We start from the raw sequence: 55,315 nt of genomic DNA, 5'->3' as shown, positions 1-55,315 counted from the left end.
TAGGCGGCCGTTACCTAAATAATGGATATGTACCCCGAACAAAAACCTCAGCGCACCAAGCTCAAATCCAACCGCCCATCACGCACCGGCGGACACCAGTAATACCCCCCAGTCAACGGCTTGCTAATGCGATACAACCCATCAACAATCCCATCCTCAAGCCCACTCATCCGCCGCAGTTGCGCTTCAAACGCATCAAACGAATGCCCAAACGCCAGGAACATCAACCCCGCCTGACCATTCTCGGCCCATGGCATCGACCGCCGCACCACAAACGCCTCCGGGGTAAAACTCTCCTGAGCCGTACGCTTGGTGTGCGCCGACTCCGGCGCGTCCTCCAGCTCCTCGTTATCACCATGGCGCCGACCAATAATGTGGTCCCGCTCCAGAGCTGGCAACGCCGCAAACCCATCCAGATCATGCTGCCACTGCTGGATCGCCGCAAAACTCGCACCACCCTGCGCCACCGCCGCCTCCACCGCCGCATCATCATGCGGATTCTCAGTGCCATCCTCATAGTCGGTCAGATCAAACCCGGTCTTGTAGCGAAACCCCTCGGTCATCTGCACCAGACCAAACCCCGGCGCCAGGGCTTTCTCGAACGCCCGGCTGCGCAACAGCAACTCACCGCGATCCACACCGTGCAACCAGACCCACAGCGCCTGCTGGGTCGACGGATTCTCCGCCCCCGGCCCGCTCACACGAGGGAACGCCCGCAACCCGTCAATCCGGGCGCCAAGGGCATTGACCAGCGGCTCACCAAAACCGACCACCGCACTGGCGTCCACCAACTGCACCAGCGCATCCAGTGCGGCAGGCACGGCATCCAGCGACTCAATGGCAAAAAACAGATGGCGTGCCTGCAACGGCACCGGTGCGGCAAGAATGCCCGGCTGGTACTGACTCATGTGAACTCCTTCAAGAAAGCCGCGCAGTTTACCCGGCGAGCTCACGGTTGTGCTCAAGGTTTTCCAAGGTTCGCGGGTTAATGCGTCTAGCCCTTGCCACACGGGCCGTTGATGGGTGAATCTCTAGTCACGTTTTGCAACCATTCCAGGGGTAGCGACATGACCACCGACAACCTGCTCGCCCAGCTGTTTCCCACTGCCGCCGAGATTCCCGAGCAATTCCGGCTCGCGGCGCCCATCGAACAACGTGATTACCTGGTCGGCGGCCAGTTGCATGTGTGGAACGGCCCTTTGGCCGAAGTGCGCAGCCCGGTGCAGTTGCGCGGCACCGACGGTGACACGCCGGTGATCATCGGCAGCACCCCGCTGCTGGACGCCGACACCGCCTTGACCGCCCTCGACGCTGCCGTGGCCGCCTACGACCGTGGCCAGGGCGCGTGGCCGACCATGCGCGTGGTGGATCGCATCCAGCATGTCGAAGCGTTTTTGCGGCGTATGCGCGAACAGCGTGACGCAGTGGTCAAGCTGCTGATGTGGGAGATTGGCAAGAACCTCAAGGACTCGCAGAAAGAGTTCGACCGCACTTGCGACTACATTACCGACACCATCAACGCCCTCAAGGAACTCGACCGCCGCTCCAGCCGCTTCGAGCTGGAACAGGACACCCTGGGGCAGATCCGCCGGGTGCCGCTGGGCGTGGCGCTGTGCATGGGCCCCTACAACTACCCGCTGAACGAGACCTTCACCACGCTGATCCCGGCGCTGATCATGGGCAACACCGTGGTGTTCAAGCCGGCCAAGCTCGGCGTGCTGCTGATTCGCCCGTTGCTGGAGGCGTTCCGCGACAGCTTCCCGGCCGGCGTGATCAACGTGATCTACGGCAGCGGCCGCGAAACCGTCAGCGCGCTGATGGCCAGCGGCAAGATCGATATCTTTGCGTTTATCGGCACCAACAAGGCCGCCAGCGATTTGAAGAAACTGCACCCGAAACCGCACCGGCTACGCGCGGCGTTGGGCCTGGATGCAAAGAATCCCGGGATCGTGCTGCCGCAGGTCGACCTGGACAATGCGGTCAACGAAGCTGTCACCGGTTCGCTCTCGTTCAACGGCCAGCGTTGCACCGCGTTGAAGATCCTGTTTGTGCATGAGGATGTGGTCGACAGCTTTATCGAGAAATTCAACCGCAAGCTGGCGACCCTCAAGCCTGGCATGCCGTGGGAAGACGGTGTGTCGCTGACGCCACTGCCCGAGCAGGGCAAGGTGGATTACCTCGGCGGCCTGGTGACCGACGCACTGGCCCATGGCGCCAAGGTGGTGAACGAGAATGGCGGCGCCAGCCGTGGCTCGTTTTTCTACCCGGCGGTGCTGTACCCGGTGAACCCGCAGATGCGCGTGTACCACGAGGAGCAGTTCGGTCCGGTGGTGCCGATCGTGCCTTACCGCGACCTGGAGACGGTGATCGACTACGTGCTGGAGTCGGACTTCGGCCAGCAACTGAGTATCTTCGGCACCAGCCCGAGGGAAGTCGGGCGCCTGGTGGACGCGTTCGCCAACCAGGTGGGCCGGATCAACATCAATGCCCAGTGCCAGCGCGGGCCGGACAGTTTCCCGTTCAACGGGCGCAAGAACTCGGCCGAGGGCACGCTGTCGGTACATGATGCGTTGCGGGTGTTTTCGATCCGTACCCTGGTGGCGACCAAGTTCCAGGCGAGCAACAAGGAACTGGTCAGTGACATCCTGCAGGAACGCACGTCGAGCTTTCTGACCACTGACTATATTTTCTGAGCCCGACACCGATCTAAAAATGTGGGAGCGGGCTTGCTCGCGAAAGCGGTGGTTCAGTCACCGGATGTATTGACTGACACGCCGCCTTCGCGAGCAAGCCCGCTCCCACATTGGAACTGAGTGAAGCCTGAACAACGAGGTTACCCTGATACCAATGAATCTCCCTCTCTTCGCCCGCCGCTTGCTGCGTCCCTTGCTGGACCCGTACCGGCGCTACCGTCACGCCAAGTTGATCCACGCGGTGCGGGTTTCCATTGGGTTGCTCGCAACGATCCTGCTCACCACCGGCATCAACCTGCCCCATGGTGAGTGGGCCTCGGTGACGATGCTGATCGTGATCGGCGGTTTGCAGCACCACGGCAATATCGGCAAGAAAGCCGTCGAGCGCGCCTACGGCACGTTGATCGGCGCCAGCGTCGGTTTGCTGCTGGTGCTGCAACAGGCGTATCTGGGGCAACCGCTGTTGACGTATTTGCTGATGTCGGTGGTGTGCGGGTTCTTTTCCTATCACGCCATCGGCAAGGGCGGATACATCGCGTTGCTGTCGGCCATCACCGTATTTATCGTTGCGGGCCATGGCGATAATCCGATATCGGACGGGTTGTGGCGCACGGTCGACATCCTGATCGGCATCGTCCTGGCCCTGGCGTTTTCCTTCGCCCTGCCGCTGTATGCGGTGTATTCCTGGCGCTACAACCTGGCCAGTGCCTTGCGCGATTGCGCGGCGATTTATAGCCGGATCATCAGCGGCCAATCGGTCACCGATGATGAACACCTCAAGCTGCTGAATCGCCTGAACGCCGCGATGCTGCAACTACGCTCGCTGATGCCATCGGTGTCCAAGGAAGTGCGGATTTCCATGACCGAGCTGGACACCCTGCAGCGGCATTTGCGGATGTGCATCAGCACCCTGGAGATCCTCGGCAACACCCGCCCCGACCCACGGGACAAGGAAGCCCTGGCGCGCATGCAGGTGGCGTTGAAAGCCGAGCACCGGCAGATTCGGGTGCAGTTGATCGGGATGGCGCGGGCGTTGCAATCCGGGGCCACCGACCGGCTGGAACGTCCGAGCACCACGCCGACCCACGAACAGACCTTTGAAGTGCCGGTGGTCAACGCGTTGGACGGTTACCGGTTATTGACCCTGCAACTGGCAGCCAATATTGACGCCATGCGCCAGCGCCTGGCCAAGAGCGCCAGCCACTGGAAAATCTGATCAGCCCCGGTGCAGCGCCTGTATCAACAGCTGCTGCAACGCCTGTAACCGGGGCTCGGGGCTGTCCTCGGCAAAGCGCAACACGTTCGCCACTTCGGGCAGCGGCATCCGCTGGTCGAAGGGGCGATACACTTCCACGCGCTTGTCGAGATGGTCACTGCTGAGCAGGCCGATGCCCAACCCGGCGGCGATGGCCGATACCACACCCTCCACCGACCCGCATTCCACCACCACCTGCCAGCGAATGCCCAAGGCGCTCAGGCGTTCCTGGGCCAGTTGCCGGTAAAAACAGCCGGGGCCGAAGGTGATCAGCCGCACGCATTCGTCAGGCGCAGGCTGCCAGCCGGGCCGGGCGCACCAGTGCACCTGTTCGGTCCACAGCAATTGGTCCCGCGCTTCGATACGCGGGATGAAATCCTGATGCAGCGCCAGGTCCAGCTCACGGTCCACCAGGGCCTGGCGAAGCACGTGGCTCTGCTCCACCACAATTCGCACATCCAGCTGGCGGTGTTGCCGGGAAAACTGGCCGAGCAAGTTCGACAACTCGGCCATCGGCACCTGTTCGGTGGCGCCCAGGCGGATGGAGCCTTGTAACTGCACCGAATTGAAATGCGCCAGCGCTGCATCGTGGGCCTCGATGATGCGCCGGGCGTGGACGAGCAACTGCGCGCCATCATCACTGGCCACCAGGCGCTGGCCCTCGCGCTGGATCAACGGCCGCTCGAGTTGTTTCTCCAGGCGCTTGATCTTCCAGCTGACCGCCGACTGGCTGAGGTTCAAACGCTCGGCCGCCCGGGTGACACTACCGGTTTCGACCACAGTTTGCAGGGCACGCAGCACATCGATGGGCAGTCGCTGGTTCATGATCAGACCTATGACAAAAACAGGATTAGCAGAGAGTAAGTTGTCATTGGCGTCATGACCAGCCGGGCTTTAGGGTAAAGCCTTAATCAACCGCGAGGACCTGTCATGACTGCCCTGCTTAACCAAACCGCACTGATCAACGGTTGGCGCATCGCCACAGGCCGCCATGGCGAGGGGCTGCCGGTGCTGTTGCTGCACGGCACACCCGCCCATTCCATCATCTGGCGCAGGGTGGTGCCGCGTCTGACTGCCGCCGGCATGCAGGTCCATTTGTTTGACCTGTTGGGTTTCGGCGCTTCGGAGCGTCCACTCCAGGGGGATACTTCGGTGGCAGTGCAAAGCCGCTTGATCGGCGATTTGCTGGACCACTGGGGGCTCGAGCGTGTGCACCTGGTGGGCCATGACATCGGCGGCGTCAACGCGCTGCTGTTTGCCCTTGACCACCCGCAGCGGGTGCACTCATTGACGGTCGCCGACGCCCCCAGTTATGACTCGTGGCCATCGCCCACTTGGCGCGGGATTCATCAGCGGTTTGCCGAACATGCACGCATGGCACCGGATGAACACCGCGCGTTGATGATCCGACAACTGGCCATGGCGGTGTTCGACAAGAGCGTGATGCAGGGCGCGCTGCTGGAGGAATACCTGGCGCCGATCAGTGGCGTGATCGGTCAGCCAGCGTTCTACCAGCATCAGGTGGCGCATTACGACTCGCGGTATACCGCCGATTTTGCGCAGCGCCTGCCGGGCATGGATTTGCCGGTGCAGATTTTATGGGGCGCTGAAGATGAATGGCAGCCGCTGGCTTATGCACATCGCCTGCGAAACGACATTCATGGGGCCGTGCTGCAGGTGGTGGAAAACGCCGGGCACTTTCTGATGGAGGATGCGCCGGAACGGGTGAGTGAGTACCTTGTAGACTTTATCGGCCAGGTTCACAGTCAACGCTGACTGCCATTTGTCGGGATTACACAAGCCAATAGACTTCACACTTTCTCTTACATATTTTTCACGTTTTATTCACATCCAGAGACGTAGGGTAAAGCCTCATCCGTTACAAACGTTGTAGTTAAAAACCCGCCGCCCCAGCGGGTTTTTTTTGCCCGGGATTTGAGTGGGCACACGGTTTCTGGAGAGAGGAGTCGAAGCAAACCGGCTCATTGCGAGCCGGTCTTGATGGGTCAACGAGCCACCTTGTTGACAGGCGACGCCGCTTGCTCACGTATCGCGCGCTGGGTATCGAGCACCCGCGCCAGGGCCGTTTCGGCTTCAGGACTTTGCTGCGGCACACGAATCGCCGCCGACACCAGGGTAATCAGCTTGGCCATGACCTCGGCATCCGTGGCCGGGCGTCCCAGGCTCATGGAGTTCATCAGCAAACGCAGCTCGGTACCGGCCATCACCCCGGAGATCGCCTTGAGGGCAAATTGCAGGCGCACCCCCAGCTCGTTGCGCGGCAAGTCCGGAAGCGCCAGTGCGAAGGCTTCGAAGAAGCGCTGGAACACCGGCTGGTAATGCACCTTGAGGTATTCCTGGATAAACGGCGACGTGTCGCTGTACACCCGCCCCAGGAACCGGATGAATGAACGCCCTTCCCCGCTGGCCGGGTCGCTGCGTTCCAGGCCCATGGCCGGGGCGAACAGCACCCCGAGCAAGGTGTCGCAATCCAGCGGGCCGTCGGATTCGGCTTCGCACCGGGCGAGCAACTCCAGGCGCTGCTCGTTGAGCGGTTCCAGGCGCTGCATCAGCAGGGTTTTCATCAGGGAGTCCTTGTCCCCGAAGTGGTAATTCACCGCAGCGAGATTGACCTGGGCCCTCTCGGTTATCTGCCGCAACAAAACAGCGTCATAGCCGTATTTGATGAAAAGAGCCTCTGTCGCATCCAGCAATCGGGTCTTGGTAACGTTTGGAGCGCTGAGTTTCTTCGCGACCATAGGGATTGGGGTTCCACTGCGGAAATATTGTTTTAAAAATTAATTTGATTTTTTATACCGGGGCCGCTGCCTGAAAGCAAGTAGTGACACAGCGCCATACTATTCAAAGCCAACAGCAACGGGCTCATTGAGGGTAGCTGATGGATTTTTTCAGCGCCGGAAACGTCCCTTTGAAGAATCGTTTCAAAGGGTAAAACCGCTCTATATCCATGGCTGGCGGAACGGCTGGATCGCGGTTAGTATTCAAACAATATTTTAAAAACAAGAAATAAAACCAGTCCGTGACGTGTACCAGGCAGCTCCTGAACTTGTTACAAGGATTTTCGGGGGAAGCACGGCGCTGTCGAGGCTGCAGGCGTAGTCATGATGACAGATACCCCCGCGCACCCAGGCTTTATCTCCTTGCAAGGCATCGGCAAAAGCTATCAGCTGGCCGGTCAACACCTGTCGATTCTCAATGATGTATGCCTGGCCATCGAAACCGGTGACAGCTGCGGCATCCTCGGCGCCTCCGGCTCCGGCAAAAGTACCCTGCTCAATATTCTCGGCCTGCTGGATTTGCCCGACTGCGGCCAGTACCGCTTTGCCGGCCATGACATCTTCAGCGCCAGCCCCGATCAATTGGCGGCGATCCGCAATCAGCAGATCGGTTTCGTCTTCCAGAGTTTCAACCTGCTGCCACGCCTCAGTGCCCTGGACAACGTCGCCCTGCCCCTGAGCTACCGCGGCGTGTCACGCCACGACTCGGTGGAACAGGCCCTGCGCATGCTCGACCAGGTGGGCCTGGCCGAGCGCGCCCACCATCGCCCGGCCGACCTTTCCGGCGGCCAGCGCCAACGGGTCGCCATCGCCCGGGCATTGGTCGGCAATCCGTCGGTGATCCTCGCCGACGAACCCACCGGCAACCTCGACAGCACCACCGCCCAGGAGATCATGGACCTGTTGCTGGCGCTCAACCGCGAGCAGCAGGTGACGCTGATCATCGTCACCCACGACCCGCACATTGCCGAACGCCTGAATCGCAAGATCCTGGTGCGCAATGGCGTGGTGCAAGAGGCCGGGCGCCTATGAGCCTGCGGGTCGAACAAAGCCTGAGCCAGTTGCTGTACGAGGCGTTTGTCAGCCTGCGCACCCTGGGCAAGCGCTCGATCCTGGCCTTGCTGGGCATCGTCATCGGCAGTTCCTCGGTGGTGGCGCTGATCAATATCGGGCACAACGCCGCCGAAGACGCGGCGATGATTTTCAAGGACATGGGCACCGACACCCTGGTGGCGCAATTCCCGCCCAGGGGTGCCAGCACTGCGCAAATGCCCGCCAGCCTGGACCTGGAAGCCGTGCGCCGCAGCGTTCCCGGCATTGCCCATATCGGTGCGGTCTCGCTGTTCAGCGGGCCAGTGGTGTTCCATGGCCGTACCTGGAACGCAAGCCTCGTCGGCAGTACGCCGGACCTCAAGGATGCCATGCGCCTGTCGGTGCGCGACGGGCGCTTCCTGTCGAGTTTCGATGCTGGGGAAACCTATGCGGTCGTCGGTGACCAGGTCGTCCAGGCCTTGAGCGTGCCCGGCGACCCGCTGCAACTGGGCGACCGGGTACGTATCAACGATTACCTGTTCCTGATCGTGGGCATTCTGCACAGCCAGCCCCGGGCAATGCTGATTCCCGTACAGGCCAACGAATCGCTGTTCGTCCCCGCCCCGGGCATGCGCCGGATCTACGCCAGCCCGCAAATCGGCAACGTGATCATCCGTGCCACCCCCGGCCAGGATATGGAACGCCTCGCCCAGGACTCAGCCGTGGCACTGCGAGCCCAGCTCACCGACCACGATGTCGACATTCAGGTGCCCCAGCAAATGATCGATGGCATGACCCGCCAAAGCCGGACCTTCGCCTACCTGCTGCTGGCCCTGGGCGCGATCTCCCTGGTGGGCGGCGGCGTCGGCGTGATGAACGTGATGCTGATGAACGTCTCGGAGCGGCGCCGGGAAATCGGGATTCGCATGGCCCTCGGGGCGCGCCAGCGCGACATTCGCAACCTGTTCCTGCTGGAAGCCGTGACCCTGACCGCCGTGGGTGCGGTATGCGGCGCGGTACTGGGCATGACCGCCGCGTACCTGTATGCCAGGCTGTCCGGCTGGCAGTTTTCCCTGGCAGTGGCCGCGCTGCCGCTCGGGGTCGGCAGCACGTTGCTGGTGGGGCTGTTTTTCGGGATCTATCCGGCGGTGTCGGCCTCGCGGCTGCAGCCGGTGGAGGCCCTGCGCGATGAATAAACGCCTGCTGTTGTTGACCGCCTTGGTAAGCCTGCACAGCGTGGCCGCCGACGTGGTGATTCGCCCCTCCGCGCCCAGTACCACCCGCAGTGGCTATGAACGCAGCGTGTCGCTGAATGCCCAGTCCACCACCCTGACCCTGGGCGACGCGGTGTACCTGGGCCTGCGCAACAACCCGGCGATTCGCAGCGCGTACCTGCAACGGGTGGCGCAGAAATTCGACCTGCGGGTGGCTGAAGACACGTTCAACCCCAAGCTGACCCTGAACAGCTACTACCGCACGACTAAAGGCACTGAAGACAGCTCCCGCAACGCTAACCTCGCGCCCAATGCCACCTTGCTCGGTGAGTACGGCACGCGCCTGAGCATGAACTGGACCCAGCAACTGAACAACGCCGATCGCGCCGGACGCTACCGCAGCGACGGCCTCGACCTGTCACTGATCCAACCGCTGATGCGCGGTGCCGGCTGGGACGCCACCACCGCCCCGCTGCGCCTGTCACGCCTGTCGGAACAGGCCAACCGCCTGAACCTCAAGGCCAACGTGGCGCAAACCATCAGCAACATCATCGCCACCTACCGCGAGTTGCTGCGGGCCCAGGAACAACTGAGCATCGTGCAGGACGCCCTCAAGCGCTCCGGCACTTTGCTTGAAGTGAACAAGGCACTGATCAGTGCCGGGCGCATGGCCGAGTTCGAGATTGTGCAGACCGAAGCCGATATCGCCACCCAGCAACTGGGGGTGGAAGAAGCCCAGAACCAACTGGACACCAGCCGCCTGACCCTGCTGCGCCTGCTGGCCCTCGACCTGTCGACACCGATCCGCGCCACCGAGGCCCTTGAAGCCAGGCCCATGGACATCGATAAACGCCAGGCTTTCGTGCTGGCGCAGAACCAGCAGCCGGAATACCTCGCCACCCTGCTCGGCAGCCAGCAGGCCGACCTCAACCTGGTGATCGCCAAGGACTCCGGCCGCTGGCAAGTGGACCTGGTGGCCGGTGCCAACCAGATTCGGGCCGCCACCAATGACGATAACGGCTACAACAGCAATCGGCGCTGGGACAGCTACGCGGGCGTGCAGGTGCAGATTCCCATCGGCGACATCAGCACTCGCCAGGCCGAGGTGCACGCGCGGGTCGATGTGGAAAACCAGGAGATCATCATCGCCGACGCCCGCCAGCAACTGGAGCGCGACGTCAATGATGTGGTGCGCGACCTGGGCACTCGCTGGCGCCAGTATGAAATTTCCCAGCGGGCGGTAGAGTTGTCCAAGCGCAAGATCGAAATCGAACGGGAAAAACTCAGCGCCGGGCGCTCCACGAACTTCCAGGTATTGAGTTTCGAAACCGACCTGCGCAACGCCGAGAACTCGCGGCTCAATGCGCTGATTGCCTATTTGAACGCCCAGACTCAGCTCGACTTGACCTTGGGCATGACGCTGGAAAGTTGGGAAATCGCCCTCAATGACTACTAATAAGAAGCGCCTGTTGGGCGCCGTGTTGATTGTGCTGGTGGCCGGCGTCGGCATCTCGCTGCTCAGCCGTCAAAGCCCGGCCGCCAACCAGCCCGGCAACGCCGAGCAGTGGCTGGCGGTGAAGGTCGACCCGCTGGTGCATCAGATCGGCCTGGTGGGCAAGATCGAGCCTGACACCACCATCACCCTCACCGCGCCGTTCGACGGTAATGTGCAGGCCAACCTGGTGGAACAGGGCCAGCGGGTCGAGGCCGGGCAGGTGTTGCTGCGCATGGACCCGGCCACCCTCGAAGTGCAACTGCGCGACGCCCTCTCCGCCCAGCTCAAGGCCCGGCGCACGGTGCAGGAAATGCAGGACTGGGACAGCGGCCAGCAAGTCGGGCGCGCCCGCCGCACCCTGCGCACTGCCGAAATGACCGCCAGCAACACCCAGCGCAAACTCACCGAAAGCGAAAACCTGTTCAAGCGCGGCATCATCCCGCGCAACGAACTCGACGACCTGAAACAGCAGGCCACCCAGCAACAACTCGACCTGACGGCCGCCCGCGCTGAGCTGCAACAGACCGTTGAACAAGGCCAGGGCGAATACCGGCAGATCGCCGATATGGAGCTGACCAATGCCACCGTGAAATATGACGCCCTGCATACCCTGCTCGACGGCAAGGAAGTCAAGGCCCCGTTCTCCGGCATTGTGGTGCCGGCGCCGGGCAGTAACTCATCGACCCAGGGCAGCGGGAGCACTAACGCGCCGGTGCAGGCCGGGAGCAAGGTCAACCAGGGCCAGGTGCTGTTTGGACTGGCGAACATCGAGAAACTGAAAATCGTCGCCAAGGTCTCGGAACTGGACATCAACCAGTTGCACCAGGGGCAGGCGGTGGAGGTGATGGGCGACGGGTTTGATGGGGAACGGCTGACGGGATCGGTCAGCGTGGTCAGTGGCTTGGCGATTGCCAGCGACAGCCAGGGCAGCGCGCAGTTTCCGGTGACCCTGTCGATTCCCAAGCTGACCCCGCAACAGTTGCAACGGGTAAGGTTGGGGATGAGTGCGCGGTTGACCATTGTGACCTACAACAATGACCAGGCGATTGTCGTACCGGCCCAGGCGATCAGTCGCGGGGATGGGGTGATGACGGTGGAATATCGGGCCGCGATGGATAAACCGGTGGAGCGGGTGACGGTGACCACCGGGCAGTCGACGGCCCAGGGGGTTGAAGTGTTTGGGTTGAAGCCTGGGTTTGTGAAGGTCGGTCCATGAACCCGACCTGTAGGAGCTGGCTTGCCTGCGATAGCAATCTCTCAGTTGATAAAGATGCAGCTGACCCACCGCTATCGCAGGCAAGCCAGCTCCCACATTAGATTCAGAGGTGTGCCAACCTCGCGGCCAGCGCCTTGGCCTGAATCGCGACATCCGTCACTGCGGTACTTTCCCACCACATCCCGCGCAACGGCGGGCCCATGGCAAACAGCCGCCGGCTGACATTCCCGTGGGCATCCAGCACCGCCCCCGACACATCCGCCGCAATCCCCAACGCCAACGGCCCGGGCTGAATCAGCCCGCGCTTGAGCAACTGCCGGGGCAACGGCCGGGCCACGCGCCGCCAGTCATATTCAATCCCGCTGGAGTTGATCAGCGCTGCCCCCGACACCTGCACCACATCCTGCTCTCCACGATGACGCAGGCGGATCGTCACCTCACCTTGCGAAGGCACCAGCCCCTTGTACGAAGCCGCCCGGATCCGCAGCCGCCCTTCCCCATGCAACCGCGCCACCAACTCGGCACTCAACGGCGGCGAACGGTGGTGGTGGCTTTCCCACCAGGGCCGCACATGCCGCACGAACTGACGTTTCTCGCCCTCGCTGGCCTGGCTCCACAACCGCCCGATGTTGGCACGCACGGTGTCCAGCGGCGCTTGCCAGTCAATCCCCTGCACCAGCGCGAGCCGGCATTGGCGTCGCACCTCCCGCAGCAATTGCCGGGGGCTGCGCAGGCTGTGGTCTTCTCCCAGGAAGTCGACCCAGGCCGGCGGCTGCCGACGGACATGGGGCAACAGGCCGTGGCGCGAAAAAATCTCGATGGGCCCGCGATGGCCGGCCTGTTCCAGGGACACCACGGCGTCCACCATGGTCAGCCCGGAACCGATGATCAGCACGGTGGATTGCGGGTCCAGTTGGGTCATGGCCGATACATCCCACGGGTCGACGGCAGCGGCATTCAAGCCGCTGGATTCGGTCTGTGGCGTGCGTGCCGCCGGGAACATGCCGGTGGCCAATACCGCACAGGCACCGCGCAGTTGCTGGCCGTCGCTCAAGGTCAGCCGTGTGGCGTGTTCATCCACCTCAAGGTCTGTCACCTCGGCGCGAATGTGCTCGACGGTCGACGCGGAAATCGCCTTGGCCTCGGCCAGCCGCTGCTGCGCGTACAGGCCAAAAATCCCGCGGGGCGGAAACAGTTCGCTGATGGGCACGTGCTGCTGGTCCGACTCGGGCCAGCCGCCGCCGGCGATATAGGCGGTCAGCCACTGGGTCAGGTCATCGGCGTTGTCCGGGTCGACGCTCATGCGCGCGGCGTTGCCGTTCAAGGTGTGCCCAAGCTCTACCGCACTGTAGGCCTCGCCGCGCCCCAGTTCCTGGCGCGGCTCGATCACCAGGATCTGCCGCGTGCCCGGCAGGCGCAGCAACTGCACCGCCAGCATCGTCCCGCTCAGGCCGCCGCCGACAATCAGCACATCGGCGTTGCGAATGGCGCTCGTCGCCTGTCCGCGTTCGGTTTCACTCATGAAATTGCGCCCTTACTGTCTGCCTGAATGGTTGTGGTAAAAATCGCCCCGTGCAGTATCCAGCACATCGACCCGGGACGCCTAGTTCAGCCCGACTGCGGGAAGCCCAGGCTCTGGCCGCTAATCAGCCATTGCTCCAGCACCGTCGCCAGGCCGCCTTGCCAATGGGTGCTTTCCCCGCTCCACAATTCGGTCTTGCCCGAAGGCTGCCACCAGCGACAGAGCCGTTGTGAGGTGTCCACAGGGTCGATCCGTCGCACCATCGCCAACGTCTGGAACCCAGGGGCATACGCGTGGGTAGGCCGGATGCGCCACACTTGTTGCTGCAGGGCAGCGGGCTCGAGGTCATCCGCCAGGGTCAGGATCTGGCCACCGATCACCTGGGCGGCCAGGGCCAGCAGCAATAGGCCGGGTTCGAAGGCACCGCTGAGGGCCAGCCGCGACTGCTCGGTAAAGCCCTGCTGACGCAAGCCATCAGCCAGGCGCTCGACATCCCGCAACGCATCGATCCAGCGCCAGGCATACCACTGGCCGTCACGCTTGTGGCGCAGGGCGCTGTGCAACGGGGTCACCTGTGCCCAATGGCGCAACTGCGCCAACGCCTCGGGCAACACCGTAACCCGTTCGGCGGGCCATTCCACATCCAGCGCAAGTTCAAGTTCATGCACGCTCATAGGGTGATGCTCCTATTGGTGAAACAAGCATGCGGTGGTCCGCTGGCCGGATTTATGTGGGCGGCGGTGGGACGGCTCGACTCGCTCGCGAAAACGGTGCGTCAGGCAACATCAATGCTGAATGTCAGTCCGCATTCGCGAGCAAGCCCGCTCCCACATTTGTTTTATGTACACCCGACAAATCACGATAGCTGGCCCCCGGGTGGTTGTCCGCCAACCGCGCGCCGTCCCCAAACAATTTCTCCCGCAGGGTGCCCTGGGCATATTCGGTCTTGTACACGCCGCGCTTCTGCAACTCGGGCACCAGCAACTCGACCGCGTCGATAAAGGTCTCGTGGGTCAGTGCATAGGCCAGGTTGAAGCCGTCCACATCGGTCTCTTCAACCCATTCCTGCAACAGATCGGCCACGGTTTCCGGGCCGCCGACGAACAACGGGCCGAAGCCGCCGATGCCGACCCAGTCTGCCAGTTCATTCGGGGTCCAGACCTTGTTCGGGTCGGCAGTGGAGAAGGCTTCCACCGCCGATTGAATGGCGTTGGTATGCACATGCTTGAGGGGTTCATCGGGCTTGAACTGGCTGAAGTCGATGCCGGTCCAGCCGGAGATCAGGGCCATCGCGCCTTCGTAGCTGACATAGGATTTGTATTCGTCGAACTTGGCCTTGGCCTTGGCATCAGTCTCGCCAACGATCACCGTCTGCAAGTTGAAGATCAGGATTTTCTTCGGGTCACGCCCCGCCTCGGCCGCACGGCGGCGGATATCGGCAACGGTTTTCTTCAGCAGCACTTTCGACGGTGCGGCAACGAACACGCATTCGGCCTGTTCGGCGGCGAACTGTTTGCCACGGCTCGACGCCCCGGCCTGGTACAGCACCGGCGTGCGTTGTGGCGACGGTTCGCACAGGTGAATGCCGGGCACCTGGAAGTGTTTGCCGACGTGGCGGATCTCGTGGATCTTGCTCGGGTCGCTGAAGATCCGCCGTTCGCGGTCGCGTAACACCGCGCCCTCTTCCCAGCTGCCTTCCCAGAGCTTGTAGCAAACCTCCAGGTATTCCTCGGCGTAGTCGTAGCGCGCATCGTGTTCGGTCTGGGCTTTCTGGCCGAGGTTCTTCGCGCCGCTTTCCAGGTACGAGGTGACGATGTTCCAGCCGACGCGGCCCTTGGTCAGGTGGTCGAGGGTGGAAAGGCGCCGGGCGAACGGGTACGGGTGTTCGAAGGACAGTGAAGCGGTGAGGCCAAAACCCAGGTGTTCGGTGACCAGCGCCATGGGTGCGATCAGCGACAGCGGGTCGTTGACCGGCACCTGGGTCGCCTGGCGAATCGCTGCGTCACCGTTGCCGTTATAGACGTCGTAGATGCCCAGCACGTCGGCGATGAACAGGCCGTCGAACTTGCCGCGCTCGAGAATTTTTGCCAGGTCGGTCCAGTATTCCAGGTCCTTGTACTGCCATGAGCGGTCACGCGGGTGGGCCCACAGGCCCGGCGACTGGTGGCCGACACAGTTCATGTCGAAAGCATTCAAACGGATTTCACGAGGCATTAAACGTTACTCCGGGGGGCGACACCGTTGAGGTGGTAGTTGCCGACAATCTGGTATTTCCAGCGCAGGGGATCATCAAGGGTCGGCGGCAGCGCAGTACGCTGGCCGGTGAGTTCGAATTCGGCGTTGCTGACAGCGATGAGGGCCTCGGCAGCCGCTATCTGGGCTTCTGTGAGGGCCACCGGGCCTGGGTGGGTTTCGGCACGCTCAAACAAAGCAGCCGCTACCTCCACGCGAATCTGCAAATCGCCAAAGCGGCTGATCACGTAGGGGTCATCACTTTTCTCGACAAAGCGCCGGGTGCTTTCCAGCAGTAGGCGCGCCTGATTCAGTGCGGTCATGGATGCAGCTCCTCAGTTCCAGGCATGGCGTGCGGGCTTGACGCCGTTGAGCACGAAGTTGCCGATCAGGTGGTATTTCCAGCGGGCCGGGTCGTGCAGGGTGTGGGTACGCGCGTTGCGCCAGAAGCGGTCGAGGTTGTGCTTGCCGGACACCGAGCGGGTGCCGGCCAGTTCGAAGAGTTTGCTGCTGGCGAGCAAGGCGGTTTCCGCCGACAGCACTTTGGCCTGGGCGACGACCAACGAGGCATTGGCCACGGTGTCTTCGTTGGGGTTGGCCAGGGCCTGGTCGACGGCAATGCCGGCCTTGGCGAGGATCGCTTCGGTGCCGTGGACCCGCCATTCCAGGTCGCCGATGGCGGCGATGGTGAACGGGTCTTGCCAGCCGTGATCCTGCTGGCTGTCGATCCAGGGCCGGGCCTGGCGTGCATGAATCTTGGCTTGTTCCAGGGCCCCGAGGGCGATGCCGGTGTCGACGGCCGCCTGGATGAGCTGCGAAATCGGGCCGTTGGCGGTGGGTTGGTCGAAGGCCTGGTGCGCGGGGATCACCGCACTCAGCGGCACCTTCACACCGTCGAGGGTCACGCCGCCGCTGGCGGTGGTGCGTTGGCCGAAGCCGTCCCAGCTGTCGATCACTTGCAGGCCCGGCGCGTCCCGTTCGACAAAGGCGATGAACGCCTGGTCCTTTTCGTTGACGCCCACCGTCGGCACGATATGGGCGAACAGTGCGCCGGTGCAGTAGAACTTCTCGCCGTTGATGTACGCACTGTCGCCGTCAAAGCGCACTTGTGTGTCAAACGTGCCGGCGTTCTTGCTCTTGGCTTCGGAGAAGGCATTGCCGAACCGATAGCCCTGCAGGACCTTGGCGAAGTAGTGCTGCTTTTGCTCCTCGCTGGCGGTTTGCAGGAGGATGTCGACGACGCCCAGGTGGTTCTGCGGAATCTGCCCCAGGGACGGGTCGGCGGCGGAGATCAGCTTGATCACCTCGGCCACCGTCACATAGGACACTCCCGCGCCGCCGTAGGCCTTGGGAATGGTGATGCCCCACAGGCCACTGGCGGAGAATTCGTCCAGCTCGGCCACCGGCAGGCGTCGCTCGCGGTCGCGCACGCCGGCGTCCACGGCAAAACGCTTGGCCAACTCGGTGGCAACCGCAATGGCCTCGGCGTCCGAACGGATGATGTGGGCAGGTTGTAGGGGTTGGGCTGACATGGGCCGACTCCAGGCTCCAGAGAGATACTGGAGTGATTGCAGGAGTCGTGCCCGAATGCAATGTGCAATGAAATCAGCGGGTTGCCGGTATATCAGGGAAGTCGTTGGCGGTTCAAAACAGCAAAGTGTCCAACCACTGTTGCGCTGCCAACAGTTGATCATCCGGGAGCAAGGCCCCGTGGTGGCTTTCAATACCGGCGACACTGACTTCGGTATTGAAAGCCAACTCACTACCACTCAGGCATCGGCAGGACGGTCGTCCACGATATAAAAACTATGGTCAGAAAGGCGCTCGTCATGTCCATCTTGACGCACGCCATATTTTGCCTCCACCACCTCACGGCGGAAGACAATACCGTTCACAACATCTTTGTATTGGTGCTCCAGCGACTTTACCTCGATGTGACCAAACAGCAAGCCGTTCCCCCTGACCGTCCACCTGATTGTTTGCCCAATGGCCAGGCCCGGGTACGCGGGAATAATGATCGAGGCTTGCCCACCCTGCATCTCGGGATAATTCACATGGTTCCCGTGAGAGGGATTAATGCGTGGACGGGGAAGCAAGTCACTACTCTTGATGTGCTTTGAGTCTTGCGCTGTCATCAGTGTGCTCTCCATTTAGTGAAGCCAACTGCCCCTTCCGCCCGCGCTCCGATTGAGCCAGTTCTCTGAGCAGTAACTCCCACACTAGATTCAATCCAACGCTGATGTAAGCTGTGAAATCTGACAGTTGACAACACTCAAAGCCAAGAGTCTTAAATCACCACGTTGCGCACAAACCGCACCGCCACGTCGCCGTCATTGCGATAGGCGTGAAGGTAGCGGCTGGCGAACATCAGGAACTCACCGGTGGCGACGTTTTTTTCCTCATCCCCCAGCACCAGCGTCAGGGTGCCTTCGAACACAAACAACTGCACGCTCCAACCCTCGGGGTCCGGTTCAGGCATGTAGCGATCGCCGGGCTCCAGGCGCATCTCCCATAGTTCCACCTCGCGACGCGCGGTGGCCTTGGCCAGCAGCACGGCTTTGCTGCCGGGGATGTCACCGGCCCAGGCCAGTTCGTTGATACGGCTGTGATCAGCGGCATCCGGGGCCTGGATCAAGTCGCTGAAGGCCACGTCCAGGGCTTCGGCCACCCGGTCGAGGGTCGACAGGCTGACGTTTTTCTCCCCCGCCTCGATTGCCACCAGCATGCGCCGGCTGACGCCGGATTTTTCGGACAGCGCCGTCTGGCTCAACTCAGCCGCATGGCGCAGGCGCCGAACGTTCTGGCTGACGTGTTGCAGGACCGAGGCCCGTTGCGGATTTTCTTTGTGCACTATATTGCTCACAGGGTGGGGTTGCGCAGTATACTGCCCAGCTTGCGGCGCATTGTGCGGTCCGCGCCCTTCCTGTGCAAGACCGAGCCGCCATGACCACCTCCCCGTTGTTTTCCCGTTTCAGCAAAGCCGAATGTGTATTGGTGGTGATCACCATGTTTTGGGGCGGCACCTTTTTGCTGGTGCAGCACGCCATGGCGGTCAGCGGCCCGATGTTTTTCGTCGGCCTGCGTTTTGCTGCGGCGGCGTTCATCGTCGGGGCGTTCTCATTCCGCAGCCTGCGGAACCTGACGCTGTTTGAATTGAAGGCCGGCTGCTTTATCGGTGTGGCGATCATGTTCGGCTACGGTTTGCAGACCATTGGCTTGCAGACGATCCTGAGCAGCCAGTCGGCATTTATTACTGCGCTGTATGTGCCATTCGTGCCGCTGCTGCAATGGCTGGTACTGGGACGGCGGCCGGGGTTGATGCCGAGCATCGGCATCATGCTCGCGTTTACCGGGCTGATGCTGCTGACCGGCCCGGCCGGGGCATCATTGAATTTCAGCCCCGGTGAAATCGCCACGTTGATCGGTGCGGTAGCAATTGCCGCCGAGATCATCCTGATCAGCGCCTTTGCCGGGCAGGTGGATGTACGCCGGGTAACGGTGGTGCAACTGGCCACGGCGTCGGTGCTGTCGTTCCTGATGGTGGTGCCGATGGGCGAGGCACTGCCGGGGTTTTCCTGGTTGCTGCTGTTCAGCGCGGTGGGCCTGGGGCTGACCAGCGCGGTGATTCAGGTGGCGATGAACTGGGCGCAGAAAAGCGTCTCGCCGACTCGCGCCACGCTGATTTATGCCGGGGAGCCGGTGTGGGCCGGCGTAGTCGGGCGGATTGCCGGGGAGCGCTTCCCGCCGATTGCCATGGTGGGCGCGGCGTTGATCGTGGCGGCGGTGATTGTCAGTGAGATGAAAACCCGCCGGCAGCGGCTCGCCGAGCCCCAGGCCGAACTGGAACATGAAAACCAGGGTTAAGCGGCCTCAGAGGCGCAACTCACCGTCCAGGTTGATGGCCTGCAGGAACGCCTCGTCATGGGACACCACGATCAGCGCGCCCTGGTACTGATTGAGCATTTGCTCCAGGGCAATCCGGCTGGGCAAGTCCAGATGGTTGTCGGGTTCGTCCAGCAACAACAATTGCGGCGGATGCTCGGCGTAGAGCTGTGCGGCCAGGGCAATTTTCAGACGCTCGCCGCCGCTCAGTTGGCGCGTATCGAGGACCGCCCGGTCGGCATCGATGCCCATTTGCGCCAGCCGGGTACGCGCTTCGCTTTGCGCCAGTAGCGGATTACTTTCGTAAAGCCATTGCACCGCCGTGCGCTCGGGGTGCTCCAGCCCGGCGTGTTGGTCCAGCCAGCCGATATGGCAACTGCGCGCCAACTCACCGGCAGCCACCGGCAACTGGCCGGCAATCACCCGCAGCAGGGTCGACTTGCCACTGCCATTGGCTCCCAGGATCGCCATGCGCATCGGGCCGGTCAGGGTGAGATTGATCGGTGCGCGGCTGCCAAACGGCAACACCACGTCGTTCAACTGCAGCACCAGCTTGCCCTGGGGCACCACGCTTTCCGGCGACAGCATCATGCGCTGGATCTCGGGCGCACACCGCGCACGCGCCTCGGCGATCCGTTGCTGTTGCTGCTCACGCGCCAGCTGCTGGTTGAGGCGCAACTTGCCCTGGCTGTTTTCACTGCGCTCTTTCTGGGCGTTGGTGATCAGTTTGGTCTGGTTGCCATCCCGGGCCTGGCGGTCGCCCCGGGCATTGCGGCGTTGCTGACGCTCCATTTGGATGACCGCTTCACGTTGTTCACGTTTGGCGTGCGCGCGCTCCCCCTGCAACGCCGACTGGAACGCCTGCTGCTCCTGCTCCCGTGTCGCCGCATAGTGGCTGTAATTACCGCCGTACACCGCCAAGCCCTTGGGCGACAGTTCGACAATCTCGTCCATGTGCTCCAGCAACCCGCGATCATGGCTGATCAGCACCAGGCCGCCGGGCCACCGATCAATCTGCTGGGCAAGCTTGTGCTGCTGATCAATGTCCAGGTGGTTGCTGGGCTCATCGAGGATCAACCAGTCTGCCCTCGACAACCAGGCGCCCAGCAAAGCGACGCGCTGGCGTTCGCCGCCACTGAGGGCCGCGGTTGGCGAGTCGGCAGTCAAGTGCCCCAGGCCGATTTGCTCCAGGGCCGCCGCCAGTCGAGGCGCGCAATCCCATTGATCAACGGCCAGTGCATGGTCGTGTTCGTCCACGCTACCCTCGGCGATGCGCGCCAACGCCGCCAGCACTTGGTCGACACCCGCCAGCGCCGCCACGCTGGGATAGTGTTCGGGCTCCAGCAGTTGCGTCACCGCGTACACACTGCCCTCACGGCGCACCTGCCCGCGGGTGGGCTGCAGGGTGCCCGCGAGCATTGCGCCCAGCAAGGACTTGCCAGTCCCGTTGGCCCCCACGAGGCCGGTCGCCCGGGCGCTGAAGGCATGGTTCAGATTGTCGAACAGGCTGCGTCCATCCGGCAGGCTGCAGGCGACATGGTCAAGGTGGAGCAATCGCTGGGTCATCACACGTCCTTATGCAACAGGCTGAAAAAAACCTCTGAACAGCATACCTGCCCTGGATACAGGCATTGAAACAATGCCAAACAGCCTTTTTCAGCCTACCTTGTAGGATCCTGCCACATCTTGCCGTTTGGTGATCAAGATTCCGGCACGTATGATGCATCCCAAACTCCCGCAGATTAGAAGCCTATGTCCCTGATAGTTCTACTGCTTCTGCCTTTTATCGGCAGCTGTCTGGCGGCCTTGCTGCCGCACAACGCACGCAACACAGAGTCCCTGCTGGCCGGCCTTGTGGCCCTGGTCGGGACGGTTCAAGTCGCCCTGCTGTACCCCCAGATCGCCCATGGTGGCGTGATACGTGAAGAATTCATGTGGTTGCCCAGCCTCGGGCTGAACTTCGTATTGCGCATGGACGGTTTTGCCTGGTTGTTCTCGATGCTGGTGCTGGGCATCGGGACCCTGGTGTCGCTGTACGCCCGGTATTACATGTCGCCGGAAGACCCGGTGCCGCGCTTCTTCGCGTTTTTCCTGGCCTTCATGGGTGCGATGCTCGGCCTGGTGATCTCCGGCAACCTGATCCAGATCGTGTTTTTCTGGGAGCTCACCAGCCTGTTCTCGTTCCTGCTGATCGGCTACTGGCACCACCGCGCCGATGCCCGGCGTGGCGCCTATATGGCGCTGATGGTCACCGGCGCGGGCGGCTTGTGCCTGCTGGCGGGGGTGATGCTGCTCGGGCATATCGTCGGCAGCTACGACCTGGACCAGGTCCTGGCTGCCGGTGATCAGATCCGTGCCCATTCGTTGTACCCGATCATGCTCGCCCTGGTGCTGATCGGCGCCCTGAGCAAAAGCGCGCAATTCCCCTTCCACTTCTGGCTGCCCCACGCCATGGCTGCACCGACGCCGGTGTCGGCCTACCTGCACTCGGCAACGATGGTGAAGGCCGGCGTGTTCCTGCTGGCCCGCCTGTGGCCGTCGCTGTCCGGCAGCGAAGAGTGGTTCTGGATTGTCGGCGGTGCCGGTGCCATTACCCTGCTGCTCGGCGCTTATTGCGCCATGTTCCAGAACGATCTCAAGGGCCTGCTGGCCTACTCCACCATCAGCCACCTCGGGCTGATCACCTTGCTGCTGGGCCTCAACAGCCCGCTGGCCGCTGTCGCCGCCGTATTCCATATCCTTAACCACGCCACTTTCAAGGCGTCGCTGTTCATGGCGGCGGGGATCATCGACCACGAAAGCGGCACCCGTGACATCCGCAAGCTCAGCGGCCTGTTCAAGCTGATTCCGTTTACCGCCACCCTGGCGATGGTCGCCAGTGCGTCCATGGCCGGCGTGCCGCTGCTCAACGGCTTCCTGTCCAAGGAAATGTTCTTCGCCGAGACCGTGTTCATCTCCGCCACCGCCTGGGTGGAAATCGCCCTGCCGGTCATCGCCACCATCGCCGGTACCTTCAGCGTGGCCTATGCCCTGCGCTTTACCGTGGATGTGTTCTTCGGCCCCAAGGCCACCAACCTGCCCCACACCCCGCACGAGCCACCACGCTGGATGCGTGCGCCGGTGGAGTTGCTGGTGTTTACCTGCCTGCTGGTGGGGATTTTCCCGGCCCAGGTGGTCGGTTCGATCCTCGCCGCAGCGGCCCTGCCGGTGGTCGGCGGCGAACTGCCGGAATACAGCCTCGCCATCTGGCACGGCTGGAACGCGCCGATGATCATGAGCCTGGTGGCCATGTCCGGCGGCGTGGTGCTCTATCTGCTGCTGCGCAAGCAACTCAAGTTGGGCCGCTTCAAATACCCGCCGATCATCAGCTACTTCAACGGCAAGCGCGGCTTCGAGCGCTGCCTGGTGGTGATGATGCGCGGGGTGCGCAAGATCGAAAAACGCATCAGCACCAAGCGCCTGCAAACCCAGCTGTTCCTGCTGGTGCTGGCGGCGGTGATCGCCGGGTTGATCCCGATGCTCTACAGCGGCATCAGTTGGGGCGACCGGCCGAAGATCCCGGGCTCCATCGTGTTCGTCACCCTGTGGCTGCTGGCAATCGCCTGCGCCCTGGGCGCCGCCTGGCAAGCCAAGTACCACCGGCTGGCAGCCCTGACCATGGTCAGCGTGTGCGGGATGGTGACCTGCGTGACCTTCGTCTGGTTCTCGGCGCCAGACCTGGCGCTGACGCAACTGGTGGTGGAAGTGGTCACCACCGTGCTGATCCTGCTGGGCCTGCGCTGGCTGCCACGGCGGATCGAAGAAGTTTCCCCACTGCCCAGCTCGCTGCGCAAGGCACGCATCCGCCGCCTGCGGGACTTCCTCCTGTCCACCGTGGTCGGTGGCGGCATGGCGCTGCTCTCCTACGCGATGCTGACCCGCCAGACGCCCAACGACATCTCCTCCTTCTACCTCAGCCGTGCCCTGCCAGAAGGCGGTGGCAGCAATGTGGTGAACGTGATGCTGGTGGACTTCCGGGGCTTCGACACCCTGGGAGAAATCACCGTGCTCGGCGCCGTGGCGCTGACCGTCTACGCCCTGCTGCGCCGCTTCCGCCCGTCGAAGGAAAGCATGGAACTGCCCGCGCAACAGCGCCAACTGGCACCCGACGTGGCCACCGACCTGATCAACCCGCGCCAGGCCAGCGACACCGCCCTGGGCTTCATGATGGTGCCGGCGGTGCTGGTGCGCCTGCTGCTGCCGATTGCCCTGGTTGTCTCGTTCTACCTGTTCATGCGTGGGCACAACCAACCGGGCGGCGGGTTTGTCGCCGGTCTGGTGATGTCCGTCGCGTTCATCCTGCAATACATGGTCGCCGGTACCCAGTGGGTCGAGGCGCAGATGAGCCTGCGGCCGATGCGCTGGATGGGCTTTGGCTTGCTGTCGGCAACGTTGACCGGGCTGGGCGCACTGCTCGCCGGCTACCCGTTCCTCACCACGCACACATGGCACTTCAGCCTGCCGGTGCTGGGGGACATCCACGTCGCGAGCGCGCTGTTCTTCGACGTCGGTGTGTACGCCATGGTGGTCGGCTCGACCTTGCTGATGCTCACCGCCCTCGGCCACCAATCGGTGCGCGCCCATAAACCCAGCAACCAGGCGAAAGCCGTTGCCAGCCCAGGAGGAGCCGCCTGATGGAAGAAGTCATCGCAATTGCCATTGGGGTCCTGGCGGCCTCCGGCGTCTGGCTGATCCTGCGGCCACGGACGTTCCAGGTGGTGATGGGCCTGTGCCTGCTCTCCTACGGGGTCAACCTGTTCATCTTCAGCATGGGCAGCCTGTTTATCGGCAAGGAGCCGATCATCAAGGATGGCGTGCCGCAAGACTTGCTCAACTACACCGATCCGCTGCCCCAGGCCCTGGTGCTGACGGCAATCGTGATCAGCTTCGCCATGACCGCACTGTTCCTGGTGGTGCTGCTGGCATCCCGGGGCCTGACCGGCACTGACCATGTGGACGGCCGGGAGCCCAAGGAATGACCTGGATGAATCAACTGATCATCGCGCCGATCCTGCTGCCATTGCTGACCGCCGCGCTGATGCTGATGCTCGGCGAGAAGCACCGCCCGCTCAAGGCGCGGATCAACCTGTTCTCCAGCATGGTGGGCCTGGGCATCGCCGTGCTGTTGCTGTACTGGACCCAGAAAGGCGGCCCCGGCTCCATCGGTGTGTACCTGCCGGGCAACTGGCAGGTGCCGTTCGGCATCGTGCTGGTGGTGGACCAACTCTCGGCGATGATGCTGGTGCTCACCGGGATCATTGGCGTCAGCGCCCTGCTGTTCGCCATGGCCCGTTGGGACCGCGCCGGCACCAGTTTCCATGCGCTGTTCCAGATTCAGCTGATGGGCCTGTATGGCGCCTTCCTGACCGCCGACCTGTTCAACCTGTTCGTGTTTTTCGAAGTGCTGCTGGCGGCGTCCTACGGCCTGATGCTCCACGGTTCCGGCCGGGCGCGGGTGTCGGCGGGGCTGCATTACATCTCGATCAACCTGCTGGCCTCGACCTTGTTCCTGATTGGCGCGGCGCTGATCTATGGCGTCACCGGTACCCTGAACTTTGCCGACCTGGCACTGAAAATCCCCCTGGTGCCGGAAGCCGATCGCGGCCTGCTGCATGCCGGTGCGGGCATCCTCGCCGTCGCCTTCCTGGCCAAGGCCGGAATGTGGCCGCTGAACTTCTGGCTGGCGCCTGCCTACTCCTCGGCCAGTGCGCCAGTGGCGGCGATGTTTGCGATCATGACCAAGGTCGGCGTGTACACCGTGCTGCGTCTGTGGAACCTGCTGTTCTCCGGCCAGGCGGGCGCCTCGGCGCTGTTCGGTGGCGACTGGCTGATCTACGGCGGCATGGCGACCATCGTCTGCGCGGCGCTGGCGATGATTGCCGCGCAACGCCTGGAACGCATGGCCAGCCTGAGCATTCTGGTGTCCGCCGGGATCCTGCTGTCGGCGGTGGGTTTTGCCCAGCCAAGCCTAACCGCCGGGGCGCTGTTTTATCTGGTCAGCTCCACCCTGGCGCTGAGTGCGCTGTTCCTGCTGGCCGAATTGATCGAGCGTTCGCGCTCGGCCAACGACATGCCCCTGGACGACGAAATCGAAGCCCTGCCCAAGGCCATGGAATCCCTGCATCCGCCGCCCGGCACCAACCTCGACGACGAACAGAAAGCCGTAGTCGGCCAGGTGATTCCCTGGACGGTGGCGTTCCTCGGCCTGAGTTTTATCGCCTGCGCCCTGCTGATCATCGGCATGCCGCCGCTGTCCGGGTTTATCGGCAAGCTCAGCCTGCTCAGCGCCTTGATCAACCCGATGGGCCTGGGCAATGCCATCGACGAACCGGTGCGTCCGGCCGCCTGGGGCCTGGTGGCACTGCTGATCTTCTCCGGCCTGGCTTCGCTGATCGCCTTCGCCCGCCTCGGCATCCAGCGTTTCTGGACCCCGGAAGAACGTCCATCGCCGCTGCTGCGCCGCTTCGAATGCGTGCCGATTTTCTTCCTGCTGGGCCTGAGCATCGCCCTGACGTTCAAGGCCGAGCCGCTGATGCGCTATACCCAGGCGGCCGCCGAGAGCCTGAACAACCCGGAACACTATGTGATGGCGGTCATGGCGACGCGTCCGGTGCCGAGCCCTGAAGCCAAGGCCGCCGCCCTGGAGGTGCAGCCATGAAGCGCCTGTTCCCTGCCCCGTGGCTGTCATTGGCATTGTGGTTGTTGTGGCTGGTGCTGAACCTGTCCGTCAGCCCCGGCAACCTGCTGCTGGGGGCAATCCTCGGCTTTGCCGCACCGCTGATGATGGCGCCGTTGCGCCCGCTGCCGATCCGCATCCGCCGCCCGGGGGTGATCATCCGTTTGTTCTTCCTGGTGGGACGTGACGTGATCATCTCCAACCTCGCCGTGGCCTGGGGCATCCTGACCTGCGGCTCGCGCCCACCGCGTTCGCGCTTTATCAAGATCCCCCTGGACCTGCGGGATGCCAACGGCCTGGCCGTGCTGGCGATGATCACCAGCGTGACGCCGGGCACCGTATGGTCGGAACTGGCCCTGGACCGCAGCGTCCTGCTGATCCACGTGTTCGACCTGGATGACGAAGCGCAGTTTATCGAGCACTTCAAACACGCCTACGAACGGCCCCTGATGGAGATCTTCGAATGAGCGCCCTGCTCTCCAATGCGATCCTGTTCAGCCTGTTCCTGTTCTCCCTGGCCATGGTGCTGACCCTGGTGCGCCTGTTCAAAGGCCCGTCGGCCCAGGACCGGGTCCTGGCGCTGGATTACCTGTACATCCTGGCCATGCTGATGATGCTGGTGCTGGGTATTCGGTATGCCAGTGACACGTATTTTGAAGCGGCGCTGTTGATTGCGCTGTTTGGCTTTGTGGGGTCGTTTGCCCTGGCGAAATTCCTGCTGCGTGGGGAGGTGATCGAATGATCAATGTCGATGTGTTGCCGCTGTGGGTTGAAGTGATCGTCGCGGTATTGTTGGTGCTGAGCAGCCTGTTTGCGCTGATTGGGGCGATTGGGTTGTTGCGGATGAAAGACTTCTTCCAGCGCATGCACCCGCCGGCGTTGGCCTCGACCTTGGGCGCCTGGTGTGTGGCGCTGGCCTCGATCATCTACTTTTCGGTGCTCAAGTCCGGGCCGGTGTTGCACGGCTGGTTGATCCCGATTCTGCTATCGATCACGGTGCCGGTGACCACGTTATTGCTGGCACGCACTGCGCTGTTCCGCAAGCGCATGGCTGGGGATGATGTGCCGGCTGAAGTCAGTAGCCGTCGCACTGACAGCGGCAGCTGATCCCGGCAGGCGCCGCAGTGGTGAAATTCGTTCTCCAATAGAATCCATAAAATAGAACCTCAATCGCTAATCCCGGTATCGGGATCACTTTATGAGGTTCTCCCCCATGGCATTCACTCCCCTTGTCCAGGCCCATCTCGACGCGTGGGTTGCCTGCGCCGCTGACTTCGGCCCATTTCTCACGGGCCAGGAAACCACCCTCACCCTCAATGAGCAGCGCAAGGCTTATGAGCAGGTGCTTTGTTCCCATCCGATTCCCGCCGGTGTCAGCTTTTGTGACGTCGATATGGGTGGCGTACCGGGCATGATGGTCGTGCCTGATGGGTTTGAGGGTGACCGGGTGCTGCTTTACATCCACGGCGGTGGTTATGTCGGCGGCAGCCCGCGGGGCTACCTGGGCCTTGCCGGCCACTTCGCAAAACTGCTGGGTGCAAAAGTCTACCTGCCCGACTACCGCCTGGCGCCCGAGCATCCGTTCCCCGTACCTATTGATGACACGTTGCAGGCTTATCGCTGGCTGCTCGACCAGGGCAATGACCCCAGGTCCATAGTGTTCTCGGGCGATTCGGCCGGCGGCGCAATGGTGGTGTCGGTGATGGTCAAGGCCCGCAACGCAGGCCTGCCACTGCCCGCCGGGGGCGCCGCCTTGTCGCCGTGGGCCAACCTGGAACACACCGGCGCCTCCATCGACAACCGTGACGGCCTCGACCCGCAAGCCTCCCGCCTGGGGCTGACGCTGCTTGCAAAAGCGTTTCTCAACGGCGCGCTGCCGAATGATCCCGATGCATCGCCGGTGTTCGCGGACGTCCGGGGATTGCCGCCCATTCTGGTGCAGATCGGCGAAAACGAAGTCATGCTCAGCGACGCCATGCGCCTGGCCACCCACCTGGGGGAAAACCGGGTACGCGTGTCGCTGGAGGTTTGGCCTGGGATGTTTCATGTCTGGCATTTGTTTGCGGCAATCTTGCCCGAAGGCATGCAGGCCGTGGCGAATGCGGCGTTGTTTCTGGACCAGGCAATACGTGGCAGCCGTAGCGCTTGAGGGGTTGCCCAGAGCGCGGGAAAGGCAGCGCTCCTGCCGATAACTATCTGTCACCTGGGACCCCACCGCCCCACCTACCTTTATCGGACAACGTATCCCGATACAGGTAATGATCATGTATACCCATTCCGATGCACTGACCACGCTGTTTGATTTGCTCAACGCGCTGAACGCGCTGATTTCACATTTGACGAGCCAGCAACAGGCAGCCAAGCAGCGGGGTCTCGAGTTGTATCAACTCGGTGAATTCGAAGAGTGCGAAATCCACCTGACCATCTCCGCCTCGGCCGGCGATGCGCCGTCCCAATACGCCCTGGGCGAAGCCATCCGGCGCCGGGTCGGCAGTGTCGACCCCGAGGCCCAGGCGTGGTACCGCCTGGCCGCTGCCCAGGATCATGTGTACGCCCTGATGCGCCTGGGTGGCGAAACCAACCTGGCCAAGGCGAAGACCCTCGCCCAGGCAGGTGCCGATGCTGGCGACGGCGCAGCGATGCTGCAGCTGTATGAACTGACCAAAGATCGCTCGTGGCTGAGAAAGGCAGGTGATGCCGGCTGCGCCGAGGCCTATTACATTGCGGCGCTGTTGTACGACAAAAACCCGGAGGCCAGTGACAACCGCGACTCCATGCTCAGGTATGCGGCCTTCAAGGGCTTCCCGCCAGCGATGAAGTGGCTGGCCAACATGCAGACCTACTACCGCAACCTCTCCTACCAGCGCATACACCTGGAAAAACGGCTGGCGCTGAATGACCTTGATGGCGTCATGACCTATGCCGGTGCGCTCGGCGGGTTCGATATCGATGAAAGTGGCACCAACCGCTATCACTACCCCGAGAACAAAATCCACGCCTATGGGCTCTACTGGCTGGTCATGGACAGTACCCGGCAAAACCCACGGCACGCCGATGCCGCAGGCTACCTGCAACAACTGGCCAGCGCGCTGACTGCCGAAGAAATGGAAACAGCCAAGGCGTATGGCCGCCAGTGGAAAACCGAGCACCCGGCGCTGTCGGAGTTCAGGTTGACCTACAGCGACCTGAAATGACCGGCGTCTGATGACGGATTCGAGAGCACATCCGGCAGTTAAAGATTAATTAATCCAAAAACAGCTTGGCTAAGTATTTCCAGACTGGTACGGTTTAGTGGATTATTTAATCCACTAAACTTCAGGCCTCCCCCATGACAGCTCACACCCCTCGCTTCAACCACAAAGTCGCCCTGGTCACCGGCGGTTCCCGCGGTATCGGCGAAGCGATTGTCCGCCGGCTTGCAGCTGAAGGTGCAGCGGTCGCGTTTACCTATTCCTCCTCTGCCGACAAGGCGCAAGCGCTGGTTGGCCTGATCGAAAGCAAGGGCGGAAAAGCCTTGGCGATTCAGGCCGACAGCGCCGATGTGGCGGCAATAGAACGGGCGGTCGCGGCCACTGTCGAGCATTTCGGCGCCTTGAATATCCTGGTCAACAACGCCGGGATCCTGCTGATGGGCACCGTCGACACCTTCAGCCTGGAAGACTTCGACCGAATGTTTGCGGTCAATGTGCGGGCCACGTTTGCGGCGGCCAAGGCCAGCTCGGCGGTGATGCACACGGGTGACCGAATAATCACCGTCGGCAGCGTGGTCGCCCAACGTTCGGGCTTCCCGGGCTCCAGCGTCTATAGCATGACGAAGTCGGCGATCGCCGGTATGATCCGCGGCCTGGCGATTGATTTCGCGCCGCGCGGCATCACCGTCAACAACGTGCAGCCGGGCCCGACCAGCACCGACATGAACCCGGCAGACGGGCCCCATGCGGACATGATCAAAAGCCTGATCCCCTTGGGCCGCGTGGGCACCGCCGACGATGTTGCCGGCATGGTTGCTTATCTCGCGTCCGAAGAAGCGGCATTTGTCACCGGCGCAAGCATGACCATCGATGGCGGCTACCTGGCCTGAGCCTTCACCTGCAATTTCCTCCGAGGTAACCATGGCAAGACCCAGAGCATTCGACCGCGACCAGGTGCTGCGCGAGGCCATCCGGGTTTTCTGCGACAAGGGTTTTGCCGCGGCCTCGACTGAAGAACTGATGCAGGCCATGGGACTGAGCCGCCAGAGCATGTACAACACCTTTGGCGACAAACGTCAGTTGTACCTGCTGGCGATGGCCGAGTATCAGCGCACCGGCGTCGATGACTTGATCGAGCGCCTGAACCAGGGCCCGACCCCGCTGCAGGCACTGCACGACACCCTGCAATCCTTCGCCACCCGCGCCCTGCGGGAAGGAACGGCGGGTTGCATGGGCGTCAATGCCATCTGCGAGTTCGGCCTGGAAGATGATGAGATCAATCAACTCACCGCCCACAGCGCCGAACGCTTGCGCAATGCATTCGAACAGACGCTGGAGCGTGCGCAGGAACAAGGCGAATTGACCGTCGGCACCGATCGCTCGGGCGCGTGTGATTTTCTGATGACCACCCTCAGCGGCATGAAAGTCGCCAGCAAGGGCGGCGCCACCACTGAGCAGCTGGAGCGCATTGCGGGTTTTGCACTGCGGGCGCTCAGCGCAAACGCGTGATCAGCCCACTACAGGATCGGCGCGCCAAATCGACCCAATCGTGGCATCCAGTGGTCCAGGATCTGCGCTGACGCCAGGATATGGTGCGCATGCCCGATCAACAGCCGACGCGGCACGAACCCGATATAGCGGGAGTCATCGCTGTTATCGCGATTGTCGCCCAGCATGAAGTAACTGTCGGCAGGCACCACCACCGGGCCGAAATTGCGCAGCGCCCGTACTGTCGGCATGAACTGCACCGTGCGCTGGCTGCTGTTCGCACGCTCCGTCACCTTGATACCCGGAACTGTTTGGCCAGGCGCGATAGGCTCGCTGATGTCCTGCCCATTACTGTAGGTGGCCGGCGTACCGTTGACCCACAACACCTCGTCGCGCATTTCCAGGGTATCGCCGGGGATACCGACAATGCGTTTGATCAAGCGCGTGCCGTCCTTGGGCGAGGAGAACGTGACGACATCTCCGCGCTGAGGGTTATCCAGTCTCGCCAGGGAAATATCAGTGAGGGGCAATTTGAGGTCGTACGCAACGCGATTGACCAGCACCACATCGCCCTCAAGCAACGTCGGGCGCATGGAACCGGACGGGATGGGATTCCAGTCAGCCAGGGAGGTGCGGAAAACCCCGAAGCACAGCCAGAAAATGATCGCGTAACGGTAGCGGATTAACCAACGGCGCATAGATCCTCGCAATACGAAAAGGGACACCGGTCTGCGCCGTGTACCCATGGTAATTTTTGGCAATGCTCGCTTATTGCATCGCAAGATTAAATTAACATTAGCGTCGCCGACCCATGACAGTCGGTATTTTCAAGCACACAGAAAAGGAGTTTCACGCCCCATGGATAGCAAATGTTCGGTCTTTATCGCAGCCAGCGTCGACGGCTTTATTGCCCGGCCAGACGGTGATATCGAGTGGCTTCATCGCCCTGAGTACGAAGGCGCCGAATTGAACGGCGTGACCTATGAACACTTCATCACCACCGTGGATGCGCTGGTGATGGGCCGCAAGACCCTGGAAAAAGTGTTGTCCTTTCCGGAGTGGCCCTATGAGGGCACGCCGGTCATAGCACTCTCTCACCAATCGGTTGAGCTACCTGCAGCTTTGAAGGGCAAGGTTGAGGTGGTGAGCCAGGATGTCACCAGCCTCGTGGCAGCGTTGGCCGAGCGCGGGATGAAACACCTGTATATCGACGGAGGCCAGACGATTCAGGCGTTTCTTGAGGCGGGTTTGATCGACGAGATGATCATCACGCGTATTCCGGTTGTGCTGGGCCAGGGGATCCCCTTGTTCAGCCAGTTGGGTGGCGAGCATGAGCTTCGGCATATCGGCACGTATGCGTCGGATAATGGGTTTGTTCAAAGCCGGTATGAGGTCGGTGGCAAGCGCTGATGCTCATTGAGTAATTGGGTTAAATCGAGGTGTCTGTATCGCAGGCAAGCCAGCTCCCACATTAAGCAGCTATGCGCTTGATCCTGAACCGGCCTGATCTGTCCTTGAATGTGTCAACTATGTCCCCGCACAGGCGTCCGGCCCGTGGTCCGCTGCAAGCGCGGTCGCCATAGCCGCCAATACCCGAATAACGGATAGACAGGCCAAAAAAAACGCCCCGAACCAGTCGGGGCGTTTTTTATTCAGCAATCACCGATCAAGCCTGATCAGCCAACCGCCACGTCGTACCGCCCTTCCCGTCTTCCAACACCACACCCATCGCGGTCAGTTGGTCACGGATACGGTCAGACTCCGCCCAGTCCTTGTTGGCCCGGGCAGTCAAACGTGCCTGGATCAGCGCATCAACTTCAGCGGCATCCACACGCCCTTCAGCGCCCGCCTGCAGGAAGTCATCGGCTTCCATCTGCAATACGCCCAGCACGCTCGCCAGCTCTTTCAAACGTGCGGCAAGCCCCGCCGCTGCGTCGAGATCGCTCTCGCGCAGGCGGTTGATCTCACGCACCATTTCAAACAGCACCGCGCAGGCCTCAGGCGTACCGAAGTCGTCGTTCATCACTTCGGTGAACCGCGCAACAAACGCTTCGCCGCCCGCAGGCGCCACGGAGGGCAGGCCTTTCAACGCGTGGTAGAAACGCTCCAGGGCGCCCTTGGCGTCCTTGAGGTTGTCTTCCGAGTAGTTGATCGCGCTGCGGTAATGGCTCGACACCAACAGGTAGCGCACCACTTCCGGGTGGTACTTTTCCAGCACGTCGCGAATGGTGAAGAAGTTGTTCAAGGACTTGGACATCTTCTCGCCATTGATGCGAATCATGCCGCAGTGCATCCACGCGTTGGCGTAGGTCTTGCCGGTGGCCGCTTCGCTCTGGGCGATTTCGTTTTCGTGGTGCGGGAACTCAAGGTCGCTGCCGCCGCCATGAATGTCGAAGGTCTCCCCCAGGCAGCAGGTGGACATCACCGAGCATTCGATGTGCCAGCCCGGGCGCCCGGCGCCCCATGGCGACTCCCAGCTCGGCTCGCCGGGCTTGGTGCCTTTCCACAGCACGAAGTCCAGCGGGTCTTGCTTGGCTTCGTCGACTTCGATCCGCGCACCGATGCGCAGGTCTTCGATTTTCTTGCGCGACAGCTTGCCGTAGCCCATGAACTTGGCGACGCGGTAGTACACGTCGCCATTGCCCGGGGCGTAGGCGTAACCCTTGTCGATCAGGGTCTGGATCATCGCGTGCATGCCCGGGATATGGTCCGTGGCGCGCGGTTCCATGTCCGGCTTGAGGATGTTGAGGCGTGCCTCGTCCTCGTGCATCGCAGCAATCATGCGCTCGGTCAGCGCGTCGAACGACTCGCCGTTTTCGTTGGCGCGATTGATGATCTTGTCGTCGATGTCGGTGATGTTGCGCACATACGTCAGGTCATAACCGCTGAAACGCAACCAGCGGGTCACCAGGTCGAAGGCAACCATGCTGCGGCCGTGGCCGATGTGGCAGTAGTCGTACACGGTCATGCCGCACACGTACATGCGCACCTTGTTGCCATCCAGCGGCTTGAAGACTTCTTTGGTCTTGCTGAGTGTGTTGTAGATCGTTAGCACGACAGTTCCTTAAAACAGAATCACTGGCCCCACGAATCACGCAAGGTCACGGTACGGTTGAATACCGGAGCACCGGGTTTCGAGTCCTTGATATCCGCGCAGAAGTAACCTTCGCGCTCGAACTGGAAACGGTCTTCCGGCTGTGCGTCGCCAAGCGATGGCTCGGCACGACAACCCGTGAGAACTTGCAGCGAGTCAGGGTTGATGTTGTCCAGGAAACTGGCGCTGTCTTCGGCCTTCTCGGGATTCGGCGAGCGGAACAGGCGATCGTACAGGCGCACTTCGCACTCGACGCTGGCCGCCGCCGGCACCCAGTGCACCACACCTTTGACCTTGCGGCCTTCCGGGTTCTTGCCCAGGGTGTCCGGGTCGTAGGAGCAACGCAGTTCGACGATGTTGCCATCGGCGTCCTTGATCGCTTCGTCGGCACGGATCACGTAGCTGCCGCGCAGGCGCACTTCGCCGTTCGGCTCCAGGCGCTTGTAGCCTTTTGGCGGCTCTTCCATGAAGTCATCGCGGTCGATGTAGATTTCACGGGCGAACGGCAGCTTGCGCACGCCGAGTTCTTCTTTCTGCGGATGACGTGGCAGTTCGAGGTTTTCGACCTGGCCTTCCGGGTAGTTGGTGATCACCACCTTCAACGGACGCAGCACGCACATGGCGCGCGGGGCGTTCGCGTCGAGGTCCTGACGGATGCTGAATTCGAGCATGCCGTAGTCGACCACGCCGTCGGAGCGGTTGGTGCCGACCATCTCGCAGAAATTGCGGATCGATGCCGGGGTGTAGCCACGGCGGCGGAAGCCCGACAGCGTCGACATGCGCGGGTCGTCCCAGCCAAACACGTGCTTTTCATCGACCAGTTGCTTGAGCTTGCGCTTGCTGGTGATGGTGTAGTTCAGGTTCAGGCGGCTGAACTCGTACTGACGCGGGTGCGCCGGTACCGGCAGGCTGTCGAGGAACCATTCGTACAGCGGACGGTGGCTTTCGAACTCCAGGGTGCAGATGGAGTGGGTGATGCCTTCGATGGCGTCCGACTGACCGTGGGTGAAGTCGTAGTTCGGGTAGATGCACCACTTGTCACCGGTCTGGTGGTGATGGGCGTGGCGGATGCGGTACATGATCGGGTCGCGCAGGTTCATGTTCGGCGAGGCCATGTCGATCTTGGCACGCAGTACGCGGGCGCCGTCCGGGAACTCGCCGGCGCGCATGCGGTTGAACCAGTCCAGGTTCTCTTCAACCGAACGGTCGCGGAACGGGCTGTTCTTGCCCGGCTCGGTCAGGGTGCCACGGTATTCCTTGGCTTGCTCCGGGGTCAGGTCGTCTACGTAGGCCTTGCCGGCCTTGATCAACTCGACGGCCCAGTCGAACAACTGGTCGAAATACTTGGAGGCATAGCGCACTTCACCGGACCATTCGAAGCCCAGCCACTTGATGTCGCTCTCGATGGCGTCGATGTATTCCTGGTCTTCCTTGGCCGGGTTGGTGTCGTCGAAACGCAGGTGCGTGACGCCACCGAACTCCTGGGCCAGGCCGAAGTTCACACAGATCGACTTGGCGTGGCCGATGTGCAGGTAACCGTTGGGCTCAGGCGGGAAGCGGGTGACGATCTGCGTGTGCTTGCCCGAATCCAGGTCCGCCTGGATGATCGGGCGCAGGAAATTGACCGGGACGGCAGGTCCGGCCTTGGAATTCGAGGTAGGGTCGACAGTGGGCTTGCTCATAGGATCCTTGAACAGACGAAGTACTTGGCCGGGTGAGGCCGACAAACAAAGGGCTTATCATAGCCGATGCTGTCAAGGCCCTGACAGAGCGTGGCCAAAAACTGCTGCATTTATTGCACGGGCGGTAAAAAACCACCTCGAAATTCCCGCAGGTCACGCTAAACTGCGCGCCTTGGCTGCCGTTTTTGCCAAGCAGGTAAGGCGCAAAACGCCCAAACCCACGAATTCCTTGAAAGAGTAGTGAACATGACTCAAGTCAAACTGACCACCAACCACGGTGACATCGTCATCGAGCTGAACGCCGAGAAAGCGCCGATCACCGTCGCCAACTTCATCGAGTACGTTAAAGCCGGCCACTACGAAAACACTGTTTTCCACCGTGTCATCGGCAACTTCATGGTCCAGGGCGGCGGTTTCGAGCCGGGCATGAAAGAAAAGAAAGACAAGCGTCCCAGCATCCAGAACGAAGCGGACAACGGCCTTTCCAACGACAAGTACACCGTCGCCATGGCCCGTACCATGGAGCCGCATTCGGCCTCCGCGCAGTTCTTCATCAACGTCGCCGACAACACCTTCCTGAACCACAGCGGCAAGAACGTGCAGGGCTGGGGCTACGCGGTATTCGGTAAAGTCACCGAAGGCCAGGACGTTGTCGACAAGATCAAGGGTGTGCAAACCACCGGCAAGGCAGGTCACCAGGACGTTCCGGTAGAAGACGTTATCGTCGAGAAAGCCGAGATCGTTGAGTGATATTGCTGATTTCAGATTTGCATCTGGAAGAGGAGCGCCCGGACATAACCCGGGCGTTTCTGGATTTACTGCACGGCCGCGCCCGTTCCGCCCAGGCGTTGTACATTCTGGGGGACTTCTTCGAAGCCTGGATTGGCGACGATGGGATGACGCCCTTCCAGCGTTCGATTTGCCTGGCCCTGCGCGAGCTGAGCGACAGCGGCACCCAGATATTCATCATGCATGGCAACCGGGATTTCCTGATCGGCAAGGCGTTCTGCAAAGCCGCAGGCGCAACCTTGCTCAAGGACCCGAGTGTGGTGCAACTCGCAGGCGAGCCCGTGCTGTTGATGCACGGCGACAGCCTGTGTACCCGCGACCTTGGCTATATGAAGCTGCGGCGCATCCTGCGTAACCCCATCACGCTGTTCATCCTGCGCCACCTGCCCTTGCGCACGCGGCACAAGCTGGCGCGCAAGCTGCGCAGTGAAAGCCGCGCGCAGACGCGAATGAAGACCAACGACATTGTCGATGTAACGCCCGAGGAAGTGCCGAGGGTGATGCAGCAGTTCGGCGTGCGTACGTTGGTGCATGGCCACACCCACCGCCCGGCGATTCACAAGTTGCAGATTGGCGAGCAAGCGGCCAAGCGCATTGTGCTGGGGGATTGGGACAAGCAAGGGTGGGCATTGCAGGTGGATGAGCAAGGGTTTCAACTGGCGGCGTTTGACTTCGTCAACCCGCAACTGGCCTTGCCTGGCGCCTGATCCTCAGACACAACACCCATCAAATGTGGGAGCTGGCTTGCCTGCGATAGCATCACCTCGATGCATCTGATGTACCGAGGTGCCTGCATCGCAGGCAAGCCAGCTCCCACATTGACCGAGTTCGGTCTTTCGATCAGTGGCCAGAAGCCTCCGGCCCCGCCTTCGCTGCAAACGGCGGTTTCGCCAGCCATACAATCACGATCAACGCCATGAACATCCACCCCAGCAACGTGAAGTAATCCACGGTGGACATCATGTACGCCTGGCTCGTCAGTATCTGGTCCAACTGCGCATACGCCTTGTGCCCTGCCCCGCCGAGCGCCTGCAAGGCGTCCCGGGTGGCCGAGTCGTAGGTGGTCATGTTTTCGCTCATGTAGGCATGGTGCTGGTCCGCCCGGCGAATCCAGATCCAGGTGGTCAACGAGGCCGCAAAGCTGCCGCCCAGGGTCCGCAGGAAGGTCGCCAGGCCAGCGCCGTCGGCGATTTGCGCCGGCGGCAGGTCGGACATCAGGATGCTCAAGGTCGGCATGAAGAACAGCGCTACGCCGATCCCCATGAACAACTGCACCAGGGCGATGTGCGTGAAGTCCACTTCATTGGTAAACCCGGCGCGCATGAAGCAACTCAAGCCAATCGCCAGGAACGCCAGCCCCGCCAGCAGCCGCAGGTCGAACTTGTGCGCATATTTGCCCACGAACGGCGACATCAACACCGGCAGAATCCCGATCGGCGCCACCGCCAGGCCCGCCCAGGTGGCGGTGTAGCCCATCTGGGTTTGCAGCCATTGCGGCAGGATCAGGTTGATCCCGAAGAAACCCGCGTACCCGAGTACCAACACAATCGTGCCGATGCGAAAGTTGCGATAGGCGAACAGCCGCAGGTTGACCACCGGGTGCTCGTCGGTCATTTCCCAGATCACGAACACCGCCAGGGCGACAGCCGAGATCACCGCGCCGATGATGATGAAGTTCGACTCGAACCAGTCCAGGTCGTTGCCCTTGTCGAGGATGATCTGCAAGGCGCCGACGCCGACGATCAGGCTCAGCAAGCCGACGTAGTCCATCGGTTGGTAGCTGGTGACCACCGGGCGTTTCTTCAGTTGCGAGCGCACCACCATCACGGCAAAGATGCCGATGGGTACGTTGATAAAGAAGATCCACGGCCAGCTGTAGCTGTCGGTAATCCAGCCGCCGAGGATCGGCCCGGCAATCGGCGCCACCACCGTGACCATCGCCAGCAACGCAAGGGCCATACCACGCCTGGCGGGGGGATAGACCGCGATCAGCAGCGTCTGAGTCATCGGGTACAACGGGCCGGCAACCAGGCCTTGCAATACCCGAAAGCCGATCAGCTCGGGCATCGAGGTGGAAATACCGCAGAGAAACGAGGCCAGCACAAACAGGATGGTGGCCCACAGAAACAGCTTCACCTCGCCGAAGCGACGGCTCAGCCAGCCGGTGAGCGGCAGCGCGATGGCGTTGCTCACGGCAAACGAGGTGATGACCCAGGTGCCCTGCTCCGAACTCACGCCGAGGTTGCCGGAAATCGTCGGCAGCGCCACGTTGGCGATGGTGGTGTCGAGCACCTGCATGAAGGTCGCCAGGGACAGGCCGATGGTGGCCATCAGCAAGCTGGGCGGCGTGAAGGAGGCGTTAGCGTTACTCATCGCGAATCCTGTGCAACATGATTGGCGCTACGGCCGCCGGGGCCGCAGCTGATGGATTGGCGAATCAGCGCTGGGCAGCCTTGGGAGCGGCGACGCTGTTGTCATGGATCAATTGGGTGATCATCGCGTCGGCTTCGGCCAACTGGCGGTCGTAAACGTTGGTGGTGAACGACGCCTTCTGCGGCGCCTGCTGGGCCAGTACCGGGCCGCTCTGGTCGTGCAGGTCGACGTCGACCACGGTGGACAGACCCACCCGCAGCGGGTGCTTGGCCAACTCATCGGCGTTCACATGGATACGCACCGGCACCCGTTGCACGATCTTGATCCAGTTACCGGTGGCGTTCTGCGCCGGCAGCAAGGCAAATGCACTGCCGGTCCCCGCGCCGAGGCTGTCGACGGTGCCGCTGAATTTCACGTCGCTGCCGTAGATGTCGGATTCGATATCCACCGGCTGGCCGATACGCATATTGCGCAGCTGGGTTTCCTTGAAGTTGGCGTCGATCCACAGTTGATCCAGCGGAATCACGGCCATCAGTGCAGTACCCGGCTGGACCCGCTGGCCCAGTTGCACGGTACGCTTGGCCACATAGCCGGTCACCGGTGCGATCAGGGTGCTGCGGGCGTTGGTCAGGTAAGCCTGGCGCAACTGTGCGGCGGCAGCCTGCACGTCCGGGTGGGACGAAATCACGGTGTCATCCACCAGGGCGCTGCTGGTCTTGAACTGTTGCTGCACGTTGGCCAGGGCGTTTTGCGCCGAGGTCAGGTCGTCACGGGCGTGGGACAGTTCTTCCTGGGAAATCGCCCCGCCGGCAGCGAGGTTCTTGCGTCGGTTGTAGTTGTCCTGGGCCTTTTGCACGTTGGCTTGTTGCGCCAGCACCTGGGCTTTCATGCCATCGACGTTGCTGTACAAACCACGCACCTGGCGCACGGTGCGGGCCAGGTTGGCCTGGGCACTTTGCAGGCCGACGGCCGCGTCGTTGGGGTCGAAGTTGATCAGCACCTGGCCTTCATGCACCAGGTCGCCGTCGTCAGCGCCGATGCTCACCACGGTGCCGGTCACCAGCGGGGTGATTTCCACCACGTTGCCGTTGACGTAGGCGTCGTCGGTGCTTTCGCTGAAGCGACCATACAATTCGTACCAACCCCACACGCCCAAGGCGCCGAGGATGACGATCAGCGCCAGCACAAACAGCATGACTTTGCGTTTGCGCGGATTGCTGGTGTTGGGTTGTTCAGCCTTGTTTGTTTCAGGAGCGTTGTTGCTGGTTTCGGCAGTGGCCATGACAAGTACCTTGAATTATTCAGTGCGCGTGGCTGGGGTGGTCGAGGCCACGTTATCGGCGTGGAAACCGCCGCCCAGGGCCTGCATCAGTTGAATCGAAAGATCGATTTGCTCGGCATTCAGGGTGGCCAACTGATGCTGGGCCTGGAGCAGTTGCTGTTCGATGCTGAGCACGTCCAGGTAATTGCCGATACCCGAGCTGTAACGCTGGACGCCGGTGTCGTAGGACTGCTGGGCAATGTCAGCGGCGTGTTGCTGGGCCTGGATCTGCCGGCCGGTCTCGCGCAATTGCGAGAGTGTGTTGCCGATATCGCCCAAGGCTTGCACCAGGGTTTTGTTGTACTGGGCCACGGCCAGGTCGTAGTCGGCGTCGCGAGCGTCGAGGTCGGCGCGCAGGCGGCCGCCGTCGAAGATCGGCAGCGAGACGGTCGGCGCAATGCTGAAGAAGCGGCTGGCCGAACCAAACATCGCATCCCCCAGCAACGACTCGGCCCCGGCGCTCGCGCTCAGGTTGAGGTTGGGGTAGAAACGGGTCTTGCTGGCCGCGATGTTCTTGCTCGCCGCCTCCACCCGCCAGCGTGCGGCGATCAGGTCCGGGCGACGGCCCACCAGCTCGGCAGGCAACACCGAAGGCACCGCAACCGCGCTCGGCTTGAGCACGTTGGGGCGTACCAGTTCGCTGCCACGGTCCGGGCCTTTGCCGAGCAACACCGCGAGGGCGATCTTCGCGCTCTGCAGTTGTTTTTCCGCATCGATCAGTTGCGACTGGGAGCTGGCTTCCAGGCTTTCGGTTTGCTGGTACTGGTACTGGCTGTCGATCCCGGAGTTCAGGCGACGCTGGCCCAGGTCGAGCATCTGCCGGGTGCGCTTGAGGTCATCATTGGCCAGGTCACGCACGATATGGGCCTGGCCCAGGTCGCTGTAGGCCTTGGCGACGTTGGCCGCCAGGGTCAGGCGCGCGGCCTGTTGGTCGACTTCGGCGGCGCGGGCCTGGCCCAGCGCGGCTTCCCAGGCGGCGCGCTGGCCGCCCCACAGGTCGAAGTTGTAATTGAAACTGGCACCGATGTTGCGCACGGTGGCGTAGGCATCGCCCTGGCCCAACGGGTCCTGGTCCTTGGCCAGGCGCGAACGGCTGACACCGGCGCTGGCATCCAGGGTCGGCATGCGCTCGGCGTCGGCGGCATAGGCAGCGGCTTCGGCCTGGTGAGCGCGGGCGCTGGCCACTTGCATGTCGGGGCTGTTCTGCAGGGCTTCCTGGATCAGGCCGTCGAGCTGTGGATCGCCAAGGCCTTTCCACCAGTCGGCGGTGGGCCAGGCAGCGGCGGACAGGGTCACGCCGCTGAGGGATTTGCCGGTTTGCAGGTTATTGGCTTCGAGGCGTTTGCCTTCTGTGTCCAAGCCGCTGAAATTGGCACAACCGGCCATAGTCATGGCCACCAGCACAAGGCTGAGGCCGGCACGCAAGGAGCGATTGTTCATGCACTACCTACCCGCTGGATGGTGATGGGGTCACCCGCAGCTATCAGAATTTTCTTCAGGATTTTTTCCAGGGTTTGCAATTCACCCGGCTCCAGGGCGCCCGCCAACTGGTTCAGGGCCTGGGCACCGATGTGCGGCAGCATGTCGGCCACGCGCTGGCCTTCGGCGGTCAGCACCAACTGCACCTGGCGCCGGTCCTGCTCGGAACGCTTGCGCGCCAGCAGGTCCTTTTGTTCCAGGCGGTCGAGCATGCGGGTCATGGAGCCGCTGTCCAACGACAGGTTGCGGCACAGCTCGGCCGGGGTGTCGACGCCGTACTGGGCCATGATGATCAACACCTTGAACTGCGCGGCCGTGATGCCGTGGGGTTCCATGTGGGTGTCGATGATCTTGTCTTTGAGCAGCGCAGCCCGGCCCAGCAGCAGGCCGAGGTGGCAGTTGTGGAAGTTTTCGGGGGTGAAGTGCTTCATCGTGACCAGCCTATTAACTGCCTAAGCAGTGAATGTGTGACACGATGTTACTGCCTAGGCAGCGAATGTCAAACGAATAGTTAGGTTGCTTGCTAATTAGCGGATAAATGGTGGGAGCCAGGCTCCCACCATTACCGTGGACGGATCAGAAATCGCGCTTGTAGAAAATATCCAGGGAGCTGGCCACGCCGCTGGCCACTTCCAGGTACACCTTCTTGCTCAGCAAATAGCGCAAGGCGATGGTGTTGGCCGGCTCGAACACCCCCACGCCATAACGCAGGCTGAGCTTCTCGGAGATCTTGCCGCTGGCCACCACGGCGGTGTTGTTGCCACTGCCCTGGGTGTCCAGTTCAAAGTCCTGGATGCCCAGGTTCTTGGCGATGTCCGACGTGACCCCGGCACTGCCCATCAACCCAAGACCCAGCGCCGCTTCGGCCAGCATGTTGTTGTCCTCACCGTTGGTGGTGCGCGAACGCCCCAACACCAGGTACGACAATGCATCCTCTTGGGCCATGGCCGGCTCCGAGAAAATTTGCGTAGTCGGCTGCTCGGCACTGCCGCTCAGACGAATACCGGCGGTGACGGTCCGGGACGGCTCGGTGGTGATCCGCACAGCCTCGATATCCAGGAACGGCTGGTCGATCGGCCCGGCAAACAGCAATCGCGCGCGGCGCACAGTCAGGCGTTGGCCGTAGGCACGGTAGCGGCCGTCGTTGAGCCACAGTTCACCACGGGTGTCCATGTTGTCGCCGATGTGCACATGGCCTTGCAGGTTGGCGGTAAGGCCAAACCCGGCGAAGCTCAGCTTGTCCTTGCCTACCTCCACATCGATGTCCATCGCCATGGCCATCGGCGGCTTGCCCTCTTCGGTCTGGCTGCCGACGATCACCGTGTCATCCGAGACCTTGACCGTCGATGGCGGCAATTCCCGCACGGTGATCTCGCCCTTGGGAATCTGCACCTTGCCGGAGATCGCCAGCTTGTCGTTCTTCATGCTGATCTTCAGGTCGGGCGCCACCTCCAGGGCCGCGTACGGTTCCACGGTGACCGGCAGTTGCGTGCCTTGCAGCGCGATATCCACCGCCAGGGCCTGGCCCCAGTCGATCTGCCCCTTGATAGTGCCCTGCCCGGCCTTGCCGCTGCGCCAGCCGCCATTGAGCTGCACGCTTTCGCCGGCAATCAACGCCTGGATATTCAGGCCTTCAATGCTGGTGGGCAGTTCCGGGCCGGAGATTTCGCCTCCCACCAGGTTGATGCTGCCGTTGACCTGAGGCGCCAGCAGGCTGCCGGCGATCCGCCCGTTACCGTTGAGCTTGCCGTTGAGCTTTTCGACCATGGGTACAAACGGGCGGGCTACGGCGAGGTCGAGGCCGGTCAGGGTGAAGTTGCCGGTGATCGGCTTGTTCTTCGCCAGCGGATTGAGCTGCGCCTGCAACAGCAACTCGCCGAGCTTGCCGCCACGGAAATTGAGCTGGGTGTCGATGCGCGTGGGGTTGAGGGTGGTTTCCAGCTTCAGCGTGTCGTAGGGGAAATCCAGCCACTGGTCCTTGTCCTTGACCCGCAGGGTACCGCCGCTGGCGTCCACCGAGACCACGCCTTTGGGGCCGCTGGCCGGCAGGTCGAGCTGCACGTCGGCATTGAGCTTGCCCTGCCAGGCGAAATCCTTGGGCAACCACTGCGCCAGGCTGTCGATTGGGAACTGCTTGAGGTGATAACGCAGCTTCGGCTCGGGCATCAGGCGCTGGTCTTCGCCGCACAGGCTCGCCGGGCCGGAGACCCAGCAGTGCGCCGCAAAGGTCAGCTTGCCATCGGCCAGGCGCTCGATCTTCGCCGGCGCTTGCAGCTTCCAGTCCTGGCCACCGGCTTGCACATCGCCGCTGGCCAGGCGCCCGCGCCAGTTGCCTTTGTCGAGGTTGCCGTCCAGGGCCAGGGCCAGCTTGAGCAACGGGCCGGCCAGGTCGAGCTGGACTTTCTGGCTTTTGATATCGCCCTGGGCGCTGGCACTGAAGGTGCCGAGCTGGGTTTCACCGGCCTGGATGCCACTGCCTTTCAGGTCGACTTTGGCGCGCTGGGCATTATCCAGGTTCGCGTCCAGGGTCAGGTTTTGCAGGCGGTTATCTTCAAACGCCAGTTGCTGGCCAACCAGGTTGAGCTTGCCTTGCGGCGCTTTCAGGGTGCCGGCGACGTCGAGGCGACCATTCATCTGCCCGCGCAGTTGCGGCCAGAGCTGGGCGAGGCGCGTCAGCTTGATGTCGATCTGCCCGGCAAGGCGCTGTTGCAGGCTGCCGCTGCCATAGATGCGGTTGTCGCCGAGGCGAATGTCCAGGGTGCCGAGGGTCCATTGCTCGCCTGCGCCTTCGGCCTTGGCCTGGAGCACGGCAGGTTGGCCACGCAGACGGCCCTTGAGGTCGAGGTCGGCATTGAGCTTGAGTTGCTCGTTCTTCATTTCGCCCTTGCTGCGCAACGGGCCCGCGAGGGTGCCGGGCAACTCCGCGACCCAATACGCCGGGTTGATCGCCGACAGGTCCAGCGCCGTGTCCCAGGCGATGCCATCGGCAAATTGCAGGTTCAGGTGGCCTTCGGCCTTGCCCTGACCAGCCGCGAGTTTCAACTCGGGGAGGAACACTTGCTTGAGGTCGCCACTGAACGGGCTGGCCAGGCTGAACTTGCCCGCAGGGCCGTCGAGGTCGGCCTTGAAGTTGCCCAGATAGTTGCCGTCCTTGTAGGAAACTTCACCATTGAAGGTACGCAAGGCCACCTGGGGTTCGTCGATCACGGGGTACAGACGATGCCACGGGAAATCCAGCCAGTCGATTTTCGCGTCGGCGCTGAAGCCGTGCTGCCAGTCCAGATTGGCACTGAGCTTGAGGCTTTGTTTGTCACCGGCATTCAAATCCAGCCCGGCGATCTGCGCGCCCTTGGCGTCGACCTTGCCTTGCAGCAGCAGGTCCACCGGGCCTTTTTCCGCGGGCAGTACGGCTTTGCCCAGCAACTGGTAACCGTTGCTCAGGTCGCCCTTGGCGGTCAGGTCCAGCTGATTGAGTTGCAGGGTATCGGGCAAATCGGCGCTGGGTTTGAAGCCGTCGGCGGTGATGTGCAACTGCGCCGGCAGGTTTTCCACCAGCGGTTGCAATTCGCCGCTGAGCTTGGCCGGCAGGTAGCCGCTGCTGTCGGCGTCGAGCTTGAGGGTCTTGAGCAAATCGCCATCGACCTTGAGCGCCAGCGCCCAGGGCGCACCGCCCGGGGCGTAAGGCAGGCTCAGGTTACCGCTGGCGGTCAGCGGCCAATTGCCGGTGGGTTGCAGCAGGCCGGACAGGTCAAGGACCAAACCGTCCCGTTGCAGGTGCACCGAGTCGATCTGCATTCCGGCGGTGGTCCAGTGCGCCGCCAGTTGCAGGCCCTGAAGCTCTTCGCTGCCATTGAACAGCAGGCTGCCGATGCGGATGTCGCCCAACTGAATGGCGACTGGCAGTTTCAAGTCCGGCAGGGTAATCGGACCGCTGCTTTCTTCGGTGCTGGGCGGAAATTGCAGGTTCACCTGCTCCACATCCAGCTGGTTGATGCACAAGGTCATGCGCATTAAACAGGCCGGCGACCAGTCGAACTTCGGCGCCTGCAGCTCCACGCGGCTGCTGTCTTGCTGCCACAACAGGTGGTCGGCACTCCACTGCCCGCCAAGGCGACCCTGGAAATTCTCCACGGTCAAACCCGGCACCTGGCCCAGCACCCACCGGCTGCCGACCTGGGTACCCAGCACCGTCCACATTGCCAGCACTATCACCGCGAGGACCGCCAGAATGGCCAGCCCCGCTATTTTCAAACCACGCATCACAGCTCAGGCCCCATGGAAAAGTGCAAACGAATGCCGCCCGGATCTTCGAGGGCATGGGCCAGGTCGAGGCGGATCGGGCCAACCGGCGACACCCAGCGCACACCCACACCCACGCCGGTTTTCAGGCTCGGCATTTCCAGGGTGTTGAACGAATTGCCTTGGTCGATAAAGGTCGCGATCCGCCATTTTTCGGCGATGGAATATTGGTACTCGGCGCTCAGGGCCACCATGTAGCGGCCGCCGATGCGGTCGCCACGATCGTTTTCCGGGGACAGGGTCTGGTACTCGTAACCCCGTACGCTCTGGTCGCCACCGGCAAAAAAGCGCAACGACGGCGGCACGGATTTGTAGCCGTTGGTGGCACTGCCGCCAAACTGCGCCCGGGCCAGGAAACGGTGGTTGTCCCACAGGGTGGTCAAGCCCTTGATGGTCGCCGTGCCGTAAAGCAGGTTGGTGTCGGAACCCAGGCCTTCCTTGGCGACCTTGGCGTCGAACAGCAGGCGATAGCCATTGTGCGGGTCGATGCGGTTGTCGCTGCGCAGGTAGGAATAACTGATGCCCGGCATCAGCAGCGTACTCAGGCCCGAGTCGTTGCCCAGGCGATACTCTTCGCGCTGCCATTTGAGCGAGATCACCCGCGTCCAGCCGCTGGGCAACTTGCTGTGCCACTCGGGGCCGAGGGTGAGCAGTTTACTCAGGGTGTCGGTGTTGGCGATTTCTTCATTCTGGTAACCGCCGGCAAAGCGAAGTTTGTCGGTCAGTGGCGGGTCCATGGGAATGTCGTACCACAACCCGACGTTCTGCCGAGGCGCGGAAAGCTCGGCTTCCCAGCCATAACTGTGGCCCTGGGGGTTGACCCAGTGGCGCGTCCAGTTGGCCTTGCCCCGCGGGCCGACGTCGGTCGAGTAACCGAGGCCCAGACCCATGGTGCGCGGCTTGCGGGTTTCCAGTTGCACGGCCACCGGGATCACGTCATTGGTCGAGGCCGCCGGAGCGGCGTCCACGCGCACGCCTTCGAAAAAGCCGCTGGATTGCAGGTTCTGGTTGAGTTCGGCGATCAGTTCGGAGTCGTAAGGCGCGCCGCTCTTGAACGGCACCATGCGTTGCAGCAGGTCTTCATCAAACGGCGTATCGCCGGCAAAGCTGACCTTGCCCAAGGTGTAGCGTGGGCCACTGTCATAAATCAGTTCGATATCGGCCACACCCGCCTTGGGGTCGACCGAGAGTTTCTGGCTGGTAAAGCGCCCGCTGAAAAAGCCGTAGCGTGACGCCTGGTTCTGGATGACGCGCTTGGCGTCTTCGTAGTTGCCGTGGTTGAGCACGGCGCCGGATTTGAGTTGGTCGCTGGCGGGCACGCGAAAGGCCTTGAGGTCGGCGGCCTGGCCGTCGACCCGAATGGTCACATTGCGCAAATGCACCGGTTCGCCGGGGTCGATGGTGAGGATCAGGCGCGGGTTCTTGCCGCCCTTCACATCGCTGGCAATCTGCGGTTGGTAGTAGCCCAGCGCCTGGGCGGCCTTGCGGGCCTGCTCCTCGGCGCCACGGCTGAACCGCAGCAGGGCTTCTTCGTCACGATCGCCGACCCCGCCGATATAGCCTTCGATGTTGGCTTTCAACGCGTCGTTTGAAGGCTTGATGCGCACATCCAATTCGCTTTGCGCCAAGGCGCCGCAGCTCGTGAACAGCAGAATCAAGCCGCTGGTAAATCTTCCTGGAAACTTCATAGGCCGGGATGCTACACGAGCTTGGGAGCGAGTTAGAACCCGGATTTGTCTGAATAATTCTGTCTTAAACCGTTGCAGCCTGTAACACCTGCGGATTTGCGTGAAAGAACACGTGTTCCAGTACCGGTCCTACAGCGACCTCGCCGATCTCTTCATATCCCTGGCGCTTATAGAATTCCAGATAGCGAGAATTCCCCGTGTCCAGCACCACGCCCGAGGAATGCGGGTCTTCGGCGCACCAGTTGTGCACCGCTTCCAGCAGTTGCTCACCGTAGTGCTTGCCCTGGAATTGCGGGTGAATCCCCAGCAACGGCAGCACATGCACCGAATCCGAGGGCAGGCACGCCAGCACTGCCTGATGGTATTCCAGGTAACGCCGGGTACCGCGCACACCGGTACTCAGCCACATGCGCAACTGCCAGGCCCAGCTTTCGGTGATGCCCAGGCGGCGGGTCGGTGGCGCGATCAGGGCGATGCCGATCAGCCGGTCGTTGAACAACAGGCCAATCGCCGGGAGTTTCTGGAAGAAGTGCTGTTTGACCAGCTCACGCACCGTGGCGCGCACCCGCTGTTCGTAGCCGGGACGTTCGGCTTCGAAGATGTAGGCGAACGTCGGCTCATGGCGATAGGCCTGGTACAACAGCGAACGGGCTTCGCGGGAGTAGCCGCTGTCGTGCATGTGGATCTGGGCGATGGCAGTCGAGGTGTCAGGCATAACAGTGAATCTCCCCTGGGCGCTGACTCAAAAGGTCGCGCTCTTGTTATTACGAACGTCTGCGGCACTGTTTCGTTCAGTGTAGCCACCGGACGCCGCTTCGTAGCCCAACGCAGCCTTGTGCCTCGGCAGCTGCTACAAGACTGGCTCCCGTCCTACATTGTCGGCTAGCATCGCCCTTTTGCCAGACTGGACCGCCGACCATGAAAATCGTGTCTTTCAATATCAACGGGCTGCGCGCCCGCCCTCATCAGCTGGCGGCACTGATCGAGAAACACCAGCCGGACGTGATCGGCCTGCAGGAAACCAAGGTCCACGACGACCAGTTCCCGCTGGATGAGATCAAGGCCCTCGGCTATCACGTGTATTGCCACGGGCAGAAAGGCCACTACGGTGTTGCCCTGCTCTCACGCCAGGAACCGCTGGCGCTGCACAAAGGCTTTGCCAGTGACGAAGAAGACGCCCAGCGCCGGTTTATCTGGGGCACCTTCGCCGACGCCAACGGCAACCCGATTACCATCATGAACGGCTATTTCCCACAGGGCGAAAGTCGCGACCACCCCACCAAGTTCCCGGCCAAGCAGCGCTTCTACGAGGACCTGCAAACCCTCCTGGAGTCGCAGTTCAGCAATGAACAGGCCGTGGTGGTAATGGGGGATGTGAATATTTCCCCGGAAGACTGCGACATCGGCATCGGTGCCGACAACGCCAAGCGCTGGCTGAAGACCGGCAAGTGCAGCTTCCTCCCGGAAGAACGCGAGTGGATGGCCCGCCTGAAGAACTGGGGCCTGGTGGACAGCTTCCGCCACCTCAACCCGGATGTGGCAGACCGCTTCAGCTGGTTCGATTACCGCAGCCGTGGTTTTGAAGACGAGCCAAAGCGCGGGCTGCGAATCGACGTGATCCTGGCTTCCCAAGGCTTGTTGCCCCGGGTGAAGGATGCCGGTGTGGACTACGACCTGCGCGGCATGGAAAAACCCTCCGATCATGCACCGATATGGCTGGAATTGAGCTGATTTCTTAACAGCAGCGCCGTTAAATGTGGGAGCGGGCTTGCTCGCGAATACGGAGTGTCAGTCACCGGATACGTCGACTGACACTCCGTATTCGCGAGCAAGCCCGCTCCCACACTTTTTGACGGCGTGATGCCGGTCATATTGCTGAAACCTCTCTGACTTAATCTCGCGGCACTCCCTTTGGCTTGAGAAGGTGCCGGCATGATGCTGCGCGTTCTATCCCTGCTGGCCCTGCTCAGCGCATTTCCCCTCGCCGCTTTTTCCACCCCACTGCCCTTCCCCGAACATGGCCCGGCCTTGCGCATCCAGGGTTCCAACACCATCGGCGCGGCACTTGGCCCGGCGCTGGTCAAGGGGCTGATGGAGCAACAGGGGTTGCAAGCGGTGCACAGCGAGCCATCTGACCAGGCCAACGAACAGCACATCGTCGGCAAGACTCGCCAGGGCCAGAAGGTGACGGTGGAAGTGGCGGCCCATGGTTCCAGCACCGGGTTCGCAGCCCTGAAAAACGCCAGCGCCGACCTCGCGGCGTCTTCCCGGCCGATCAAGGACAGCGAACTGGTGGACCTCGAAGCCCTCGGCGACCTGAAAAGCCCCGACGCCGAACAGGTCATCGCCATTGACGGGCTGGCGATCATCCTCAACCCACGCAACCCGCTGGGGACGTTGAATACCGCGCAACTGGCGCAGATCTTCAGCGGCGAAGTCTCGACCTGGGAACAACTGGGCGGCATCGGTGGCCAGATTCACCTGTACGCGCGGGATGATCAATCCGGCACCTATGACACCTTCAAGGAACTGGTGCTCAGCCGGCGCGGCAAGTCGTTGGATGGCAGCGCCAAGCGCTTCGAATCCAGCGAGCAGTTGTCGGATGCTGTCAGCCATGACCCCCAGGGCATCGGTTTTATCGGATTGCCCTATGTGCGTCAGGCCAAGGCGGTGGCCATCGTCGATGGCGACTCGCAGCCGATGTTGCCGCTGAACAGTTTGATCGCCACCGAGGACTACCCACTGTCACGCCGGTTGTTCTTCTACCTGCCACCTGTTGCACAAAACCCCTGGGCCAAGGCCCTGGTGGACTTTGCACAAAGCAGCAAGGGCCAGGCGATCGTCGCCGCCAACGGTTTTATCGCACAGCAGGTGCAGGCCATGGCGGTGGAGCCACGGGCGCCGATGCCCGGGGATTACCAGGCGATTGCCCGACAAGCGCAGCGCCTGACGGTGAATTTCCGGTTTGAGGAAGGCAGTGCCAGCCTCGACAACAAGGCGCGCCAGGACCTGATGCGGGTAGTGGCTTATATAAAGAGCCACGGCAAGCTGGACAAGCAGGTGACGCTGGTGGGGTTTGGGGATGCCAAGAGTGATGCGCAGCGGGCGGCGCTATTGTCGAAGTTGCGGGCGATGGCGGTGCGCCGGGAACTGGTTAAAAGCGGCGTGGTGCTGAGGGACATTCAGGGGTTCGGTGCCGAGATGCCGGTGGCGGCAAATACGGCAGATGAGGGACGGATCAAGAATCGGCGGGTAGAGGTTTGGGTGTATTGAGGACGCGGAGCGTCCGGGGCAGCATTCCCACGCAGAGCGTGGGAACGATCAACTGGCCTCATCGCGGCAAGCCCGGCTCCCACAGTTGGCTGCATTCCCCTGTGGGAGCTGGCTTGCCTGCGATGAAGACACCTCGGTTTTACTGCCCGCTGCGCATCATTTCCCGCGGCACATACTTGCCGATCTCGAACTTGCCGATTGCTGCGCGGTGCACTTCGTCCGGGCCATCGGCCAGGCGCAGGGTGCGCTGCATGGCGTACATGTAGGCCAGCGGGAAGTCATTGGATACGCCGGCGCCACCGTGGATCTGGATGGCGCGGTCGATCACCCTCAACGCCACGTTCGGCGCCACCACCTTGATCTGGGCGATTTCGCTTTTCGCGACCTTGTTACCCACGGTGTCCATCATGTAGGCAGCTTTCAGGGTCAGCAGGCGCGCCATGTCGATTTCCATCCGCGAGTCGGCGATCTTGTCGATATTGCCACCCAGGCGGGCCAGCGGCTTGCCGAAGGCGGTACGGCTGACGGAACGCTTGCACATCAGTTCCAGCGCGCGCTCGGCCATGCCGATGGAACGCATGCAGTGGTGAATACGGCCCGGACCAAGGCGCCCCTGGGCAATTTCAAAGCCCCGGCCTTCGCCCAGCAGGACGTTTTCGTACGGCACGCGGACGTTTTCAAACAGCACTTCGGCGTGGCCATGGGGTGCGTCGTCGTAGCCGAACACCGGCAGCGGGCGCACGATCTTCACACCGGGCGCATCCACTGGTACCAGGATCATCGAGTGCTGCTGGTGACGCGGCGCATCCGGGTTGCTCAGGCCCATGAAGATCAGGATCTTGCAGCGCGGGTCACAGGCGCCGGAGGTCCACCATTTTTTACCGTTGATCACCCACTCGTCGCCGTCGCGCTCTGCACGGGCGGCCATGTTGGTGGCATCGGAGGAAGCCACGTCCGGCTCGGTCATGGCAAATGCCGAGCGGATTTCGCCGCGCAGCAGCGGTTCGAGCCAGCGCTGTTTTTGCTCTTCGTTGGCGTAGCGCACCAGCACTTCCATGTTGCCGGTATCCGGTGCCGAGCAGTTGAACGGCTCCGGCCCCAGCAAGGAGCGGCCCATGATTTCGGCCAGGGGTGCGTATTCCAGGTTGGTGAGGCCGGCGCCCAATTCGGATTCAGGCAGGAACAGGTTCCACAGGCCTTCGGCTTTAGCCTTGAGCTTCAACTCTTCCATGATGGCGGTGGGCTGCCAGCGGTCACCTTCGGCAACCTGGCGTTCGAACACAGGCTCGGCCGGGTAAACGTAGGCATCCATGAACGCGGTGACGCGTTCACGCAGTTCCTGAACCTTGGGCGAATAGGCGAAATCCATGGGCAGCACCTTCTCAATGGAGGTTGTTGAGGTCATGAATCGATGCTAGAACAGCGTTGATAATTTACCTAGCCTATTCTCGGCGTGTATTAACATTCATCACCGATATATGATCGGCGTATGGACACCTAACAATAAGAGCGCAGCGAAATGAATCTGAGCAAGGTCGACCTCAACCTCTTCATCGTCTTTGACGCGATCTACACCGAAGCCAACCTGACCCGCGCCGGGCAGATTGTCGGGATTACTCAACCTGCGGTGTCGAACGCTCTGGCCCGCCTGCGGGAGACCTTCAACGACCCGCTGTTCGTGCGCACAGCCCAAGGCATGGTGCCCACGCCCATGGCCCAGAACATCATTGGCCCGGTGCGTAACGCGCTGTCGCTGCTGCGGGTGTCGGTACAGGAAAGCCGGATCTTCAACCCGCAACAGGCGGCCAAGACCTACCGCATCAGCATGACCGACCTCACCGAAGCGGTGATTCTGCCGCCGCTGTTCCAGCGCCTGCGCCGCCTGGCACCGACGGTGGTAATCGAGAGCTTCCTGTCCAAGCGCCGGGAAACCACCAAGGAACTGGCGGCCGGTCGCCTGGACTTTGCCGTGGATGCGCCGCTCAACACCGACCCGCAAGTGCGCCACGTCAAGCTGATGGAAGACCGCTACGTGTGCGCCATGCGCAAGGGCCATCCGATGGCGGGCAAGGACAAACTGACGCTGGATGACTACCTGTCGCTGACCCACATTCATATCTCCAGCCGGCGCAACGGCCTGGGCCATGTCGACCTGGCGCTGGGCAAGATGGGCCTGCAACGCAAGATCGCCCTGCGCTCCCAGCACTACCTGATGGCCTCGCAGGTGCTGCAGCAAACCGACATGGTAATGACCGTGCCGGAGCGCTTTGCACGGCGCCATGAACTGCACTGGTTCAACCTGCCGGTGAATGATGTGCCGATGGTGGAAACCCATCTGTACTGGCATGAAAGCACCGACCAGGATCCGGCCAACCGCTGGATGCGCGAGCAGATGATCGAGTTGTGCCAGCAGGTGACGGCCCATGAGAAGAAGCTGGACAAACTGTAGGAGCGAGCTTGACGTTAACGTCAACCAACCATTAGCTTAACGCTCAAGACACTCCTTGAGCGCCCTCATGAGCACGACCTACAGCATCTCCGACCTCGCCCGCGAGCTCGACATCACCACCCGCGCCATTCGCTTCTATGAAGAACAAGGCCTGCTGTCCCCGGAACGCCGGGGCCAGGAGCGCATTTATTCGCCCCGCGACAAGGTCAGCCTGAAGCTGATCCTGCGGGGCAAGCGCATCGGTTTTTCCCTGGCCGAGTGCCGGGAACTGATCGAACTCTACGACCCTACCAGCGGCAACCAGAAACAGCTGCACAGCATGCTGGCGAAAATCGCCGAGCGCCGCGAGCAGCTGGACCAACAGTTGCTCGACATCGAACAGATGAAGCTCGAACTGGACACCGCCGAAGAGCGTTGCATCCAGGCGCTGGAACAGACCATTCAGGGCCAGGTTGGCCATTCATAAAAGGTAGCTGCCATGTCCCTCCCCTCTCATGTGCGCCTGGTGGAAGTGGGCCCCCGCGACGGCCTGCAGAATGAAGCGCAACCCATCAGCGTCGCCGACAAGGTGCAATTGGTGGACGCCCTGAGTGCCGCCGGCCTGGGTTACATCGAAGTCGGCAGTTTTGTGTCGCCCAAATGGGTACCGCAGATGGCCGGGTCGGCCGAGGTGTTTGCGCAGATCCAGCGCAAGCCGGGCGTGACCTATGGCGCGCTGGCGCCAAACCTGCGGGGTTTTGAAGATGCACTGGCGGCGGGCGTGAAAGAAGTGGCCGTATTTGCGGCGGCTTCCGAGGCGTTTTCCCAGCGCAATATCAACTGCTCCATCAGCGAAAGCCTGGAACGCTTCGTGCCGATCATGGCCGGGGCCAGGCAGCACGGTGTGAGCGTGCGGGGTTATGTGTCGTGTGTGTTGGGGTGCCCTTATGAAGGTCAGGTCGCGCCGGAACAGGTCGCGGCAGTCGCTCGCGAGCTGTTCGCCATGGGCTGCTATGAGGTGTCCCTGGGCGACACGATTGGCACCGGCACTGCAGGCGCAACACGCCGGATGTTCGAGGTGGTCGGCGCGCAGGTGCCACGGGACAAGCTGGCCGGGCACTTCCATGACACCTATGGCCAGGCCATCGCCAATATCTACGCCAGCCTTGAGGAAGGTATCCAGGTGTTCGACAGCTCTATTGCGGGCCTCGGCGGGTGCCCCTATGCCAAAGGGGCCAGCGGTAACGTTGCCACTGAAGATGTGTTGTACCTGCTCAATGGCTTGGGCATCGAGACGGGTATCGACATGGACAAGCTGATTCTGGCGGGTCAGCAGATTTGTACGGTACTCGGCCGCCCCACCGGTTCGCGCGTGGCGAAGGCTCGCAGCGCCGGTTGAGTAGTGCGCTTGTGACGATGTGTTACCTCGCGGCTACACATCGGGTAACACGGGAACATATTTTGTCGCATTTCCTGAAGGAAATTTCTCGCCAAAAAATCAAGGCATTGATTTTAAAGGACTTTAAAAAGTTGGCACGGCTTCTGCTATCTCTATTGCATAACAAGAATAAAAAGCACCAAACCTAATAAAAATAAGACGTAACGACTCTGACATAACAAAAACAACACGGCAGAGACGCAGCTAACAGATTTTTTTGGAGAAGATGTGCTTCGCAGGGTACGGCTTGCCGAAACCCGCAACCGGATAGAGAAGAACAAAAAACTACCTCAAGGTAGCTACCCACTGGTTGGATCGCGTGCGAAGAAGCAGATCAGCGCTCAAAAAAATACGTTTGCTCTTGACCCCGGATGGGGGTCGCCAAAAACAGCGGTAAAGGGCCACGGTTGCCAAAAACAACAATAGACCGCCCCTCAATAATAAAAAAAGAGCACGCAACGACAAATTAAAGGGGACCTTCGGGTCCCCTTTGTGCTTTCTCGGGGAGGGTGATTTGCGTGTATATCCGTTTTTTGGGTGATGGCTGAGATTGGTTCCGCTCTTACAGCGGCTCACTTTTGAAAAGCGCAAAAGTAAGCAAAACGCTCTTGCCCCACCACTCGGCACCTCGCTTAGGCTCGGTGTGCCTAAGATCAAAATCAAAAGCTAAAGCGGGCACGGTTCAAATGTGGGAGCTGGCTTGTCGGGTCGCCGCATC

The 55,315-nt window shown here is 61.9% G+C and carries 48 protein-coding genes; 26 read left to right on the top strand and 22 right to left on the bottom strand.

The genetic code is table 11. The annotated features are described in order from the left end of the window. Positions 1 to 47: 47 nt before the first annotated feature. Positions 48 to 908, bottom strand: a complete 861-nt coding sequence (locus HX821_RS29700) for a Dyp-type peroxidase (RefSeq protein ID WP_177037209.1) — start codon at positions 906 to 908, stop codon at positions 48 to 50. A 159-nt stretch (positions 909 to 1,067) separates the two neighbouring features. Between HX821_RS29700 and HX821_RS29695 the strand changes: the two genes are divergently transcribed. Both HX821_RS29695 and HX821_RS29690 read left to right on the top strand, forming a co-directional pair. Further along, positions 1,068 to 2,693 carry an NADP-dependent glyceraldehyde-3-phosphate dehydrogenase gene (locus HX821_RS29695; protein WP_102369501.1) on the top strand — a complete coding sequence of 542 codons (1,626 nt, stop codon included), beginning with the start codon at positions 1,068 to 1,070 and terminating at the stop codon, positions 2,691 to 2,693. A gap of 154 nt (positions 2,694 to 2,847) precedes the next feature. Next, entirely contained in the window at positions 2,848 to 3,909 is a 1,062-nt protein-coding gene (locus HX821_RS29690) for an FUSC family protein (RefSeq protein WP_003211716.1), read from the top strand. Here the strand turns inward: HX821_RS29690 and HX821_RS29685 are convergent, their stop codons facing one another. Further along, positions 3,910 to 4,773 carry a LysR family transcriptional regulator gene (locus tag HX821_RS29685; RefSeq protein ID WP_177037207.1) on the bottom strand — a complete coding sequence of 288 codons (864 nt, stop codon included), beginning with the start codon at positions 4,771 to 4,773 and terminating at the stop codon, positions 3,910 to 3,912. It abuts the gene before it with no gap. 105 nt (positions 4,774 to 4,878) lie between these two features. Here HX821_RS29685 and HX821_RS29680 point away from each other — a divergent pair, with 105 nt between their 5' ends. After that, positions 4,879 to 5,724, top strand: a complete 846-nt coding sequence (locus HX821_RS29680) for an alpha/beta fold hydrolase (protein WP_177037205.1) — start codon at positions 4,879 to 4,881, stop codon at positions 5,722 to 5,724. A gap of 230 nt (positions 5,725 to 5,954) precedes the next feature. Here the strand turns inward: HX821_RS29680 and HX821_RS29675 are convergent, their stop codons facing one another. After that, positions 5,955 to 6,707, bottom strand: coding sequence for a TetR/AcrR family transcriptional regulator (locus HX821_RS29675; RefSeq protein WP_003211721.1), 753 nt, complete (start codon positions 6,705 to 6,707; stop codon positions 5,955 to 5,957). 363 nt (positions 6,708 to 7,070) lie between these two features. Here HX821_RS29675 and HX821_RS29670 point away from each other — a divergent pair, with 363 nt between their 5' ends. Genes HX821_RS29670 through HX821_RS29655 form a run of 4 tightly spaced genes read left to right on the top strand, consistent with a single transcriptional unit; the run spans position 7,071 to position 11,703 of the window. Then, positions 7,071 to 7,778, top strand: a complete 708-nt coding sequence (locus HX821_RS29670) for an ABC transporter ATP-binding protein (RefSeq protein ID WP_023658970.1) — start codon at positions 7,071 to 7,073, stop codon at positions 7,776 to 7,778. Beyond that, complete coding sequence (locus HX821_RS29665) at positions 7,775 to 8,974, top strand: ABC transporter permease (RefSeq protein ID WP_177020717.1); 1,200 nt, start codon at positions 7,775 to 7,777, stop codon at positions 8,972 to 8,974. The genes HX821_RS29670 and HX821_RS29665 overlap by 4 nt, the downstream gene beginning before the upstream one ends. Beyond that, complete coding sequence (locus HX821_RS29660) at positions 8,967 to 10,448, top strand: TolC family protein (RefSeq protein ID WP_177037203.1); 1,482 nt, start codon at positions 8,967 to 8,969, stop codon at positions 10,446 to 10,448. Before HX821_RS29665 ends, HX821_RS29660 begins: the two co-directional genes overlap by 8 nt. Then, positions 10,438 to 11,703, top strand: coding sequence for an efflux RND transporter periplasmic adaptor subunit (locus HX821_RS29655; protein ID WP_177037201.1), 1,266 nt, complete (start codon positions 10,438 to 10,440; stop codon positions 11,701 to 11,703). Before HX821_RS29660 ends, HX821_RS29655 begins: the two co-directional genes overlap by 11 nt. Before the next feature lie 103 nt (positions 11,704 to 11,806). On the opposite strand, the gene HX821_RS29650 is transcribed toward HX821_RS29655, so the two are convergent. From HX821_RS29650 to HX821_RS29620, 7 genes are all read right to left on the bottom strand, one after another. After that, positions 11,807 to 13,225 (bottom strand): FAD/NAD(P)-binding protein, encoded by a 1,419-nt coding sequence (locus HX821_RS29650; RefSeq protein WP_177023301.1) that lies wholly within the window; start codon positions 13,223 to 13,225, stop codon positions 11,807 to 11,809. Positions 13,226 to 13,311: 86 nt separating this feature from the next. Next, positions 13,312 to 13,899 carry an AMP-binding protein gene (locus tag HX821_RS29645; RefSeq protein WP_003211733.1) on the bottom strand — a complete coding sequence of 196 codons (588 nt, stop codon included), beginning with the start codon at positions 13,897 to 13,899 and terminating at the stop codon, positions 13,312 to 13,314. A gap of 124 nt (positions 13,900 to 14,023) precedes the next feature. Next, entirely contained in the window at positions 14,024 to 15,439 is a 1,416-nt protein-coding gene (locus HX821_RS29640) for an LLM class flavin-dependent oxidoreductase (RefSeq protein ID WP_003211735.1), read from the bottom strand. Beyond that, positions 15,439 to 15,780: an acyl-CoA dehydrogenase gene (locus HX821_RS29635; RefSeq protein ID WP_177037200.1), complete on the bottom strand. Its 342-nt coding sequence runs from the start codon at positions 15,778 to 15,780 to the stop codon at positions 15,439 to 15,441. The genes HX821_RS29640 and HX821_RS29635 overlap by 1 nt, the downstream gene beginning before the upstream one ends. A gap of 12 nt (positions 15,781 to 15,792) precedes the next feature. After that, entirely contained in the window at positions 15,793 to 16,989 is a 1,197-nt protein-coding gene (locus tag HX821_RS29630; protein WP_177037199.1) for an SfnB family sulfur acquisition oxidoreductase, read from the bottom strand. Between the two features lie 237 nt (positions 16,990 to 17,226). After that, positions 17,227 to 17,592, bottom strand: coding sequence for a hypothetical protein (locus HX821_RS29625; RefSeq protein WP_134326982.1), 366 nt, complete (start codon positions 17,590 to 17,592; stop codon positions 17,227 to 17,229). A 152-nt stretch (positions 17,593 to 17,744) separates the two neighbouring features. Then, entirely contained in the window at positions 17,745 to 18,308 is a 564-nt protein-coding gene (locus tag HX821_RS29620) for a helix-turn-helix domain-containing protein (RefSeq protein ID WP_003211741.1), read from the bottom strand. 92 nt (positions 18,309 to 18,400) lie between these two features. Here HX821_RS29620 and HX821_RS29615 point away from each other — a divergent pair, with 92 nt between their 5' ends. Next, a complete protein-coding gene (locus HX821_RS29615) occupies positions 18,401 to 19,321 on the top strand; it encodes a DMT family transporter (RefSeq protein WP_177037198.1) in 921 nt (306 codons plus the stop codon). A gap of 6 nt (positions 19,322 to 19,327) precedes the next feature. Here the strand turns inward: HX821_RS29615 and HX821_RS29610 are convergent, their stop codons facing one another. Continuing rightward, positions 19,328 to 20,905: an ABC-F family ATP-binding cassette domain-containing protein gene (locus HX821_RS29610; protein ID WP_177037197.1), complete on the bottom strand. Its 1,578-nt coding sequence runs from the start codon at positions 20,903 to 20,905 to the stop codon at positions 19,328 to 19,330. Between the two features lie 186 nt (positions 20,906 to 21,091). Here HX821_RS29610 and HX821_RS29605 point away from each other — a divergent pair, with 186 nt between their 5' ends. The 10 genes from HX821_RS29605 (at position 21,092) to HX821_RS29560 (ending at position 30,754) form a co-directional block, all read left to right on the top strand. Beyond that, positions 21,092 to 24,013: a monovalent cation/H+ antiporter subunit A gene (locus HX821_RS29605; protein WP_003211746.1), complete on the top strand. Its 2,922-nt coding sequence runs from the start codon at positions 21,092 to 21,094 to the stop codon at positions 24,011 to 24,013. Further along, positions 24,013 to 24,357, top strand: coding sequence for a Na+/H+ antiporter subunit C (locus tag HX821_RS29600; RefSeq protein WP_003192163.1), 345 nt, complete (start codon positions 24,013 to 24,015; stop codon positions 24,355 to 24,357). Before HX821_RS29605 ends, HX821_RS29600 begins: the two co-directional genes overlap by 1 nt. Further along, entirely contained in the window at positions 24,354 to 26,036 is a 1,683-nt protein-coding gene (locus HX821_RS29595) for a monovalent cation/H+ antiporter subunit D (protein ID WP_003211748.1), read from the top strand. Before HX821_RS29600 ends, HX821_RS29595 begins: the two co-directional genes overlap by 4 nt. Next, entirely contained in the window at positions 26,033 to 26,521 is a 489-nt protein-coding gene (locus HX821_RS29590) for a Na+/H+ antiporter subunit E (protein WP_003211750.1), read from the top strand. Before HX821_RS29595 ends, HX821_RS29590 begins: the two co-directional genes overlap by 4 nt. Next, positions 26,518 to 26,796 carry a K+/H+ antiporter subunit F gene (locus HX821_RS29585; protein ID WP_003211751.1) on the top strand — a complete coding sequence of 93 codons (279 nt, stop codon included), beginning with the start codon at positions 26,518 to 26,520 and terminating at the stop codon, positions 26,794 to 26,796. Before HX821_RS29590 ends, HX821_RS29585 begins: the two co-directional genes overlap by 4 nt. Continuing rightward, on the top strand, positions 26,793 to 27,161 hold the full coding sequence (locus HX821_RS29580) for a Na+/H+ antiporter subunit G (RefSeq protein WP_003211753.1): 369 nt from the start codon (positions 26,793 to 26,795) through the stop codon (positions 27,159 to 27,161). Before HX821_RS29585 ends, HX821_RS29580 begins: the two co-directional genes overlap by 4 nt. 106 nt (positions 27,162 to 27,267) lie before the next feature. Then, positions 27,268 to 28,203 (top strand): alpha/beta hydrolase, encoded by a 936-nt coding sequence (locus tag HX821_RS29575; protein WP_003211755.1) that lies wholly within the window; start codon positions 27,268 to 27,270, stop codon positions 28,201 to 28,203. Positions 28,204 to 28,318: 115 nt separating this feature from the next. Next, positions 28,319 to 29,248, top strand: a complete 930-nt coding sequence (locus HX821_RS29570; protein WP_177037196.1) for a sel1 repeat family protein — start codon at positions 28,319 to 28,321, stop codon at positions 29,246 to 29,248. A 134-nt stretch (positions 29,249 to 29,382) separates the two neighbouring features. Then, entirely contained in the window at positions 29,383 to 30,135 is a 753-nt protein-coding gene (locus HX821_RS29565; RefSeq protein WP_003211759.1) for a 3-oxoacyl-ACP reductase family protein, read from the top strand. Positions 30,136 to 30,166: 31 nt separating this feature from the next. Next, positions 30,167 to 30,754: a TetR/AcrR family transcriptional regulator gene (locus HX821_RS29560; protein ID WP_177037195.1), complete on the top strand. Its 588-nt coding sequence runs from the start codon at positions 30,167 to 30,169 to the stop codon at positions 30,752 to 30,754. Positions 30,755 to 30,762: 8 nt separating this feature from the next. On the opposite strand, the gene lepB is transcribed toward HX821_RS29560, so the two are convergent. Further along, positions 30,763 to 31,431, bottom strand: a complete 669-nt coding sequence (lepB, locus tag HX821_RS29555; protein ID WP_177037194.1) for a signal peptidase I — start codon at positions 31,429 to 31,431, stop codon at positions 30,763 to 30,765. A 160-nt stretch (positions 31,432 to 31,591) separates the two neighbouring features. Between lepB and HX821_RS29550 the strand changes: the two genes are divergently transcribed. Continuing rightward, positions 31,592 to 32,143: a dihydrofolate reductase family protein gene (locus HX821_RS29550; RefSeq protein ID WP_177037193.1), complete on the top strand. Its 552-nt coding sequence runs from the start codon at positions 31,592 to 31,594 to the stop codon at positions 32,141 to 32,143. A 256-nt stretch (positions 32,144 to 32,399) separates the two neighbouring features. Here HX821_RS29550 and cysS read toward each other — a convergent pair whose 3' ends face one another. Together cysS and HX821_RS29540 are read right to left on the bottom strand one after the other, a co-directional pair. Further along, entirely contained in the window at positions 32,400 to 33,788 is a 1,389-nt protein-coding gene (cysS, locus tag HX821_RS29545) for a cysteine--tRNA ligase (RefSeq protein WP_008432427.1), read from the bottom strand. Between the two features lie 20 nt (positions 33,789 to 33,808). Next, the gene (locus HX821_RS29540; protein WP_008432425.1) at positions 33,809 to 35,509 is read right to left on the bottom strand and encodes a glutamine--tRNA ligase/YqeY domain fusion protein; all 1,701 of its coding nucleotides are present in this window, start codon (positions 35,507 to 35,509) and stop codon (positions 33,809 to 33,811) included. 246 nt (positions 35,510 to 35,755) lie between these two features. Between HX821_RS29540 and HX821_RS29535 the strand changes: the two genes are divergently transcribed. After that, on the top strand, positions 35,756 to 36,259 hold the full coding sequence (locus HX821_RS29535) for a peptidylprolyl isomerase (RefSeq protein WP_003211783.1): 504 nt from the start codon (positions 35,756 to 35,758) through the stop codon (positions 36,257 to 36,259). After that, on the top strand, positions 36,256 to 37,005 hold the full coding sequence (lpxH, locus tag HX821_RS29530; RefSeq protein ID WP_177028448.1) for a UDP-2,3-diacylglucosamine diphosphatase: 750 nt from the start codon (positions 36,256 to 36,258) through the stop codon (positions 37,003 to 37,005). Before HX821_RS29535 ends, lpxH begins: the two co-directional genes overlap by 4 nt. A 133-nt stretch (positions 37,006 to 37,138) precedes the next feature. On the opposite strand, the gene HX821_RS29525 is transcribed toward lpxH, so the two are convergent. The 7 genes from HX821_RS29525 to HX821_RS29495 all read right to left on the bottom strand — a co-directional run bounded on the left by HX821_RS29525 (position 37,139) and on the right by HX821_RS29495 (position 48,173). Next, positions 37,139 to 38,671 (bottom strand): DHA2 family efflux MFS transporter permease subunit, encoded by a 1,533-nt coding sequence (locus HX821_RS29525; protein ID WP_003211786.1) that lies wholly within the window; start codon positions 38,669 to 38,671, stop codon positions 37,139 to 37,141. 64 nt (positions 38,672 to 38,735) lie between these two features. Continuing rightward, positions 38,736 to 39,953, bottom strand: coding sequence for an efflux RND transporter periplasmic adaptor subunit (locus HX821_RS29520; RefSeq protein WP_003211788.1), 1,218 nt, complete (start codon positions 39,951 to 39,953; stop codon positions 38,736 to 38,738). A 15-nt stretch (positions 39,954 to 39,968) separates the two neighbouring features. Beyond that, on the bottom strand, positions 39,969 to 41,432 hold the full coding sequence (locus HX821_RS29515; protein WP_177037192.1) for an efflux transporter outer membrane subunit: 1,464 nt from the start codon (positions 41,430 to 41,432) through the stop codon (positions 39,969 to 39,971). Continuing rightward, complete coding sequence (locus HX821_RS29510) at positions 41,429 to 41,902, bottom strand: MarR family winged helix-turn-helix transcriptional regulator (protein ID WP_003211792.1); 474 nt, start codon at positions 41,900 to 41,902, stop codon at positions 41,429 to 41,431. Before HX821_RS29510 ends, HX821_RS29515 begins: the two co-directional genes overlap by 4 nt. Positions 41,903 to 42,047: 145 nt before the next feature. Then, positions 42,048 to 45,731, bottom strand: a complete 3,684-nt coding sequence (locus tag HX821_RS29505) for a translocation/assembly module TamB domain-containing protein (protein WP_177028447.1) — start codon at positions 45,729 to 45,731, stop codon at positions 42,048 to 42,050. Further along, entirely contained in the window at positions 45,731 to 47,458 is a 1,728-nt protein-coding gene (locus HX821_RS29500; protein WP_023658973.1) for an autotransporter assembly complex family protein, read from the bottom strand. Before HX821_RS29500 ends, HX821_RS29505 begins: the two co-directional genes overlap by 1 nt. 64 nt (positions 47,459 to 47,522) lie before the next feature. Then, a complete protein-coding gene (locus HX821_RS29495; RefSeq protein WP_177037191.1) occupies positions 47,523 to 48,173 on the bottom strand; it encodes an N-acetyltransferase in 651 nt (216 codons plus the stop codon). Positions 48,174 to 48,376: 203 nt separating this feature from the next. Between HX821_RS29495 and xthA the strand changes: the two genes are divergently transcribed. Both xthA and HX821_RS29485 read left to right on the top strand, forming a co-directional pair. Further along, complete coding sequence (xthA, locus tag HX821_RS29490) at positions 48,377 to 49,189, top strand: exodeoxyribonuclease III (protein ID WP_177037190.1); 813 nt, start codon at positions 48,377 to 48,379, stop codon at positions 49,187 to 49,189. 201 nt (positions 49,190 to 49,390) lie between these two features. Next, positions 49,391 to 50,731 carry a substrate-binding domain-containing protein gene (locus HX821_RS29485; protein WP_003211801.1) on the top strand — a complete coding sequence of 447 codons (1,341 nt, stop codon included), beginning with the start codon at positions 49,391 to 49,393 and terminating at the stop codon, positions 50,729 to 50,731. A gap of 139 nt (positions 50,732 to 50,870) precedes the next feature. On the opposite strand, the gene HX821_RS29480 is transcribed toward HX821_RS29485, so the two are convergent. After that, positions 50,871 to 52,100 carry an acyl-CoA dehydrogenase gene (locus HX821_RS29480; protein ID WP_003211803.1) on the bottom strand — a complete coding sequence of 410 codons (1,230 nt, stop codon included), beginning with the start codon at positions 52,098 to 52,100 and terminating at the stop codon, positions 50,871 to 50,873. 150 nt (positions 52,101 to 52,250) lie between these two features. Here HX821_RS29480 and HX821_RS29475 point away from each other — a divergent pair, with 150 nt between their 5' ends. The 3 genes from HX821_RS29475 to HX821_RS29465 all read left to right on the top strand — a co-directional run bounded on the left by HX821_RS29475 (position 52,251) and on the right by HX821_RS29465 (position 54,558). After that, positions 52,251 to 53,180 (top strand): LysR family transcriptional regulator, encoded by a 930-nt coding sequence (locus HX821_RS29475; RefSeq protein ID WP_003211805.1) that lies wholly within the window; start codon positions 52,251 to 52,253, stop codon positions 53,178 to 53,180. A 67-nt stretch (positions 53,181 to 53,247) separates the two neighbouring features. Continuing rightward, a complete protein-coding gene (locus HX821_RS29470) occupies positions 53,248 to 53,646 on the top strand; it encodes a MerR family DNA-binding transcriptional regulator (RefSeq protein WP_177037189.1) in 399 nt (132 codons plus the stop codon). A gap of 12 nt (positions 53,647 to 53,658) precedes the next feature. Then, positions 53,659 to 54,558 (top strand): hydroxymethylglutaryl-CoA lyase, encoded by a 900-nt coding sequence (locus tag HX821_RS29465; RefSeq protein ID WP_177037188.1) that lies wholly within the window; start codon positions 53,659 to 53,661, stop codon positions 54,556 to 54,558. The last annotated feature ends 757 nt before the right edge of the window (positions 54,559 to 55,315 follow it).

It is taken from the genome of Pseudomonas sp. B6001, assembly GCF_013386015.1.
In the GTDB taxonomy this organism is placed as follows: domain Bacteria; phylum Pseudomonadota; class Gammaproteobacteria; order Pseudomonadales; family Pseudomonadaceae; genus Aquipseudomonas.
This window is presented reverse-complemented; position numbering and strand designations above follow the sequence as displayed.

Coding starts and splice junctions, on each gene's coding strand:
- HX821_RS29700 (WP_177037209.1), bottom strand. CDS start 908: ATGAGTCAGTACCAGCCGGGCATTCTTGCCGCACCGGTGCCGTTGCAG.
- HX821_RS29695 (WP_102369501.1), top strand. CDS start 1,068: ATGACCACCGACAACCTGCTCGCCCAGCTGTTTCCCACTGCCGCCGAG.
- HX821_RS29690 (WP_003211716.1), top strand. CDS start 2,848: ATGAATCTCCCTCTCTTCGCCCGCCGCTTGCTGCGTCCCTTGCTGGAC.
- HX821_RS29685 (WP_177037207.1), bottom strand. CDS start 4,773: ATGAACCAGCGACTGCCCATCGATGTGCTGCGTGCCCTGCAAACTGTG.
- HX821_RS29680 (WP_177037205.1), top strand. CDS start 4,879: ATGACTGCCCTGCTTAACCAAACCGCACTGATCAACGGTTGGCGCATC.
- HX821_RS29675 (WP_003211721.1), bottom strand. CDS start 6,707: ATGGTCGCGAAGAAACTCAGCGCTCCAAACGTTACCAAGACCCGATTG.
- HX821_RS29670 (WP_023658970.1), top strand. CDS start 7,071: ATGATGACAGATACCCCCGCGCACCCAGGCTTTATCTCCTTGCAAGGC.
- HX821_RS29665 (WP_177020717.1), top strand. CDS start 7,775: ATGAGCCTGCGGGTCGAACAAAGCCTGAGCCAGTTGCTGTACGAGGCG.
- HX821_RS29660 (WP_177037203.1), top strand. CDS start 8,967: ATGAATAAACGCCTGCTGTTGTTGACCGCCTTGGTAAGCCTGCACAGC.
- HX821_RS29655 (WP_177037201.1), top strand. CDS start 10,438: ATGACTACTAATAAGAAGCGCCTGTTGGGCGCCGTGTTGATTGTGCTG.
- HX821_RS29650 (WP_177023301.1), bottom strand. CDS start 13,225: ATGAGTGAAACCGAACGCGGACAGGCGACGAGCGCCATTCGCAACGCC.
- HX821_RS29645 (WP_003211733.1), bottom strand. CDS start 13,899: ATGAGCGTGCATGAACTTGAACTTGCGCTGGATGTGGAATGGCCCGCC.
- HX821_RS29640 (WP_003211735.1), bottom strand. CDS start 15,439: ATGCCTCGTGAAATCCGTTTGAATGCTTTCGACATGAACTGTGTCGGC.
- HX821_RS29635 (WP_177037200.1), bottom strand. CDS start 15,780: ATGACCGCACTGAATCAGGCGCGCCTACTGCTGGAAAGCACCCGGCGC.
- HX821_RS29630 (WP_177037199.1), bottom strand. CDS start 16,989: ATGTCAGCCCAACCCCTACAACCTGCCCACATCATCCGTTCGGACGCC.
- HX821_RS29625 (WP_134326982.1), bottom strand. CDS start 17,592: ATGACAGCGCAAGACTCAAAGCACATCAAGAGTAGTGACTTGCTTCCC.
- HX821_RS29615 (WP_177037198.1), top strand. CDS start 18,401: ATGACCACCTCCCCGTTGTTTTCCCGTTTCAGCAAAGCCGAATGTGTA.
- HX821_RS29610 (WP_177037197.1), bottom strand. CDS start 20,905: ATGACCCAGCGATTGCTCCACCTTGACCATGTCGCCTGCAGCCTGCCG.
- HX821_RS29605 (WP_003211746.1), top strand. CDS start 21,092: ATGTCCCTGATAGTTCTACTGCTTCTGCCTTTTATCGGCAGCTGTCTG.
- HX821_RS29600 (WP_003192163.1), top strand. CDS start 24,013: ATGGAAGAAGTCATCGCAATTGCCATTGGGGTCCTGGCGGCCTCCGGC.
- HX821_RS29595 (WP_003211748.1), top strand. CDS start 24,354: ATGACCTGGATGAATCAACTGATCATCGCGCCGATCCTGCTGCCATTG.
- HX821_RS29590 (WP_003211750.1), top strand. CDS start 26,033: ATGAAGCGCCTGTTCCCTGCCCCGTGGCTGTCATTGGCATTGTGGTTG.
- HX821_RS29585 (WP_003211751.1), top strand. CDS start 26,518: ATGAGCGCCCTGCTCTCCAATGCGATCCTGTTCAGCCTGTTCCTGTTC.
- HX821_RS29580 (WP_003211753.1), top strand. CDS start 26,793: ATGATCAATGTCGATGTGTTGCCGCTGTGGGTTGAAGTGATCGTCGCG.
- HX821_RS29575 (WP_003211755.1), top strand. CDS start 27,268: ATGGCATTCACTCCCCTTGTCCAGGCCCATCTCGACGCGTGGGTTGCC.
- HX821_RS29570 (WP_177037196.1), top strand. CDS start 28,319: ATGTATACCCATTCCGATGCACTGACCACGCTGTTTGATTTGCTCAAC.
- HX821_RS29565 (WP_003211759.1), top strand. CDS start 29,383: ATGACAGCTCACACCCCTCGCTTCAACCACAAAGTCGCCCTGGTCACC.
- HX821_RS29560 (WP_177037195.1), top strand. CDS start 30,167: ATGGCAAGACCCAGAGCATTCGACCGCGACCAGGTGCTGCGCGAGGCC.
- lepB (WP_177037194.1), bottom strand. CDS start 31,431: ATGCGCCGTTGGTTAATCCGCTACCGTTACGCGATCATTTTCTGGCTG.
- HX821_RS29550 (WP_177037193.1), top strand. CDS start 31,592: ATGGATAGCAAATGTTCGGTCTTTATCGCAGCCAGCGTCGACGGCTTT.
- HX821_RS29540 (WP_008432425.1), bottom strand. CDS start 35,509: ATGAGCAAGCCCACTGTCGACCCTACCTCGAATTCCAAGGCCGGACCT.
- HX821_RS29535 (WP_003211783.1), top strand. CDS start 35,756: ATGACTCAAGTCAAACTGACCACCAACCACGGTGACATCGTCATCGAG.
- HX821_RS29525 (WP_003211786.1), bottom strand. CDS start 38,671: ATGAGTAACGCTAACGCCTCCTTCACGCCGCCCAGCTTGCTGATGGCC.
- HX821_RS29520 (WP_003211788.1), bottom strand. CDS start 39,953: ATGGCCACTGCCGAAACCAGCAACAACGCTCCTGAAACAAACAAGGCT.
- HX821_RS29515 (WP_177037192.1), bottom strand. CDS start 41,432: ATGAACAATCGCTCCTTGCGTGCCGGCCTCAGCCTTGTGCTGGTGGCC.
- HX821_RS29510 (WP_003211792.1), bottom strand. CDS start 41,902: ATGAAGCACTTCACCCCCGAAAACTTCCACAACTGCCACCTCGGCCTG.
- HX821_RS29505 (WP_177028447.1), bottom strand. CDS start 45,731: ATGCGTGGTTTGAAAATAGCGGGGCTGGCCATTCTGGCGGTCCTCGCG.
- HX821_RS29500 (WP_023658973.1), bottom strand. CDS start 47,458: ATGAAGTTTCCAGGAAGATTTACCAGCGGCTTGATTCTGCTGTTCACG.
- HX821_RS29495 (WP_177037191.1), bottom strand. CDS start 48,173: ATGCCTGACACCTCGACTGCCATCGCCCAGATCCACATGCACGACAGC.
- xthA (WP_177037190.1), top strand. CDS start 48,377: ATGAAAATCGTGTCTTTCAATATCAACGGGCTGCGCGCCCGCCCTCAT.
- HX821_RS29485 (WP_003211801.1), top strand. CDS start 49,391: ATGATGCTGCGCGTTCTATCCCTGCTGGCCCTGCTCAGCGCATTTCCC.
- HX821_RS29480 (WP_003211803.1), bottom strand. CDS start 52,100: ATGGATTTCGCCTATTCGCCCAAGGTTCAGGAACTGCGTGAACGCGTC.
- HX821_RS29475 (WP_003211805.1), top strand. CDS start 52,251: ATGAATCTGAGCAAGGTCGACCTCAACCTCTTCATCGTCTTTGACGCG.
- HX821_RS29470 (WP_177037189.1), top strand. CDS start 53,248: ATGAGCACGACCTACAGCATCTCCGACCTCGCCCGCGAGCTCGACATC.
- HX821_RS29465 (WP_177037188.1), top strand. CDS start 53,659: ATGTCCCTCCCCTCTCATGTGCGCCTGGTGGAAGTGGGCCCCCGCGAC.